Source organism: Sphingomonas hominis (assembly GCF_013328205.1).
GTDB lineage: Bacteria > Pseudomonadota > Alphaproteobacteria > Sphingomonadales > Sphingomonadaceae > Sphingomonas > Sphingomonas hominis.
Genome location: NZ_JABULH010000002.1, coordinates 625,971 through 676,735 on the forward strand (window position 1 = coordinate 625,971; position 50,765 = coordinate 676,735).

The following is a 50,765-nucleotide window of genomic DNA, read 5'->3' on the forward strand; positions in this document are numbered from 1 at the left end:
AATGACCTGTTCGTCGCCCTGACCGGCGAGACGACCGACGGTCATCGCTTCCTCGATGGCGCGTTCGCGCAGGGCGCGGCAGGTGCGCTCGTCTCGCGTGCGGGGAAGCATCCTTCGGTCGAGGTGTCGGACACCTTCACGGCGCTCGAAGACCTCGGCCGCGCCGCGCGCGCGCGCACGTCGGCCAAGGTGATCGGCGTCACCGGCTCGGTCGGCAAGACCTCGACCAAGGAGGCGTTGTTCGCCGCGCTTGATCGCTCGCCGTCGGTCAGCGCGCACCGCTCGGTCAAGAGCTACAACAATCACACCGGCGTGCCCTTGAGCCTCGCGCGGATGCCGCGCGAAAGCGATTATGCGGTGCTCGAGATGGGGATGAACCATCCGGGCGAACTCGCGCATCTGACGACGCTGGTGCGCCCGCACGTCGCGCTCGTCACCGCGATCGCACCCGCGCATACCGAATTCTTCCCGCACGAGGCCGCGATCGCCGACGCGAAAGGCGAGATATTTGGCGGGTTGGAGCCGGGCGGGGTCGCGATCGTGCCGTATGACAGCCCGCACCGCGACCGCCTGATCGCCGCAGCCGAACCTCATGCGTCGCGGATCGTCACCTTCGGGCTCGACCGCGCCGCGGACGTCCACGCGCTGGAGATGGCGCGCGCGAGCCACGGCGGCACCTTTGTTACCGCACGCGTCGGCGCGCACGAACTGAGCCTGACCGTGTCGCAGCCGGGCGCACACTGGGTCTCGAACGCGTTAGCGGTGCTGGCCGCGGTCGACGCGGTCGGCGGCGACCTGGCGCTAGCCGGGCTGGCGCTGGCGGAACTCGGCGGGCTCGCCGGGCGCGGCGCGCGGATCGAGATCGCGGCGGGCGACGGCACCGCGCTGCTGATCGACGAGAGCTACAACGCCAACCCCGCCTCCGTTGCGGCGACACTGGCGGTGCTGGGCGATCAGCCGGGGCGTCACGTAGCGGTGCTGGGCGAGATGCGCGAGCTTGGCGACAAGGGCGCCGACTATCACGCCGGGCTCGCCCCCGCGGTGCTCGCCGCGCGCGTCGAAGCGGCCGTGCTGGTCGGCGAAGCGATGAGCGCGCTGGCGCAAGCGCTTGAGGGACAGGTCGATTTCGTCCATGTGCCCGACGCCGCAACGGCACTGGAACAAGCGCGACGCCTGATCGCGCCCGGTGACGCGGTGCTCGTGAAAGGATCGAACGGGGTCGGACTGTCGCGCGTCGTCGCGGGGCTCGTCGGCCCCATGCCCGGCGGGAAGAGTTAAGTGCTGTACTGGATTGCCGAGCAGCTGGGGTTCCCGGGCGCGCTCAACCTCATTCGCTATCTCTCGTTTCGTGCCGGTGCCGCCGTCGCAACCGCGCTGCTGATCGGGCTGGTCATTGGACCCAAGTTCATCGGCTGGCTGCGCGTGCGCCAGGGCAAGGGTCAGCCGATCCGCGCCGACGGCCCGCAGACCCACCTGGCCAAGCGAGGCACCCCGACGATGGGCGGGCTGATGATCCTGACCAGCATGTCGCTGTCGGTGCTGCTGTGGATGGATTTCCGCAACCCGTTCGTTTGGGCATGCGCGTTCGTGACCTTGGGCTTCGGCGCGATCGGTTTCCTCGACGATTACGACAAGGTGCGAAAGGCGAGCACTGCCGGCGTGCCCGGTCGTGTGCGGCTGTTGCTGGAGTTCGCCATTGCCGGCGTCGCAGCGTGGATCATCATGCAGGAGAATGGCGCCGCGCTCTACCTGCCGTTCACCAACCGCTACTACGTTGAACTGGGTTACTTCTACCCGCTATTCGCCGCCTTCGTGATCGTGTCGTTCGGCAATGCGGTGAACCTGACCGATGGACTGGACGGGCTGGCGACGATGCCGGTCATCATCGCCTCGGTCGCGTTCATGGTGATCGTGTATCTGGCGGGCAACGTGAAGTTCGCCGACTATCTCGGCATCCCGCACGTGCCGCGCGCGGGCGACCTCGCGATCTTCTGCGGCGCGGTGGTGGGGGCGGGGCTCGCGTTCCTGTGGTACAATGCGCCGCCCGCCGCCGTCTTCATGGGCGATACCGGCAGTCTTGCACTCGGCGGCGCGCTAGGCACGATGGCGGTGGTCGCGCACCACGAGATCGTACTCGGCATCATCGGCGGGCTGTTTGTGGTCGAGGCGCTGAGCGTCATCATCCAGGTGCTGGTGTACAAGCGCACCGGCAAGCGCGTGTTCCGTATGGCGCCGATCCACCATCATTTCGAGCAGCTCGGCTGGAGCGAGCCAACGGTCGTGATCCGGTTTTGGATCATTAGCCTCGTGCTGGCGCTCGCCGGTCTGTCGACGCTGAAGCTCAGATGATCACGGCACGCGCCTGGGCGGGGAAGCGCTACGCGGTGCTCGGGCTTGCGCGGTCGGGGGCGGCAACGGTGCGTGCGCTGTTGGCGGCGGGTGCCGAGGTGGTGGCGTGGGATGGTGACGCGACGAAGCGCGAAGGCTTCGACGGAGCGCGGATCGCCGACTTGGATACGGTCGACCTTTCTAGCTTCGACGCGCTCGTGGTCTCGCCCGGCATACCGCTCAACACGCACCCGCTCGCGGCCAAGGCGCGCATGGCGCGGGTGCCGATCATCGGCGACATCGAACTTTTCGCGCAGGCGCGGCCTGAGTTGCCGCGGCACAAGGTCGTCGGCATCACCGGCACCAACGGCAAGTCGACCACCACCGCGCTCATCCGTCACATCTGCGAGACGGGCGGGCTGCCGGTGCTAATGGGCGGCAACATTGGGCTGCCAATCCTGGCGCAGGAGTCGTTGCGCGAGGGGGGCGTCTACGTGCTGGAGCTGTCGAGCTACCAGATTGACCTGACGCAAACGCTCAATTGCGAAGTCGCGGTGCTGCTGAACGTCACGCCCGACCACCTCGACCGCTATGACGGGTTCGAGGCCTACGCCACGTCGAAGGCGCGATTGTTCGCGATGCAGTCGGCACGGCAGGTCGCCGTCGTTGGCACCGGCGAGGAGGCATCGGCGCGCATCGCCGCAACGCTGGGCAAGCGTGCGATCCGCATCGGCGACAACGGCCTCGACCAGTCCGGCTGGCCTGCACTCCAAGGCCCGCACAATGCGCAGAACGCTGCCGCCGCGATCGCCACCGCGCGGGCGCTCGGCATCGCGGAGGACGCGATCGAGCAGGCGCTCGCCAGCTTCACCGGCCTGCCGCACCGCATGGAGCGCGTCGCCACGCTCGGCGGCGTGACCTGGTACGATGACAGCAAGGCGACCAATCCGGAGAGCACCGCGCCGGCGCTCGCCGCTTTCCCGCGCGTCCACTGGATCGTCGGGGGGCGCGCGAAGGGCGACGATCTCGACGCCTGCCTGCCGCATCTTAGCCACGTGGCGCGCGCTTACACGATCGGTGAGGCGGGGCCGCGCTTCGCCGACGTCCTGCGCCTGCACGTGCCGGTTGCCGAGGTCGAGACGCTGGAGCGTGCGGTGAAGCTTGCCGCACAGGAGGCAGTGCGCGGCGAGGTGGTGCTGTTGTCGCCCGCCGCGGCCTCGTTCGACCAGTTCCGCGATTACGAACATCGCGGCCGCGCCTTCCGCGAAGCGGTCGAGGCGCTGGCATGAGCGTGGCGCAGATCAGTGTGTATGGCGTAGGAACAGCAGCATGAACGACATGCAGGCGATCAAGCGAGGGCGCTTGCAGGGGCGCGGCGGGCGCGGCGATCCGTCGCCGCTCGGCACGTGGTTCTGGGACATCGACCGCGTGTTGCTGCTGCTCGCGCTGTTCCTGATCGCGATCGGGCTGATCGCGGTGGCTGCCGGGTCGCCCGCAACCGCGGTGCGCTACTCGGGTGAGCATCTGAAATTCACACCGCTGCACTATTTCTGGCGTCAGGTGATCTGGGTGGCGGTTGCGTTGCCGGTGCTGTTCGGCGTGTCGATGCTGCCGGTCACGCTTGCCCGGCGCATGTCGCTGGTCGGGGCAGGGGTGTGCGTCGCGCTGCTGGCGCTCACCCCGATCGCGGGCGTGACCGTCAACGGTGCGCGACGCTGGATCGGCTTCGGCTTCGCGCAATTCCAGCCGTCCGAGTTCCTCAAACCTTTTTTCGTCGTGACCATCGCCTATCTGCTGTCGTTGAAGGCACGTGACGAGGAACTGCCCGCCACCATCATCACCGCCGGCATCACCGGCGCGATCGCGGTGCTGCTGATGCTACAGCCCGATTTCGGGCAAACGATTATCTTCTGCTCGATCTGGCTCGCGCTGATCATCATCGCGGGCACGCCGACGCGGACAATTGTCGGATTGCTGGCGCTAGTGCCGGTCGGGCTCGTTGCGGCCTATGTCTTCTACGGCACTGCGCGAAATCGCATCGACGCGTTCCTGTTCCCCGGTATCGAGGGCGAGGGCGCGAGCGACCATTTCCAGACCAACGCCGCGCACAACACGCTGACCGCCGGCGGCTGGTTCGGCACCGGTCCCGGCGGCGGCAGCGCGAAGTTCGGGCTGCCTGAGGCGCATACCGATTACATTTTCTCGGTCATCGGCGAAGAATTCGGGCTGATCGCGTGCATGATCGTGGCGCTCGTCTTTCTCGCGATCGTCGTGCGCGTGTTCGTCAAGCTGCTGGACGAGCAGGACAGTTTCAAGCTGCTGGCGGGCTCCGGCCTAGCGGTGCAATTTGGTGCGCAGGCGCTCGTCTCGATGGCGGTCAACACCGGGCTCGCGCCGTCAAAGGGCATGACGCTGCCGTTCATCAGCTACGGCGGGTCGTCGATGGTCGCGCTGTCGATCGGGATGGGCTTGCTCCTGGCGTTCACCCGGCGCAACCCGTTCCTGATGCGTAGTCCCTACATCAACCGCTGGAGTGCCGCATGACGCGCGCGCGTTCCTTCGTCCTTGCGGCTGGCGGCACCGGCGGCCACATGGTTCCCGCCGCCGCACTCGCCGCCGAGTTGAAGCGCCGCGGCCACCGCGTCGCGTTGGTCAGCGACGCGCGCGGCGTGCGCTTTCCCGGATTGTTCGACGGGGTGGAGACGCACGTCATCCCCGCGGGCCGCTTCGCCGGCGGACCGATCGGCTGGGCGAAGGCGGCGCAGCAGATGGTCGAGGGCCGCCGCACCGCGCGCGACCTCTACCGTTCGTTGAAGCCAGCCGCGGTGGTCGGGTTCGGCGGCTATCCCGCTTTCCCCGCGCTCTCCGCTGCCTTCGCGGCCGGCATCCCGACCTCGGTGCACGAGCAGAACGCCGTGCTCGGCCGCGTCAACCGCCTGGTCGCGCGCCGCGTCGACGCGATCGCGACCAGCTATCCCAACACCGAGCGGTTGAAGCCTGCTTATGCTGGCAAGGTTCAGCTCGTCGGCAATCCGGTGCGCGAGGCGGTGCTGAACTTGCGCAGCCGCCCATACCCGTTGCTGGAGGAGGACGGTATCTTCCGCGTGCTCGTGACCGGCGGCAGCCAGGGCGCGAGCGTGCTGAGCCAGGTCGTGCCCGACGGCCTCGCGATGCTGCCGGTCGCCTTCCGCCGCCGGTTGCAGGTGACGCATCAGGCGCGCATCGAGGACATCGACGCCGCGCGCGAGAAATATGCGAGCCTTGAGATCGCCGCCGACCTTGCAACCTATCTGCCCGACATGCCCGAGCAGCTCGCCTGGGCGCACCTCGTCATCGCGCGCGCGGGCGCGTCGACCATCGCCGAGCTGACCGCCGCGGGACGCCCTGCAATCCTCGTGCCGCTGCCGGGTGCGACCGACGATCACCAGACCGCCAACGCGCGCGCGATCACCGAAGCGGGCGGCGCGCGCACGATCCCGCAACCGCAGTTCACCCCGACCGAGCTCGCCAAGCAGATGCAGAAGCTCGGGCTCGATCCTGCCGCGCTGGAGAATGCCGCCGGTCGCGCGCGCGCCTGCGGGATGCCCGACGCGGTCAGCGACCTCGCTGATCTGGTCGAGAGCCTCGATGCGCCGCCCGCGCCGGTCCACGTCGGGCGGGTGCAGCAGAAGGAAGCGTTTGCGTGAAGGGCGTCGCGACCGACATCGGCACGATCCACTTCGTCGGCATCGGCGGCATCGGCATGTCGGGCATCGCCGAGGTGATGCACAACCTCGGCTATTCGGTGCAGGGCAGCGACGTGGCCGAAGGCTACGTGGTCGAAGGGCTGCGCGCGCGGGGGATCCCGGTGACGATCGGTCATTCGGCCGAGAACGTGGGCGATGCCGCGGTGGTCGTCACCTCGAGCGCGGTGAAGCGCGGCAATCCCGAGGTCGAGGCCGCGCTCGACCGCCGCGTGCCGGTGGTGCGCCGCGCCGAGATGCTCGCCGAGCTGATGCGGCTGAAATCAACGGTCGCGGTCGCTGGCACGCACGGCAAGACGACGACGACCTCAATGGTCGCGGCGCTGCTCGACGCGGGCGGGGTCGACCCGACCGTCATTAACGGCGGGATCATCAACAGCTACGGCTCGAACGCGCGGCTGGGCGCGTCGGACTGGATGGTGGTCGAAGCGGATGAGAGCGACGGTAGCTTCCTGCGATTGGACGGTACGATCGCGGTCGTCACCAACATCGATCCCGAGCATCTCGACCATTACGGCAGTTTCGAGCGCGCGAAGGACGCGTACGTCGAGTTCGTCGAGAACGTGCCCTTCTACGGCGCGGCGTTGCTGTGCCTCGACCATCCGGAAGTGCAGGCGCTGATCCCACGCGTGCGCGACCGGCGGATCGTCACCTACGGCTTTGCGGCCTCGGCCGACGTGCGCGGCGTCAACGTGGTGCCTTATCCGGGCGGCAACCGGTTCGAAGCGCTGATCCGCTCGCGCGACGGCACCACGCGCTCGATTGAGGGGATCGACCTTCCGATGCCCGGCCGCCACAATGTGCAGAACGCGCTCGCCGCGGTCGGTGTCGCGCTCGAACTCGGCATCGGCGACGCGACGATCCAGCGCGGGTTCGAGAAGTTCGGCGGGGTCAAGCGTCGCTTCACCAAGGTCGGTGAGGTAGCTGGCGCGACCATCATTGACGATTACGGCCACCACCCGGTCGAGATTCGCGCCGTGCTCGCCGCCGCGCGCGAATCGGCGCAGGGGCGCGTGATCGCGGTGGTACAGCCGCACCGTTACTCTCGGCTCGGCAATCTGATGGAGGACTTTCAGGGCGCGTTCAACGACGCCGACGCGGTGTACGTGACGCCGGTCTACGCCGCGGGCGAGGCCGCGGTCGAGGGCGTCGATGCCGAGGCGCTGGTGGCTGGCCTACGCCGTCGTGGTCACCGCGATGTGCACACGGTCGCGGATGCCGACGCGCTCGCCGATGCGCTGGCCGCTGAGGTACGTGGAGGCGATCAAGTGATCTGCCTCGGCGCAGGCGACATCACCAAATGGGCCGCCGGCCTCGCGCCTGCAGTCGAGGCGCGCCGGTGATGGCAGTCGGTGATATCCTCCCCGGCACGGGGAGGGGGACCAGCGAAGCTGGTGGAGGGGGCCTGCCTCTGGCGGTGTCGCCCGTGGAGAGCCCCCTCGACCACCAGCCTGCGGCTGGCGGTCCCCCTCCCCGTGCCGGGGAGGATATTAGGGTCCGCGGTCGGCTGACCCCGCGCGCGCCGCTCGCGCCGCTGGTCTGGTTCAAGGCGGGCGGCGCGGCGGAGTGGCTGTTCGAACCCGCCGACGCCGACGATCTCGCCGCGTTCCTGCGCGACCTCAATCCCGCGGTTCCGGTGATGGCGCTCGGGCTCGGCAGCAACCTGATCGTGCGCGACGGCGGCGTGCCCGGCGTCGTCGTGCGTCTCGGCAAGCCGTTCGCGCGCGTCGAGGCGTTCGACGCGACTACCCTTCGCTGCGGCGGCGGGGCGAGCGGCATTCTCGTGTCCTCGACCGCGCGTGACGCCGGGATCGCGGGCGTAGAATTTCTGCGCTCGATCCCCGGCACCGTCGGCGGCTTCGTGCGGATGAACGGCGGCGCCTATGGGCGCGAGGTCAAGGACGTGCTGATCGAGGCTGAGGTGGTGCTCCGCTCGGGCGAGCGCCGCACGCTGTCGCTCGACGAGCTCGGCTACACCTATCGGCACAGCGAACTGCCCAATGGCGCGGTGGTGATCGCCGCAACCTTCCGCGGCAGGCCCGGCGAGCCCACAGCGATCCAGGCCGAGATGGACCGTATCGCCGCCGCGCGCGAGGCGTCGCAGCCGCTGCGCTCTAAGACCGGCGGCTCGACCTTCAAGAACCCCGACGGGTACAAGGCCTGGGCGCTGGTCGACCAGGCCGGCTGTCGCGGCAAGCGCCTGGGCGACGCGCAGGTCAGCGACAAGCATACGAACTTCTTGCTCAACGTCGGGCAGGCGACCAGCGCCGACATCGAGGCGCTGGGCGAGGAGGTGCGCGCGGCGGTGAAGGCGACGAGCGGCGTGACGCTCGAATGGGAGATACAGCGAGTGGGCGTGGCGGCATGAGCGGGGCGTTGCACATCGCGGTGCTGATGGGCGGCTGGTCGGCGGAGCGCGAGGTGTCGCTGTCGTCGGGGGCGGGCGTCGCCGAGGCGCTCGAGTCGCTCGGCCACCGCGTCACCCGGATCGACATGGGGCGCGACGTCGCGGCGCGACTGGCGGAGGCGAACGCCGATCTCGTCTTCAACGCGCTTCACGGCACACCCGGCGAGGACGGCAGCGTGCAAGGGCTGATGGACCTGATGGGCCTGACCTATACGCATAGCGGCATGGCCACCTCGGTGATCGCGATCGACAAGGTCCTGACGAAACAGGCGCTGGTGCCGCACGGCATTCCGATGCCCGGCGGGCGCATCGTCAAGTCGGTCGACGTGTTCGACGCCGATCCGCTCGCACGGCCGTACGTGCTCAAACCTGTCAACGAAGGCTCATCGGTCGGCGTCGCGATCGTCACCGATCAGGGGAACTACGGCAACCCGATCGCGCGCGATGCGAAGGGCCCTTGGGCCGAGTTCGACGAACTGCTCGCCGAGCCGTACGTGCGCGGGCGCGAGTTGACCACTGCGGTTCTGGGCGGCGTGGACGGCCCGCGCGCGCTCGGCGTCACAGAGCTTCGGCCGAAGTCGGGCTGGTACGATTACGATGCCAAATACACCGACGGCATGACCGAGCATCTGTTCCCCGCGCCGATCCCCGACGAGATCATGCAGGCGTGCATGGCGCTGGCGGTCGACGCGCACCGACTGCTCGGCTGTCGCGGCGCGAGCCGGTCCGATTTCCGCTGGGACGACGAGCGCGGCGTCGACGGCTTGTTCCTGCTCGAGGTCAATACCCAGCCCGGCATGACGCCGCTCAGCCTCGTCCCCGAACAGGCGCGCCACACCGCCATGAGCTACCCCGAACTCGTCCAGGCGATCGTCGACGAAGCGCTGCGCGACGCCGCCGGGCGGCACGGCAAGCGCGCGCCATGACGCGCACGATCCGCCGCGAGCCCGCGAACGCGCCGCGCCGCACCGTCAACCGCCGCAAGCCCGCGCCGAAGAAAACCTTCGGCCAGCGCATGCTCGCCAAGCTGCCGATCAGCGAAGCGTTCCTGCGCCGCGCGGTGACGTGGTCGCTGCTCGGTGCGGGCGGCGCGGCGGCGATCGCCGTCGCGACGTGGATCGGCATTCCGTCCGCGATCGGCATCGGCATAGCCGAGACGGCGGCGACCGCGGGGCTGCGCGTCGAGCAGGTCGACATTACTGGGCTGAAGCGGATGGACCGCGAGACGGTCTACGCGGTCGCACTCGAACAACCCTCGCGCGCGATGCTGCGGCTCGATCTGGAGGCGGTGCGCCAGCGGCTGCTCGCTTATGGCTGGATCGAGGACGCGTACGTCTCGCGGCGGCTGCCCGATCGGCTGCTGATCCACGTGACCGAGCGCGAGCCCGCCGCGGTGTGGCAGGACAACGGCCAGCTCATGCTGATCGACGCGGGCGGGCGTCTGCTCGCGCCGGTCGACCGCGCCAACATGCCCAATCTGCCGCTGGTGATCGGCCCGGGTGCCGACCGGCAGGAGCCGGCGTATCAGGCGCTGCTCGCCGCGACGCCCGCACTTCGCCGCCGCGTCAAGGCCGCCGCCTGGGTCGGCAATCGCCGCTGGGACCTGACGTTCAAGACCGGTGAGACGCTCGCGTTGCCGCAGGACGGCGCACAGGCGGCGCTGGTCAAGTTCGAGGCGATGGAGCGCGCGAGCCCCTTGCTCGGCAAGGGCTGGTTGCGCTTCGACATGCGCGATCCGGCGAAACTCGTCGCGCGCAAGCCGGGGCAGGACGCGCAAGGAAGTGCGCCGAGCGAGTCGCCCGAAACGTCCGAAGCGCGTGCGGCCCGCCCGCTCGCCGCCGGCGACGTCTGAGCAAACGGGGCTAGGGGGCTCAAGCAGATGGCGAAAGCGGCACCGGAAGGATTAATCACCGCGCTCGATATCGGGTCGTCGAAGGTGTCGGCGATGATCGCGCAGAAGGGCGACGGCGGCGAGCTGATCGTGCTCGGCACCGGTCAGCGCGAGAGCCGCGGCGTCAAGCGCGGTTATATCGCCGACATGCAGGCGACCGAGGGCGCGGTGCGCGAGGCGGTGGAGCAGGCCGAGCGGATCGCCGGGCTGTCGATCGAGAACGTGTGGGCGGGCTTCTCCGCCGGCGGCCTGGTCAGCGACGAAGCGTTCATCGAGGCCGAACTGGGCGGCACCCGCATCGAGCAGGCCGACATCGACGCGCTATTGCAGGAGGGGCGCCAGGCGATCGATCCGCAGGGACGCATGGTGCTCCACGCGCAGCCCGCGCTTTACACGCTCGACGGGTTGAACGGCGTCAAGAAACCGCTCGGGCTCCACGCCGATCGGCTGGGCGTCCACATCCATGTCATCGCCGCCGACGGTTCGCCGGTCCGCAACCTCGACCTGTGCGTCCGCTCGGCACATCTGGAGGTCAAGTCGATCATCGCCGCGCCGGTTGCGACTGGCCTCGCGTGTCTCACGCAGGAGGAGCGCGATCTGGGGGTCGCGCTGGTCGAGATCGGTGCAGGCATCACCAACGTGTCGCTGTTCGCGGGCGAGATGCTGGTGGGGCTCAAATCGATCGCGATCGGCGGCGCGGACATCACCGACGACATCGCCTCCGCCTTCGGCACCACGCGGTTGCAGGCCGAACGGATCAAATGCTTCCACGGCTCCGCCAACGCATCGCCGCGCGACAATCACGAGATGGTGACGATCCGCGAGCGCAGCGAGGTCGAGGACAACGACTCTCTCCAGATCACCAAGGCAGCGCTGATCGCTGTGATCCGCCAGCGGCTCGAGGTGCTGATGGGCGAGGTGCAAGCCGCGCTCAAGGAATTGCGCTTCGAGGGACCGGTCGGTCGGCAAGTCGTCATCACCGGCGGCGGTGCCGAGTTGAAGGGTATCGCCGACTACGCGCAGCAACTGCTCGGCCGCTCGGTTCGCGTCGGGCGGCCGCGCGGGCTGACCAACCTGCCCGAGGCGCATGCGGGGCCGGGCTTCGCGACGCTCGCCGGGCTCGCCTATTTCGCTGCCGCCGATCCGATCGACCTGCGCGGCGTCGCGCCGAAACAGCAGACGGTTCACCGCAGCAAGGGCTGGCGGGGATTGCGCCGGCTGATCCAGGCCGCGAAAGCGAATTATTGACAAGTTTGCCGAATCGGGTGGGTTTTCGCTGGTGCGTTGACCATCCATGTGAAAAATAAGCCAACGCCCCGTTCACAATCAAAAAAGCGGGGGCTTGTGACCGGAGTAAACAGGCGATGAGCATCGAATTCATTGCGCCCGACGTCGACGATCTGACGCCGCGCATCACCGTCGTCGGCGTGGGCGGCGCGGGCGGCAACGCGATCGCAAACATGATGCGCGCGGACGTGCAGGGCGTGAACTTCCTCGTCGCCAACACCGACGCGCAGGCGCTGCGCTCGTCGGAGGCGGAGCAGAAGATCCAGCTCGGCACCAAGATCACCGGCGGCCTGGGTGCCGGCGCGCGGCCCGAGATCGGTCGCGCCGCGGCCGAGGAGTCGATCGACGAATTGTCGCGGCTGCTCGAGGGCAGCCACATGTGCTTCATCGCCGCCGGCATGGGCGGCGGCACCGGCACCGGTGCGGCGCCCGTCATCGCCAAGGCGGCGCGCGACATGGGCATCCTGACGGTCGGCGTCGTGACCAAGCCGTTCAGCTTCGAAGGCAATCGCCGTGGCAAGTCGGCCGATGCGGGCATCGAGGAACTGCAGAAGTTCGTCGACACGCTGATCGTCATCCCCAACCAGAATCTGTTCCTGGTCGCCAATGCCAACACGACGTTCAAGCAGGCGTTCGAGATGGCGGACGAGGTGCTGCAGCAGGGCGTGCGCGGCATCACCGACCTGATGGTCATGCCCGGCCTCATCAACCTCGACTTCGCCGACGTCCGCTCGGTGATGCAGGAGATGGGCAAGGCGATGATGGGCACGGGCGAGGCCGACGGCGACGACCGCGCGATCATCGCGGCGCAAAAGGCGATCGCCAACCCGCTGCTCGACGGCGTATCGATGCAGGGCGCGAAGGGCGTCATCGTCTCGATCACCGGCGGCGAGGACATGCGTCTGCTGGAGGTCGACGAAGCGGCGAACCACATCCGCGAGCTGGTCGATCCCGACGCCAACATCATCTGGGGATCGGCGTTCAACCCTGACCTGGAGGGCAAGATTCGCGTTTCGGTCGTCGCGACCGGCATCGAGAGCGCGGGTGCCGCCGGACAGCCCGGCAGCACCGCCGCCGCCCCGAGCCCAGCCGAGCCTGCGCGTCCGTTCAGTTTCTCCGCGCCGCGTCGCGCCGAGCCGGCTGCTGCCGCACCCGCGCCTGCTCCCGCGCCACAGCAGAGCTATCAGCCCGCACCGCAGCCGGTGACCCCACCGCCGCAGAGCTACGCCGCGCCGACCCCGACGCCCGTCGCTCCGGCGCCCGCTGCCCCCGCTGCTTCGGCTGCCCCGCGTGGCTACACCGGTTACGAGCAGGCACCCGCGTCTGCGCCTGCCGTAGCGAGCGATGCACTGGCGCAGGGCGTCGTGCCGCAGAGCCAGGTCGACACCGCAACCAACGCCAGCGACGACGAACTGCTGCTCGGCTCCGAAGCGATGCTGCCCGAGCCGACCGCACCCGTGCCGCAAGCAACGCCCGCGGTGCAGTCCGGCGCCGATCAGGCCGGCACGCAGCGTCGCCGTTTCCTCGCGCCCGAGACGGCCGAAGAAACCCCGCCGCAGCCGCGCGTCAAGCTCGGTGGCACGCTGTTCGAGCGGATGCAGAACGCGACCCGCGGCGCACCGCGCGCGGGCGAGGCTCCCGCCGCCGATGCACCGGCAAGCGACCTGCCGCGCTTCCTGCATCGCCAGAACAACCAGTAACCCGACCGCGGAGTGCGTCGCCTCGGCGGCGCACCCGCCACGGTTCGATCCATTGGAGTGAGCTTCGTCGCCGCTCCGGCTCGTTTCGCCGCACCGTTCGACTCGCGTCATTGCCGGTTGGGTCCGCAGCGGCTTTAGCGTTGCATCACATGCGTTTTCCGATGCTTATCTCCGCGTCGCTGCTCCTCGCCGGCGCCGCGATGCCGCTGCCGCTCGCCGCACAAGCCATGGTGCAGCCGCTGCCGGGTACCACCGATGCGGACAAGCTCGCCGATCTGGTGCGCGAACTCGGGCGCAATCCGCGCGACTTGTCGGCGTTGATCGAGGCAGGCGACCTGTCGGCCAAGCTGGGCGACACCACCGCTGCCGCCGCGCTGTACAAGCGCGCGTCGCAGATCGATCCGAACAATGCACGGGTGAAGGCGGGGATCGCGCGCATCCTCGTCAACGGTGAGCATCCGGGCGAGGCGCTGCGTTACTTCGACCAGGCCGAACGCGCCGGACTGTCGCCGACCATGTTCGCCGACGATCGCGGGCTCGCCTACGATCTGATCGGTGAGCAGGAACGCGCGCAGCGCGACTATCGCCTGGCGCTCGCGCGCGCGGGGCAGGGCAATGAGGACGAGGTGCGTCGGCGGTACGCGCTGTCGCTCGGCATATCGGGCCGCAAGGACGAGGCGTTGCAGCAGATCGACGCGCTGCTACGCAAGAGCGACCGCGGCGCGTGGCGCGCCCGCGCCTTTATTCTGGCGATGAACGGTGATGCGACCGGCGCCAATCGGATCGCGACCACGATGATGCCCGCGGGGATGGGAACGGGACTCGCCGCCTTTTTCACGCGTCTGCCGACGCTATCGCCCGCCGATCGCGCCTTCGCGGTTCATTTCGGCGAAGTGACGCCGACGCCTCAGCGGCTCGCCGATGCGCGGCTGGTGCCGCCGTTGCCCGCACTCGGCGCCGATCCATATGGTCGCCCTGCGCCGGTGCAGGTGGCGGCGCAGACCGCCGTGGTACCGCCGACCGCGCGCGATCGCCGCAGGGGCCGGGATGCGCGGCAATCCACGCAGCCGAGGGTCACCACCTACCCGCAGGTCGCGCAAGCCTCCGCGCCGGCCATCGCACCGGTCGCCACGGCGGCGCCGTCGACCATCGTCTCGGCGCAACGCCCGTTGGCGTCACAATCGCTCACGGGATCGCCGCAGGTAGCGCAGGCGGTGGCACCAGCGATCACGAACAATGCTCGGCAGGCTCCGCCCACAGTCACCGGTGCGCCAGCGGCTACACAAGCCACTACGCAATTCGCGCAAGCGCCATCGGGCACGGCAACGACCTACCCGGCAGCGACGTCGCCGCTTTCAGGTGCTAGCTCGCCGGTCGCGGCGGCGAACCTTGCGGCCACCGCGAGATCCGTGCAGCCGGAGCCATCGCCTGCACCGGTCGAGCTCGCTGTCGCGCGCCCGACGAGCGCACAACCGGCACCTGCGGGTCTCGCTGCTGCGGCCGAGTCGCGTACCACCGTGCCAAGTCCCGCGGCCCTCGCGGCCACGTCGCCTGGCCCCGCCGCGTCTGCCGCTGCCCAGGCGAACAATTTGGTCGGCGCGCAAGCCATAAGTACGACCGCCACGCCGGCCGTTCCTCAAGCAAATGCGCAACTCGCCGCCGCACCCGCGACTCCGCCGCGCAGCGAGAGCGAGGACTCGATCCTGGCGCGCATCGTCGCCAATATCTCGATCCCGGCGGCCGAACTCGGTGTCGCGCCGATGCCGAATGCTGCGCCGCAGCCGGGCACGACCACAACGCTTGAGGCGGCAGCGGTCGCGGCCGAACGCAACGCCGCGGCGGTTCAGCAACGCCGAGAACCAGCCGACTCGGAGCAGGTCGCACGGCCCGCCACGCGTTCGCGGCCAACGCCGGTCGAGGCTGCGGCAGCGGAGCCGGTCACGACGCCGCGCCGACGTGGTTCTGCCACCCTATCGTCGAAGGACGAAGCGCCGGCGACTAGGACCACTCGCCGAGCGACCACCAAGGAGCTCGCCGCGACGGAGGACGACGCGGTTGCCCCGACGACACGCCGTGGCGCGCGCACCGCGGCCAAGAAGGACGCGGTCGAACCCGCCGCTGACACCAAGAAGCTGACACCCAAGCAGGCTGCCGCCAAGGCGAAGGCCGATGCCAACGCACTCGCCGACAAGAAGGCGGCGGCCGAGGAGAAGAAAGCCGCGCGCACCGATCCCGAGCGTTACTGGATCCAGGTCGCGGGCGGCGCGACCGAGGGCGACCTGAAGAAGGCGTGGTCCAGCGCCAAGTCGAAATCGTCGCTGCTCGCGGGGCGTGCCGGCTACTCGACCCCGCTGCGCGCCACCAACCGCGTCGTCACGGGTCCGTTCAAGACGCAGGCTGAGGCGCAGGCGATGGTCAACAAGCTGTCCAAACAAGGCGTCTCCGCCTTCACCTTCACCAGCGAGGCCGGGCAGAAGATGACCAAGCTGGACGGCAAGTGACGCGTATTTTCCGGGCGACCAACGCGTGACCGCACTCGCCCCCTACGCGTCCGATCCCGCGCGCAGCCGCGGTCGCCTGCACGAGGAGCCGGGCGCTGCGGAGCGAGGTCCACGCGACGCGTTCCAGCGCGACCGTGATCGCATCATCCACTCGATCAGCTTTCGTCGCCTGCGCCATAAGACGCAGGTGTTCATGGCGCCCGACGGCGACCATTTCCGCGTCCGCCTGACGCACAGCATCGAAGTGGCGCAGATCGGCCGCACGATCGCGCGCACGCTCGGCCTCAACGAGGATCTCACCGAGGCGCTGTGCCTCGCGCACGATATCGGCCACCCGCCGTTCGGCCACGCCGGCGAGGATGCGCTGGAGCGCGCGCTGGCGGGCAAGGGCGGGTTCGACCACAACGGCCACACGCTGCGCACGCTGATGATGCTGGAGCGGCCGTACCCGCGCCACGTTGGGCTCAATCTGACCTGGGAGACGCTGGAAGGCCTCGCCAAGCACAATGGTCCGATCGACGCGCCCGAGTGGGCGCTGGCCGAGGCCGACCGCGAAGCGTGTCTGGAGCTGGAAACCCACGCCTCGCTGGAGGCGCAGGTCGCCGCAATCGCCGACGACATCGCTTATGACAATCACGATATCGACGACGGCCTGCGCGCCGGATTGTTGTCGATCGACCAATTGTGCGACGTGCCGTTGGTCGCGCGCGGGTGGTCATCGGCGCGCGCGCGCTTCGCCGATCTCGGCGACGATCGGCTGCACGGCGAGGTTATCCGCAGCCAGATCGGGTTGATGGTCAACGATCTGATCGCCGAAACCGGCCGCCGTATTGCCGCGGCGGGCGTGCGCAGCGTTGAGGACGTGCGCGCCGCCGGACGCGCGTTGGTCGGCTTCTCCGACGCGATGGCGGCCGACGAGCGGCAGCTAAAGGCGTTCATGTACGCCAATCTATACCATCACCCGCGCCAACTCGCGGCTGCGGCGGCGGCCGACCACGTCATCGACGGGCTGTTCGCGGCCTATTACGCCGAGCCCGCGCTGCTGCCCGAGGAGTGGCGCGTGCGCCTTCCGGCGGCCGAGCCGCAGTTCAGCCGCCATGTCGCCGACTTCATCGCCGGCATGACTGATCGCTACGCCGTGTCGCGCTACCGCGAGGTGGTGGGGCCAATCGACCTGCCCGAAGGCTTCTGACACGCAAACGGCGCCCGCTCGTGCGAGCGGACGCCGTCAAGTCGTCGGATCACGCGGTTCAGTTCGCGGCCGCGGCGCTCGCGATGACGCTGCCCTTGGCGCGGAACGATACCGGGTATCCGTTGCTGGTGCCACGCACGCGGTCGCCGTCGACCAGTAGGCGGAACTTTTCGCGGCTGCCGACCTCGTGACCCTCGATCAGCGTCTTGCCGTTGTCGCGCGCGGTCTGCGTGTAGACATAGGTGTGACCCTCGTGCGTGAAGCTCTGCTCAGCCGGCTCGGCAGCGATGCCGACCGTCGAGATGAGCGCGGCGGCAGCGGCGGCGGCGATGAACTTGATCTGGCGCATGTCGGTTTCCCCGTTTGAAAGCTGGTGCCCGCTATGTCGAGCATTGCCGTGCAGGATATTTGCTGCGTCGCAGCATCGGCAACTGAGTTGTGCGCCAGAACGATTGCACCTGATGCAATCGCTGGGGGCGGTGCTCTGCGTAGCGGCGGGAACGCTTTTGCCTGCGCGCGCGCCTTCGTCTAAGGCGCCGTCGCTATGACATTGTACGCCCGCTTCGCCGCCCATGTGGGCGATGCGCTCGACGCGCTCGTCGCCGCCGGAGAGCTGCCCACCGATCTCGACCGCCGCAACGTGACGGTCGAGCCGCCGCGCGACATCACGCACGGCGATCTCGCCACCAACGCCGCAATGGTGCTCGCCAAGCCCGCGCGCACCAACCCGCGCCAGCTCGCCGAGAAGATCGTTGCGCATCTGTCCGCTCTGCCCAGCGTCACGGCGGCTGAGGTCGCCGGTCCGGGCTTCATCAACCTGCGGCTGAGCGACGACACCTGGCGCGACGAATTGCGCGCGGTCGCCGCGGCGGGTGCCGACTATGGTCGCTCGTCGGTGGGCGAGAGCGTCAGCGTCAACGTCGAGTACGTGTCGGCCAACCCGACCGGTCCGATGCACATGGGCCATTGCCGCGGTGCGGTGGTGGGCGATTCGCTCGCCAACCTGCTCGCCTTCGCCGGACATCGCGTCATCCGCGAATACGTCATCAACGACGCCGGCAGCCAGGTCGACGTGCTCGCGCGCTCGGCGCACATCCGCTACCGCGAGGCGCTGGGCGAGGATGTCGGCGCGATCCCGGAAGGACTCTACCCCGGCGACTATCTTGTGCCCGTCGGGCAGGCGCTCGCCGCCGAGTTCGGCGACCGCTACGTGTCGGCGCCAGAGGTCGATTGGCTGATCCTGTTCCGCACCCGCGCGGTCGACGCGATGATGGCGCTGATCAAGGCCGATCTCGCATTGCTCGGCATCCATCACGACGTGTTCGCTTCCGAGGCGGCACTGCAGGCGGCGGGCAAGCCCGAGGAGGCCGAGGCCTGGCTGCGCGCACGCGATCTGATCTACGATGGCGTGCTCGAGGCGCCCAAGGGCGAGACGCCCGACGATTGGGAGCCGGTCGAGCTGCCGCTGTTCCGCTCGACCCGCTTCGGCGACGATCAGGATCGCCCGATCAGGAAATCGAACGGCAGCTGGACCTATTTCGGCGCCGACATGGCGTACCATTTCCAGAAGGCGCAATCGGCCGACCAGCTGATCGACATCTGGGGCGCCGACCACGCCGGCACGGTGAAGCGCATCCAGGCCGCGGTCGCCGCGCTGACCGAAGGTAAGACCCGCTTCGACGTCAAGCTCGTCCAGATGGTGCGGCTGCTGCGCGCAGGCGAGCCGGTCAAGATGAGCAAGCGCGCGGGCAATTTCGTGACGCTCGCCGACGTGGTGCGCGAGGTCGGTAAGGACGTCGTGCGCTTCACCATGCTCACGCGCCGCGCCGACGCGCAGATGGACTTCGACTTCGCCAAGGTGGTCGAGGCGTCGAAGGACAATCCCGTCTTCTACGTCCAATATGCGCACGCGCGCGTCGCCTCGCTCCATCGCCGCGCTGCAGAGGCAGGGATCAGCGCCGAGGGTGCCGACTTGTCCCGGCTTGATACGGAGGAGCTCGCCCTGGTGAAGCTCGCGGCACAATTCCCGCGCGTGGTAGAGACCGCGGCGGCGGCGCGCGAACCGCATCGGATTGCCTTTTATCTCTTCGACTTGGCGGCCGAGTTTCACGCCGCGTGGAACGTCGGCAACGACCGGCCCGACCGGCGTTACCTGATCGCCGACGACCACGCCGTCACCGCCGCACGCCTGTCCTTGGCGGCGGGCATCGGACAGATTATTCGCAATGGCCTCTCCATCATGGGCGTGGAGGCGGTTTCGGAGATGCACTGATGGCGACCTCGAACGAGTTCGAGCGCGACGAGGACCGGTTGCCGTGGCTGGAAACGGTTGAACCCGACGAGCCGCACGGATCGGGTGCGGGGCGCAAGCTGCTGCTCGCGCTCGTCGGCGTGCTGGTGCTCGGCGCGGCGATCTTCGGCCTCTACCGCTTGCAGGTCGGCAGCGGCGCGGGTGGCTCGGGTGAGCTGATCGCCGCGCAAGAGGGCGACTATAAGGTCAAGCCCGACGATCCCGGCGGTCTGAAGGTCGAGGGCGAGGGAGACACCGCCATCGCGACCAGCGCGGGCGCCAACCCGAACGGTTCGATCGACCTGAAGGCAGTGCCCGAGGCGCCGATCAGCGGCACGCGTCGCGCAGGCAGCGACACCCCCGACCGCGCCGGCACCACGTCGGCCAGCGTGTCGGTCCCTGCCGTCAGCGCGCCGCTCCGCGCGCAGCGTCCGATGACCGCGCCGGTCGCGGCCGTCCCCGGCGCCGGCTCAGGCGGCAGCCTGGTTCAGCTCGGCGCCTTTCCGACCGAATCGGCCGCCAACACTGCGTGGAGCGCGGTGGCGAAACGGTTCAGCTACGTCGCCCCGCTCGGCAAGGACGTGCAAAAGGCCGAGGTCAATGGCCGCACTGTCTATCGCCTGCGCGTCAACGCGGGCAGCGCCAACGCCGCCGCCGACATCTGCGGCCGGTTGAAGGTTGCGGGCGAGGGCTGTTTCGTCACTAGCTGAGTGCGCTCGGTCGGCCCGGACGTCGACCGACCCTCTTTCACCGTTATCCCGGACTTGATCCGAAATCCCGCTTCTCCTCCTGATTGCTGTCAAACGACCGAAGTACGCTCGGCATGATGTAAGGCCGATCATGCCGGCGGGAGAGCATTCAGAGGTTTTGCATCTGCTTGATGCTCACGTGAATGGAGCCGGGCAGGCGGGTTCCCCGATCCGTCGCTTTGGCGTAACCGGGGCAGCATGAAGCCCGTCATCTTCGGCCTGTCGGGGCCGGCGCTCACGCCCGACGAACGCGCCTTCTTTGGCGAGGCGCGTCCGGCCGGCTACATCCTGTTCAAGCGCAACGTCGAGACGCGCGCGCAGCTTCGCGCACTGACCGATCAGCTTCGTGAGTTGGAAGGCCGCGACGATGTCGCGATCCTCGTCGATCAGGAAGGCGGCCGCGTCGCACGGCTCGGTCCGCCCGAATGGCCCGCCTTTCCCGCTGGCCCTGCCTTCGATGCCTTGTACGAGCGTGCGCCGATGTCGGGGATCGAGGCCGCACGCGCCAACGCGCACGCGCTCGGGCTGATGCTCGCCGAGGTGGGGATCACCGTCAACTGCCTGCCGCTGCTCGATGTCGCGCGCGCCGACACGACCGAGGCGATCGCGAGCCGTGCCTACGGCCACGAACCGATGCGCGTCGCCGCGATGGGACGCGCGACGCTGGAGGGGTTGCGTGCGGGCGGCGTGGTAGGCGTCGTCAAGCACATACCCGGCCACGGTCGCGCGCTGGCCGATTCGCATTATCACCTCCCCACCGTCACCGCCTCTGCCGACGAGTTGGAGGACGATCTCGCACCGTTCCGTGCGCTGGCGGGTGCGCCGATGGGGATGACCAGCCACATCGTCTACCACGCCTGGGATGCCGAGCGGCCCGCGACGCTGTCGCCGACCGTGATCGAGCAGGTGATCCGCGGCCGCATCGGCTTTGACGGACTGTTGATGACCGACGACATCGACATGAAGGCGCTGTCGGGCACGCCAGCCGAGAAGGCGGCGGGCGCGGTCGCGGCGGGGTGCGACGTGGTACTCGATTGCTGGGCGCGGATGGACGAGATGCAGGCGATCGCCGCCGCATTGCCCGACATCACGCAGCGCGGACGCGAGCGGCTCGACGCCGCGATGGCGAGCGTCGCTGCACTCACGGGCGACCTGGCCGAACTCATCGCCAAGCGCGACGCGTTGCTGGCGCTCGCCTGAGCGACCCGCGCATGGCCGCGCCCGAGCAGTTGCTGCTCGATCTCGACGGGTGGGAAGGCCCGCTCGACGTGTTGCTCGGGCTCGCGCGCGCGCAGAAGGTCGACCTGAAACAGATCTCGATCCTCGCGCTGGTCGAGCAATATCTCGCCTTCACCGATCGTGCGCGCGCAACCAAGCTCGAACTCGCCGCCGATTACCTCGTCATGGCGGCGTGGCTCGCGTATCTGAAAAGCGCGTTGCTGCTGCCGCGCGATTCCGCGGTCGAGCCCGATCCCGAGGAACTCGCGCTACGCCTCCAGCTCCGCCTCGAACGGCTCGACGCGATGCGCGACGCGGGCGCGCGGTTGATGGCGCGCGACCGGATCGGACGCGACGTTTTCCCGCGCGGCGCACCCGAGGGATTGCGCACCGTCCGCCACAGCAATTGGACCGCCAGCCTCTACGACCTCCTTTCCGCATATGGACAGGTCAGCGCACGCACCCGCCCGGTCATGCATGTCGTGCACGACCGCGAGGTAATGACGCTCGACGCCGCACTGGCGCGAGTCGCGTCGATGGTCGGCTCGGCGGTCGAGTGGCAGGCGATCGAACGCTTCCTACCCGCCGCCGCGTCCGATCAGCTTCGTCGCTCCGCGCTCGCCTCCTCCTTTCTCGCCGCACTCGAACTCGCGCGGCAGGGCAGGGTCGAGTTGCGGCAAGCCGAGCCCTTCGCACCGCTTTATCTCCGGTCGCTCGCGTGACCCCGCTCGACGATACGGTACGCGCGGTCGAGGCGATCCTGTTCGCCGCCACCGAACCGCTCTCGCTCGACGCGATCCGCGCGCATGTCGGCCCGCTCGAGGTGCGCGCCGCGCTCTACCGGCTCGTGCAGGATTACGCCGGGCGCGGCATCGAACTGGTCGAGCGTGCCGGCCGCTGGCACTTCCAGACCGCGCCCGATCTCGCGCACCTGCTGCGCCGCGATCGCGAGGAGCAGCGTCGCCTCAGCCGCGCCGCAATCGAGACGTTGGCGATCGTCGCCTATCACGAACCCGTCAGCCGCGCCGACATCGAGGCGATCCGCGGCGTGCAGATCTCGCGCGGGACGCTTGACGTGCTGATGGAGGCGGGCTGGGTCCGCCCCGCCGGCCGGCGCGAGGTGCCCGGCCGTCCGCTCACCTACGCGACCACGCCCGAGTTTCTGGCGCATTTCGGGCTTGCCACGCGCCGCGACCTGCCGGGCATCGACGATCTGCGCGCCGCCGGGCTGCTCGACCCGGTCAATCTCGCGGTCGAACAGGCTGAAGGGCAGGTCGAGGTAGCAAAGCGCGGCGAGGACGATTAGATAGCAGGCGAATAGGAGATCACGTCATGGGCAGCTTCAGCCTTCCGCATATCCTCGTCCTCGCGGTGATCGCGATCCTGCTGCTCGGTGGCGGGCGTTTCTCCGCCATGATGGGCGACGTTGCCAAGGGCGTGAAGAGCTTCAAGAAGGGCATGGCGGAAGAGGACGAGGACACGTCCAGCCGTCCCAAGCCGCGCATCGAAGCGCAGTCTGCCGCCCAGCCCGCCTATGACCGCGACGCCGATCGCGTGCGCGAGGATCGCTGACGTCACCTGATCCAGTTCGGCTGCGCTGAATGCTCGACATCGCTCCGTCGGAGTTCCTGCTGGTCGCGTTTATCGCGCTGGTGGTGATCGGTCCCAAGGATTTGCCTAAGGCGCTGCGCGTCATCGGCCACTGGGTCGGTCGCGCGCGCGCGGTCGGTCGCCAGTTCCGCTCCGGCTTCGACGAGATGGTTCGCGAGGCCGAACTCGCCGAGATGGAGAAAAAGTGGAAGGCGGAGAACGAGCGGATCATGCGCGAACACGCCGCGCCGTCTGCCGATCCGGCATTGCCACACGTCTCCGCTGACGAACCCGCGCCCGTGATGGTCGAGCAACCGCAGATGATCGAGCATCCGCAAATTGTCCCAAGCGACGCCTCGGCTCCAACGGAGGGCTCGACGCCCGCCGTGGCACCGGAACCCGGCTCGGATGTACCCGCTGTCGGCAACAGGGCAGCGTCGTGAGCGACGATCTCGACGCATCGCGGGCGCCACTGCTCGACCACCTGCTCGAACTGCGGCGGAGGTTATTGTACTGCATCGCCGCAATCGCCGTTGCCTTCTTCGTCTGCTGGTACTTTGCCGAAGACATCTTTGCTTTTCTCGTTCAGCCGCTGCTCGCGGTTGGGCAGAAGACGGTCATCTATACCGAGATTTTCGAAGCCTTCTTCGTTCAGGTGAAGGTCGCGTTCTTCTCGGCGATGATGATTTCATTCCCGGTCATTGCCAATCAATTGTGGCAGTTCGTCGCGCCCGGTCTGTACCGCAAAGAAAAGCGCGCGCTGCTTCCGTTCCTGTTGGCGACGCCGCTGCTGTTCCTGCTGGGCGCGTCGATGGCGTATTATGTCGCGGTGCCGATGGCGTTGCACTTCCTCCTCGGTTACTCGGGCATGGTCGGTGGCGTGCAGCAGCAGGCGTTGCCGGCAATCGGCAATTACCTGTCGTTCATCATGCAATTTCTGTTCGGCTTCGGCGCGGCGTTCCTGTTGCCGGTGCTGCTGATGCTGCTGGAACGTGCTGGCATCGTGACGCGCAAGCAGTTGATCACTGCGCGTCGCTACGCGATCGTCGGCGCGTTCGCGATCGCGGCGGTCCTGACCCCGCCTGACGTTGGCTCGCAGCTTCTGCTCGCAATCCCGCTGGTGATCCTGTACGAACTCGCGATCATCGGTATCTGGTTCACCGAGCGTCGCCGTGCGCGTGAGGGAACGGCCGTTGTTGCTGACTGATCGTTCGGGTATGAACGTTTGGGCCGAGCAGTAGCCGCAAGACCTTAGCTAGAGCGTTTCAAGAGGGAGCGAGCGACCCTCAGGATGTGTTAGAATTCCCTATAAGCGGCTTCACTGCTTGCCGACTGGTACGATCGCATCAGTTCCACCTGTGTTCTGCTCGTCGGCTAGATCAGCCCAATGGGTAACAGAAGCACGGTAGCGCCGTGTTACTCGGACAGAAAAAGGGAGCGGTTAGCATGTGCCAACCACTCCCCAACCTATTTTGCGATGTCGCGCTTACTTCGCGTCGTTTGCGGTCTTCGCTACCGTGTTACCGGCCGACGACACGTCTTTGCCTGCGCCTTCGATGGTGTTGCACGCTCCGAGGATGAGCGCGCTTGCCAAGGTTGCGGCTGCCACGATCTTACGCATCAAAACAACTCCTGCTCTGGCTGGATGCCTGGCAGTTCAATGATCCCGCAGGTGGTTCGTTCCACCTGCGTGCCGATCGTCATCGAGATGAAGTGATAAGGCCCGGAAGCGCCACCGGGGGGGGGGGGGGTGACGCTTCCGGGCCTATGTCGTGGATCGCGAGAGCGGGGGGGCGTTATGTCGCGATCCGAAGTGTAGAACGTCAACTTCGCCGCACGGTTCCAGGCAGCGTCGGCATTTTCTCACCTGAATGAACCGGTGCGTGGTTCGACACAAATCAGGGCGTGATGATTGGTTTAGACGCCGCCGCTCCGCTCAATCGCTGTCGATCGTCGTGATCTTGACCTCGTACACACCGACCAGCGGATCGTGCTGCAACGTCGAGCGGAGCTGGCGCGTCAATCCCTCGATCACGCGACCGAAGCGGTTCTTCAAGCCGTCACGTAGGCAATCGCTGTCGACCAGCGCCCGCGACGAAATGCGTAGCAACGCGCAGTCGGGCTCCGGACCGGCGCGCAACGTGATCCGCAGTTGCGCGCCCTGGTCGCAGGTCATGGCCAGTTCGACTAGTTCGGTGATCAGGAACGCGACCGGCACCGCGACGTCCTGGGTGACGTAAAGCGGGTCGATCTCCAGCGCGATCCCGATATGCATGTGCTCGGGCGCAGTGGCGCGCAGGTTCGAGGCGAGCTCGCCACAGACCGAGCGCATGCTGACGCCGCGATTCTCTTCCATCTCGGCGAAGTGATACCGGTGAACGACCGCCAGTGCGTCGACACGCCGTTGGATGGAATTATACGCCTGCGACGCCTCGGGCGACTTGGCGCCGCGCGCGTGGAAGTTGATCAGGCTGGAAATGACCTGCAGGTTGTTTTTGACCCGGTGATGCACCTCGCGCGTCAGCTTGGTCTGGCGCACCAACCCCTCGGCGAGTCCGGCTTCGTGGACCGCCACCGTGCGGCTGAGCGCGCGAAAGGTATCGCCCAGGTCGCGCAACTCCTGCGCCGGCAGCGCGCGGTACAGTTCGGGATCGGGCTGATCGCCGGGTGCGTAGGCGGCGATACTGCTGCGCAGGGTACGTAGCGGGTTGATCAGCAGACGGTCGACCACGAACCACGCGATTGCCGCCGCGGCTGCCCACATCAACAGCGGCAGCGCGAGCGCCAGGATCAGCGGCGATCCGATCGGCGCGCTACGCACCTGCATTTCGAGCGACAGGTCGGCGATGCCGAGATCTTCACGGATCGCCTCACGCCGCTCCAGCGCACGCTCGCGCTTCAACGGCATCAGCTCCAGCCGATCGTCCGCGTCGACCAACGTGGCAGCGTAATCCGACGAAAACCCGCTCGGCCGCCCGATCTTGGTCAGAAACGCTCGCGGGAAGAATGCCGAGGCATTCACGCCGCGCCCGTTGTCTCCTAGCCGCAACACCAATCCTCGACCCGCGACGAAGTGTGCGGACAGGGTCGACGACGCTGCCTCGTCCTTGGTGCGTCGCACGCCGGGGAACTCTCGTCCGCAGATCAACGCGCCGCTGCCGTCCAGGATCGCGAACTCGGCGCCTGCGACTGCCTGTTGTGCGAAGACGCCCTGCACGCGCGCGCAACTGGGCGCGTCGCGCGGATCGAGCGTCAGCGCGTCCACCGCCACGCGTAGCGCGGTCATGTCGCCGACGAGTTCGATCGAGATCGAGCGGCTGCTTTCCGCCGCTGCAACCCGCAGATGCGATCGCAGCTCGGTGTCGGCGATCTGTGTCACGCGCAATGTCGCGAAGATGGCGATCAGCGCGAGCGGGAGCAGCGCGAGGCTCAGGATCAGGAAGAGTTTGGCACCGGTCGGCCAACGCGCCAGATAATCTTGCCGCGCGTCATGCGAGACGCCCACGGCAGCAACGTCACTCATTGCACGCTCAGTCGAGCTTGCCGAGGAGCGCCAGCAGGTCGTCCGGAACCGTCTCGTCAACGGTCTTCTGGTACACGGAACGCAGAGCGGAGCCCATGTCGCGGTTCTTTGATTGCGCCGCCGTTCCCTTTTTCGGCTTATCCGGCAGCTTCTTCTCGGACGTCAACGCAAGCCCCCCAGAGGCCCCACATCTCGGGGCAGGACGAATGGAAAAACTGTAAACCCTGCTCGCGTGTGTTCACCCGCGCTAGAGCGATGAAACCAAACAGCATCTCGATGGTTCCCGCTGCGAGTGACGAAAATCACGGGCCGGGGAGCCAGCGTCCCGGCCGATTAAGTCGCGTGATCGAAACGGGCAAGCGTCGTTCGGCGCCGTCGTCCATGGGAGGGCTTTCTACACATGTCGTTGGGTCAACAACTCGCTCCGCACCTGCCGTTCCTGCGCCGCTACGGCCGCGCGCTCACCGGCAGCCAGGTGCAGGGCGATCGCTACGTTCGCGCCACGCTGGAGGCGATCGTGGCGGCACCGGAAGAATTCCCGCGCGACGTCGATCCGCGTCTCGGCCTGTACCGCACGTTTCAGGCGATCTGGAACTCAGCGCACATCGAGGAACAGCCCGACGCAGGGAGCGTGGAGGACTCGGAAGCGATCGCGCGTGCCCGTCTCGCACGGATGAGCCCGCTGTCGCGCCAAGCCCTGCTGCTGACCGCCATGGAAGGCTTCACGCCGGAGGATGCGGCCTATCTGATCGATGCCGACGCGTCGCGCGTCGACGAGCTGGTGTCGGAAGCACTCGCCGAGATCGAGAAGCAGACCCGTGCGCGCGTGATGATCATCGAGGACGAGCCGATCATCGCGATGGACATCGAGAGCATCGTGCGCGATCTCGGACACGACCTGACCGGCGTGGCGGTGACCCGCGACGAGGCGGTGGCGCTGGCGCAGGAGGACCGCCCGGGGCTGATCCTCGCCGACATCCAGCTCGCCGACGACAGTTCAGGGATCGACGCGGTCAAGGACATCCTCGCCGAGTTCCAGGTGCCGGTGATCTTCATCACCGCTTTCCCTGAGCGGCTGCTGACCGGTGAGCGTCCCGAGCCGACCTTCCTGATCACCAAGCCATTCCAGCGCTCCACGGTGAAGGCGGCGATCAGCCAGGCGCTGTTCTTCGACCAGAGCACCATTCCCGCCTGACACCAGCGTAACATTGTCATGGTCCGTTCGTTCGATACGGACCCAAAACGGTTTATACGGGTTGAACGACCATGGCAGACAATGATCAACGCGTGCACGTCGAAACCGATCAGGCACGGGCGGGCTCGACGCCAGGGGTCGGCCGCTACGTGCTGGGTGCTTCGCTGGTGCTCATTATCGTGATCTTCGCCGCGCTTCTTCTGTTCTGATCGGACCTGATCGGTGCTGGTAGGGGTGGCGAAGCCGGACAACGGCAACTATCTTGAGCAAGCGGACGTGCCCGGTGGGGGAGCGGCGCCAAGTCAACGGAGCGGCATGACCCAGTCCCTAGTGAGCACGCCCGGTGCCGACGGCGACGTGCCCGTCGAGCACGTGTCGCTCTCCGATCCCGAGTTTAAGGCGCAATTGGCGCAGGTGATCCCGCATCTGCGCGCCTTCGGGCGTTCGCTGTCGGGTAACCGTGATCTGGCCGACGATCTGGTACAAGAGACGCTGCTCAAGGCTTGGGCCGCGCGTAAGCGGTTTCAGGCTGGCACCAATATGCGCGCCTGGACCTTCATCATCTTGCGCAACCTGTTCCTGTCACAGATGCGTCGTGCGCGCTTCAAGGGCGAATGGGACGATCTGGTCGCCGATCGCGTGCTCGCCGCGCCGGCCAGTCAGGACAAGCATGTCGAACTCGCCGACATGCAGCGCGCCCTGATGCATCTGCCGCAACCGCAGCGTGAGGCACTGATCCTCGTCGGAGCCGGCGGCTTCGCCTATGAGGAAGCTGCCGAAATCTGCAACGTCGCGGTCGGCACGATCAAGAGCCGCGTGGCGCGTGGACGCGTCGCACTGGAAGCATTGCTGAGCGATGGGACGCTGAAGTCGCGCCGCGATCATGAGAATGAGAATGGTCGCTCTACGCTCGACTCGATTATGGGTGAAGTGGACGAACTCGCGCGCGAGCGTTGAGCCATCGGTGGCTGAGACACTGGTGAGAGTGTCTTAGCCTGTGCTTTGCTAGACGCTGGAACCTGCCGCCTCTTTGGAGAGTAATCGGCCGGATGATGGTCGACGCTTCTGAATTCGCGTTCGACCTAGAGTCGCGTAGCTCCACGTCGTCTCAGTGCGGATGGTCGTGACGATGCGAGGCAAAGGTCTTACCAAGCCGACCTGGCTCAGCAACTAAGGGCAAGCCCTCGATCTCCACGTTCCGGCTCATGCCAGACTTAGCGAGCGCCTAGTACAGTCCGAGGTGCAAATAACCCGCACATACGCCGCGCTCCGCCACTATGCTGCCTTGCATGAGCACCGCAAACGATAACGCTCGCACACGCGCCATGGAGAACGCGCCGTTCCTCGCCGGATTGATCGCGCGAGAAGCCGCCGACGCGGCGCTGCTCGTCAACGCGGACCTGTTGCCGGTCGCGCGCAGGCTCCGTGTCGAGCGCCGCGCGGTCGCGCGCACGGTGGCGCTCGGCGATCTGTCGGGCACCCTCGATCTGACCGAAGTCACCGCTCGACTCACCCGCTTCGCCGACATCGCGCTCGACACCGCGATCCGCACCGCCATTGCCGAACGGACGCCGGGTGCGCCCGCCACCGGCTTCGTCGCGCTCGCGCTCGGCAAGCAGGGTAGTTTCGAGCTCAACTATTCGTCCGACATCGACCCGATCCTGCTCTACGATCCCGCGACGCTGCCGTGCCGCCCGCGCGAGGAGCCGGGCGACGCCGCGGTGCGGATCGCGCGCCGCATGTTGGAACTGCTGCAAACACGCGATGCCGATGGTTACGTGCTGCGCGTCGACCTGCGGCTGCGCCCGTCGCCCGAGATCACCCCGCTCGCGGTGCCGATCGACGCCGCCATCGCCTATTATGAGTCGCAGGCGCTGCCGTGGGAGCGCGCCGCGTTCATTCGCGCGCGCGCCGCCGCCGGCGACGTGGCGCTCGGCCAACGCTTCCTCGATACGATCCGTCCGTTCATCTGGCGCCGCAGCCTCGACTTCGGCGCGGTGGGCGAAATCCTCGACATCACTCGGCGCATCCGCAACCACCATGCGCAGGGGCAGGCGTTCGGCCCCGGCTTCGACCTGAAACGCGGCAGGGGCGGCATCCGCGAAATCGAGTTCTTCGCACAGATTCACCAGCTGATCCACGGCGGCCGCGACGCGCGCCTGCGTGCGCCCGCCACCCGCGACGCGCTCGCTGCATTGGCCGAGGCTGGTCGTATCGTGCCGGGCGATGCGCAGGCGCTCACCCACGCCTACACGCTGCTGCGCACGATCGAGCACCGGGTGCAGATGATCGACGATCGCCAGACGCACGCGCTGCCCGCCGGCGAGGCACTCGACCAAGTCGCGCGGCTGCACGGCCTCACGGACGGCATCGCATTGCTCGACATGCTGCGACCGCACGTGGCCAAGGTCGCCGCGATCTTCGACCAACTCGCCCCTAACACGCGCGATCACCTGCCGCACGACAGTGCGGCGCTTGCCGCGCACTTGGGCGACGCCGGTTTCACCGATGCGGCAGCGATCGCGACGCGCATCGCGGATTGGCGCGCCCGCCGCTACCCCGCGCTGCGCAGCGCCGCCGCGCAGACGGCGTTGGAGGCGGTGCTGCCCGATCTGGTTACCGCCTGTGCAGCTGCTCCCGTGCCCGATGCCGCGGTGCAGCGGCTCGACCGGATCATCGAGCGACTGTCCAGTGCGATCAACTTCTTTCGCCTGCTGGAGGCGCAGCCTGCGCTCACCACCCTCGTCGCCCGCGTGCTCAGCCATGCCCCGACGCTGGCGGAGGAACTCGCGCGCCGCACCGACCTGCTCGACCGCCTGATCGACGCCAGCGCGCTCGATCCGGTCGGCTCGGTTGCCGATCACACGCGCGCGATGCGCCGCGTCGAGCAGGGGGCCGATTACCAGGCATTGCTCGATCACGTCCGCCGTGTCGTCGGCGAGCAGCGCTTCGCCCTCGGCGTCCAGCTCGTCGCAGCCGCCGCCGACCCGTTGCAGGTCGCATGCGACTATTCCGGCGTCGCCGAGGCCGCCGTGTGCGTGCTCGCAGAGGCGACCGTCGCCGAGTTCGCGCGCGCACACGGTCGCGTGCCGGATAGCGAATTGCTGATCCTCGCGCTCGGCCGTTTCGGTGGCGCGGCGCTGACCCATGCGTCGGACCTCGACCTGATCTTTCTGTTCACCGGTGACTTCAACGCCGAGTCGGACGGCGTCAAACCGCTCGGCGCCACACTCTACTACAACCGTCTCGCGCAGCGCGTCGCCGCCGCCTTGTCGGTGCCCACCGCCGCCGGACCGCTCTACAAGGTCGACACCCGGCTTCGTCCCTCGGGCGCGCACGGCCCGCTTGCCGTCACGCTCGACTCGTTCGCGCGGTACCAGCGCGAGTCCGCCTGGACGTGGGAGCATATGGCGCTGACCCGCGCGCGCGCCGTGTTCGGCTCGCTCAGGGCGCGCGCGGCGCTCGATGCGGTGATCGCCGACGTGTTGCACGGTAACCGTACCGAGCACGACATCCGCACCGACGCGCGTGCGATGCGCGATGAGATGGCGGCGCACAAACCGCCGCAAGGTCCGCTTGATGCCAAGCTACTGCCCGGCGGGCTCGTCGATCTGGAGTTCACCGTCCACGTCGAGCAATTGCTGAACCGAACCGGCTTCGATCCCGATCTCGGCCAGGCGATCGACCAACTCGTCGCGCACGGCTTGCTCGCACCCGGCCTGCGCGATGCGCACGATCTGCTGACGCGCTTGCTCGTCACCGCGCGATTGGTCGTTCCCGACGCGGCCGAGCCCGACGCGCCCGCCACGCGCGCGCTGATCGCGCAGGCGTTGCGCCTGCCCGACTGGGCAGCGGTGCTTGCCAGCTTCGCCGCGGTCCGCGAGGAGGTCTCGCGTGTGTGGCGGGAGTTGGTGGATGAATGAATTACCCGATGTGACGGCGACCGGCGCCGATGGTCAGCCACTGCGGCTCGCCGACCTGCCGCGTCCCCTGGTCGTCTATTTCTATCCCAAGGACGACACGCCGGGTTGCACGCGCGAGGCGCAGGACTTCTCCGGGCTCGCCGACGACTACGCCGCCGCGAGCGTTCAGGTCGTCGGTATTTCACGCGACAGCGTCGCCAAGCATGCGAAGTTCATTGCCAAGCACTCATTGCGGGTCACGCTCGCCAGCGATCTCGACGGCCAAGTGACCGAGGCGTTCGGCGTCTGGGGCGAGAAGCAGATGTACGGCCGCAGCTACATGGGTGTCGAGCGCGCGACCTTTCTGTTCGACCGCGATGGCCGGCTCGTGCGTGAATGGCGCAAGGTGAAAGTACCCGACCACGCCGCCGCGGTGCTGGAGGCGGCGCGCGCGCTTTGACCGAGCAGCCTGCCACCAGCATCGCCGAAGCCTGCCGCGAGGTGCTGACCACCCCCGCACCGGTCGCCAAATTGAAGGCTGCGCGACGCGTCGCACGCGCGTGGCGACAAGGTGCCCTTCGGCACGACTTTGACCAGCCGATGCCGGTCAAGCCCGCTTGGCCGCCGCGGCCCGAACTGTTGCCGCCGGGCAAGATGCCCAAGCGCGGCAAGGCGGGATCGGAGCGCGGGCGCATCGCGCTCCTTCACGCACTCGCGCATATCGAGTTCGTCGCGGTTGATCTCGCCTTCGACATGGCGGGGCGCTTCGGTGCCGGCTTTCCGCGCGCGTTCGTCGACGACTGGATCTCGGTCGGCGCGGACGAGGCGATGCATTTCGCTTTGCTCGATCGCCGGTTGCGCGCGCTCGGCTCGTTCTATGGCGCGCTACCGGCGCACGCTGGGTTGTGGGAAACGGCGGCACGCACCGCCGACGATCCGCTCGCGCGGCTCGCGGTCGTGCCGATGGTGCTGGAGGCGCGCGGGCTAGACGTGACGCCGACCACCGTGATGCGTTTCCGCCAATCGGGCGATGAGGCAGGCGCGCGCATCCTCCAGCGCATATACACCGACGAAATCCGCCACGTGCGATTCGGCACCAACTGGTTCGAATGGGCGTGCGCGGCGCAGCGTCTGAACCCGCCGACCCACTGGCGCGCGCTGATCGATCGGCACTTTCGCGGGCTGGTTCGGCCTCCGTTCAACGACTCGGCGCGCACCTTGGCCGGTTTGACGCGCGAATATTGGGGCGGGCTTGCCTCAGACTGATACATTGCGCCACAAAGCTGCCATCAGGACGGCGGGGGGTCCCAACCGATCCGATAGCTCAACACGGGCGGGCGCCACACGCGGGCGCGCGGCTGATCGATCGACGATGGGGTTTGATGATTAAGCTCGCTTTGACGTCCGCGACGGTGGTTCTCGCGTCGCTCGGCCTCTTTACCGGCATCGCCAGCGCGGAAGCGCCCGCGACGCAGCCGGTCGCCGCCGCCACCCACCACGTTCCGGCCGCGACCGGTGGCCCGCTGCTCAGTGCGGTCGGCCCCGAGGCACGCGGCGACATCGCCGCCGACGCACAATTCCGGTCGCTGTTCATGAGCTGGAAGAAGCTCGACGGCGGCACCACCGGCACGATTGCGATCCCCTCGGTTCAGCCGGTGTCGAACCTGAAGTTCACCAGCAACTTCGGCATCCGTTCCGATCCGTTCCGCGGCACCGCGGCGATGCACGCCGGGGTTGATATTCCCGGTCCGATCGGCACCCCGATCTACGCGACGGCCGACGGCATCGTCAGTCACGCCGGTCGCCAGGGCGGCTACGGCAACCTCGTAGAGATCAACCACGGCAAGGGGATTGCGACCCGCTACGGCCACCTGTCGCGCATCATCGTCGCCGACAATGCGCGCGTGAAGCGCGGGCAGTTGATCGCGATGATGGGCTCGACCGGCCGCTCGACCGGCTCGCACCTCCATTACGAGGTCCGCATCGACGGCCACGCGGTCAACCCGGTGCCGTTCCTGACCACCGCCGACTATCTGCTCGCCGCGCAGGACCGCGCGGTAGGCGTGATCCCGGTGTCGACCGGACCTGCACCGCAGGACTGATCCGAACCTCCACTTCCTCCACTTCGTCTCTTGCTGGGACAGATGCAGGGTCGGTTGCGGGTGCAGCCGGCCCCGCTTACATGACGGTCATGGCCACGCTTGCACCCGAGATCGCGCTGACCCCCTCCGCTGCCGCGCGCGTCGCTGCTATCGCCGCGAAACAGGGGCGCGCCGCGATCCTGCGCCTCTCGGTCGAGGGCGGAGGCTGCTCGGGGTTCCAGTACAAGTTCGGCTTCGCCGACGCGCCCGACAGTGGCGACGCGGTCGCGGAAACCGATGGCGTGCGCCTGGTGGTCGACGACGTCAGCCTCGATCTCGTCCGCGGTTGCGCGGTCGATTACATCGAATCACTCGGTGGCGCGTCGTTTCAGGTGAGCAATCCCAATGCCGCCTCAGGCTGTGGTTGCGGGACCAGCTTCGCGGTGTAAGGCTGCGTGGCGTGAAGATCGTCACCTACAACGTCAACGGGATCAAGGCGCGGCTCGAGCGGCTGGTCGAATACCTCGCCGAGCAGCAGCCCGACGTGGTCTGCCTGCAGGAGCTCAAATCCTCCGATGAGACGTTCCCGGAGGCCGCGATCCGCGACGCCGGCTATGGCGCGGTCTGGCATGGGCAGAAAGGCTTCAACGGCGTCGCCGTGCTCGCACGCGGGCAGGACCCGATCGAGCGCCAGCGCGGGTTGGAAGGTGAGCCGGAGGACAATCACAGCCGCTATCTCGAGTGTGAGGTCGACGGGCTCGTCGTCGCCTCGATCTACCTGCCGAACGGCAATCCGCGACCCGGGCCGAAATTCGATTACAAGCTGCGCTGGATCGACCGTCTTCGCGCGCGCGCGCAGGTGCTGCTCGATGCCGAAGTGCCGGCGGTGCTAGCGGGCGATTACAACGTGATCCCCAACGATGACGACACCTTCTCCGTCCCGGCGATGGCAAGCGACGCGTTGATGCAGCCGGAGAGCCGCAGGGGCTATCGCGCGCTGGTCGCGCAAGGCTGGACCGATGCCTTGCGCAGCCGTCATCCGCGCGGTGGCGTGTGGACCTTTTGGGACTATCAAGCCGGCGCGTGGCAGCGCGACGCGGGTTTCCGCATCGACCATTTGCTGCTCAGCCCCGCGGTTGCTGACCGCTTGCAGGATGCCGACGTCGACAAGGCGTATCGCGGGCGCGAAAAGGCGAGCGACCATGCCCCGACCTGGGTGCGTCTGTCGTGAGGCACGCGCGTGCACTGCTCGCCGCGACGCTCGCCTGCGCGGCTTCCGCGCTGCCTGCCGCCGCGCAGCAGCGCGACGATCTTCGCTTCTGTCCCAATCGACCAAGCCTGGGCTCCAGCGGGTGTACGACGCTGCCAGGTGAGGTGCAGGTAGAGGCGTCCGGAATCGAGTGGGAACTCGACAATAACGCCGACGAGCGCGTCGACACGATCCGCTACGCCGACGTGCTCGCGCGCGTCGGTTTCGGGCCGAAGACCGAGTTCCAGATCGACTGGAGCCCGCAGGTCAGCCAACGAACGCGCGACAAGGCGACCGGGACGATCTCACGCGTGTCCGGCATCAGCGACGTGATGCTGGCGGTGCGCCAGAACATCACCCACTCGGACGGACATGGGCTGTCGACCGCGGTGCAGCCGTTCGTCATGCTACCCACCGGACGCGGCGAGATCAGCGACGGGACATGGTCGGCGGGCGCGGTGATGCCGATCGTCTACGAGCTGAACGATACCTGGAGCGTCGGCTTTACCGGACAGGCGGCGGCGCAGGCGGATGAGGATCGTCACGGTCGCCACTTCGACGCGAGCGGCATTGTCGAGGTCGGCTATACCGTGTCGTCCGATGTCACCGCCTTTGCCGACTTCCTGCTCGAGCGCGACAACGATCCCGCACAGCACGTGACGCAGGCGCAACTCGCGGGCTCGCTCGCGTGGCAACCGACCAAGCGGACGCAGTTCGACGTTCTTGCGGTGGCCGGTCTCAACCATCATACGCCCGACCTGCGATTGGCGCTGGGCGGCGCGTTCGTGTTCTGACGCCAAGTCGCGGCGTGATCGGCCAATCAATGGTGTGGTATTCAGGTGGCACACGCGCTAAGTGTTTGAAATTCCGCGCGCGGGCATTTGGCACGACCGATGCAACGCTCCTCTCGACGGCACGGAGCCGTCGGGAGAAATGCCATGACATCAACCACCATCCTCGCCACGCTGATCGCCTCCCTCGCCGGAACTGCCGCCGCTGCCGAACCCAAGGCACCGCCGCCGCCGGCCAGTGAGCTGACCGCGCCCGCGCAGACCGGCACGTCCGACCAGCGTTACTGCCTTCGCAGCGAACTCACCGGCTCGCGCATCCTGCGTCGCGAGTGCCACACCGCGGCGCAGTGGCAGAAGCTCGACGTCGACGTCCTCGCACTGGCGAAGCGGTGAGGGCCGCGGCACCGGCGTGGCGGCAGGTGCCACGCCGGTGCGTACCGGATCACAAGGTGCGTTCGTACACCTGGTAGATCTTGTTGACCCGGCTCTCGATCGCGGTGGCGATCGAATTCATGCCCTGGTTGTCGTCGAGCACCCAGCCGATCTCACCGCGGCTGGCACCGTAATGGTCGACCGAGGCCTTGCGGATCGCCTCGATCATCATGAAGGCGAGTTGGCTGGCGAGCCGCGAGGATTGCAGGTCCTTGCGCACGCCCATCAGCGGTACGCGCATCGTGCGCACGCGCGGCTTGCGCAGCCACAACAGCAGCTTGGCCCAGCCGAACGGCAGCAGCGACCCGTTCAGCGGCTTGATCGCCTCGTTCAGGTCGGGAAGCGTGATCATGAACGCGACGGGCTTTCCGTCCAGCTCCGCGATGCGGATCAGGTCATTGAACACGATCGGCTTCAGTTTGACGCCGACGTCCTTGATCTCGGGCGGGGTGAGGGGGACGAAACCCCAATTGTCCGACCATGCATCGTTCAGGATATCGAGGATGATCGCGGCCTCATCCTCAAAGCGTTGCTTGTCGACCTGTCGCACGACGATGCGAGGATTCGTCTCGCCCGACTTGATGATACGCTTGACGAGCTTGGGAAACTCCTGCGTGATGTCGAGTTCGTAGGTGACGAGCTGCTTGGTCGGCACGTAGCCCGCGCGCTCGATCCATCCGCGATATTCGCGCTTGGCGTGCCCCATCATGATCGTGGGCGGATGGTCGTAGCCCTGAATCAGCAATCCCGGCTCTTCCCAGATCGACTGCGAAATCGGTCCGAGCGCGCGTGTCATGCCCTTCGCGCGCAGCCAGTCCTCGGCAGCGGCGAGCAGCGCCTGAAAGACGCCCTCGTCCTCCGCCTCCATCAACCCCCATTGGCCGACGCCGGGACCAAAGCCTTGCGCCGCCGGCATGGTGAGCGCCAGCGTGTCGATATGTGCCGAGACACGGCCAACCACCTGATCGCCGCGATAGGCGAGGAACAATTGCACCTCGGCGTGGCTGTACCAGCCGTTCTTTTCCGGCGTGATCAACCCCAGCGCCTCGCCTTTCAGCGGCGGCACCCAGTTCGGATCGTCTCGGTATAGGCGGAATGGCAGGTCTACGAAGATCTTGCGGTCGCGCTTCGTCGTGACTTTAGTGATGCGGAGGGCGTCAGACATGATCGGGAAATAGACGGCGCAATCGATCATGGCGAGTGAGCAATTGCGCGGCAATGCGGCGCGGGTCGCCTGTTCGCGTCACTGTGTCGCCACTATATCACGGCAATGGACCAAGCCATGACCAGCATGACCCTAGACCGTGCGCCCGCCTCGGCTGCGAGCGTTCGCGCGCGCATTCCCGACGACAAAGCGATGCTGCGCACCGCGGCCGAGCTGACGCGAGATCTCGTGAAGCCGCGCGCCGACATATACTGGGCGGACCTGATCGGGTCCTCGGTGGTCGGCTACGCCGCACTCGCGCTCGCGGTAGTGACCGCCTCGAATGCCGTGATGATCGTCGCTGGCATCGTGTCGATGCTGGCGCTGTACCGCGGCATGAGCATGATCCACGAGCTGACGCACATGAAGCACGCGAACATGCGCGGCTTTCGCGCCGGGTGGAATGCGCTGATCGGCGTGCCGATGATGATTCCGTCGTTCATGTACGAAGGCGTTCATAATCTGCACCATGCCAAGACGCGCTATGGCACGTCGGAGGATCCGGAGTATCTGCCGCTCGCGCTGATGAAGCCGTGGACGTTGCCGGTGTTCGTGATCGTGTCGGCACTGGCGCCGGTCGGCTTGTTGATCCGCTACGCGATCCTCGCGCCGCTGTCCGCGCTGTCGCCGCGGCTGCGTGCGGCGGTGGTGTCGCGTTATTCCGCGCTTTCGATCAATCCGTCGTTCCGTCGCCGCATGCCCGAGGGCGAGGAACATACGCGGTGGGTCCGTCTTGAGGCCGCCACGGCTGCGTGGGCGATTGCGCTTATCGTGCTGACTGCGGCCGGCGTGATCCCGTTCAAGGCCTTCGCGATCTTCATGGTGGTCGGCGCGGGCGTCGCGTTGATCAACCAGGTGCGCACGTTGGTCGCGCATTTGTGGGAGAATGAGGGCGAAGCGATGAGCGTCACCGCGCAGTATCTCGACACGGTCAACGTGCCGCCGCCGGCGCTGTTGCCGGTGCTGTGGGCGCCGGTAGGCTTGCGCTACCACGCGCTGCATCATCTGTTGCCGGGGCTGCCGTATCACTCGCTAGGCGAGGCGCATCGTCGGTTGTCCAAGGTGCTGGAGCCCGCATCGCCGTATCACCAGGCAAGCTACAAGGGGCTGCCCGCGTTGGTCGGTAAGCTGGCCGTGGCAACGATCCGACAGCGCTGATCGATCAATTCGACGAGCATGTTGGCGGCGTCTCCTAGAGAGACGCCGCCATTTTTATTCCTCAGTGCGCAGCAGCACCGCCTCGCCGATCAGCAGGAACAGCAGGAACGGCGCCCAGGCGGCAAGGAACGGCGGATAGGCACCCAGATTGCCCATCGCCAGTGCGAAATTGTCCGCGACGAAATACGCGAATCCCAGGCCCATGCCGATTACTGCGCGCACAAATAATTGACCCGATCGCGCGATGCCGAAGGCCGCGACAGCACCCAGCAACGGCATCAGGATCGACGACAGCGGCGCGGACAGCTTGTGCCACAGCGATCCTTCCAGCGCCTTCACCGGGCGCCCGGCTTCTTGCAAGTCGTCGATCGCGCTGCGCAACGCGCCGAAGGATAGGCTGTCTGCGTCGACGGTCGCGAGCGTGAACTGGTCGGTACGCACGCCGCGCCCGACGATCTGCGCGCCTTCCATCGTTACGCGACCGCTCGCGACATCGAACCGCTTGGTCGGCCAGATGCGCCAACCATCACCCGCACGTCGGCCGTTGGGCGCCGTCAGCAGCCCACGCAGACCTCCGCTCGCCGATCGGACATAAACGGTCACGCCGCCGAGTTGCGCCTGATCGCCGCGGCCTTTGATCTGATCGACTTGGATCAGATCCTGGCCGGAGAGGACCCAGACGTTGGAGCGTTCGCCGCGATCGACTGGTAGCGGTCCGTAATTGACGCGCTGCCACTGCGTCAGCGTCGCGGTGGAACGGCTGACCACGCGATCAGTGAAGACGAAGGTAATCGCCGCGACACCCAGACTGGCCAGGATCAACGGTGCGAGCAACTGATGCGCCGAGAGGCCGGCCGCTTTAAGCGCGATCACTTCGCTGTTCGCGTTCATCGTGATCAGCGTCAGGATGGTACCCAGCAGCACCGAGAACGGCAGGAACGTGGCGACGATCTGCGGCAGGCGCAGCCCGACGTAGCGCCATACCTCCGCGTCGCCGTTACCCGCGACCGCCAGGATCTTGCCCGACTCGCTCAACAGGTCGAGTGCTTGCAGCACCAGCACAAGACCCGCCAGGATGCCGAAGGTTCGCGCAAGGAACAGCCGCGCCATGTAGAAAGCGACCGTGCGCGAGGGGAAGAAGCCCTTCATGCCGCTGCTCCCCGACGATTACGGCCCGGCAGGTAGCGGACGATCAGTTTCCACGATTTGGAGAAGAAGCGTTCAAGCGCGCCGATCGGCTGTCCGCCAGGGACGTGCGCGATGGTATAGTACATCCAGACAATCAATCCTGCGAAAACCAGGAACGGCACCCACATGGCGATCAAGGGATCAATCGCGCCGCGCTCACCGATCGAGAGCGCGTATTGGTTCACCTTATGGTAGGTGACCACCATCACGATCGACAGGAAGACGCCCAGGCCCGAAGTCGATCGCTTCGGCGGCACGCCGAGCGCGACTGCGAGCAGCGGCAGCAGGAACATCGAGACCACCTCCGCCAGCCGGAAATGGAACTCGGCGCGGCTGCTGTCGCGCTGTTCCTCTGTGCCAGCGTGATGGCCGAGCCGCGCGAGCTGGAACATGGTATATTCCAGATTCTTGCCGCCGCGGCTGCGAAAACTCTCGAACTTGGGCAGGTCGATCGGCAGGTCATGCGACGAGAAGGAGAGGGTGCGCGGCGTCGGGAAGTCGGCGCGGTTGTGGATCAGCGTGCCATTGGTCAGCCGAAAGATGATGACGTCGGGATCGTCGGTGGCGAGGAACTGTCCGCCTTCCGCGGTGACGCCGACCCAGTCGCCTTTGGGCGTGCGTGCGTGAACGAAGATGCCCGACAATTGCCGTCCCTTGTCGCGGCTACCCTCGATCCGCATCGTCATGCGATCGCCCAGATGGGTAAACTCGCCGACCTTGACCGATGCGCCGAGCGCCCCGGTGCGCAGCTCGAAGCGCAATTTCTCGTAATTGTAGCGCGCGATCGGCTGCACGTAGCCGACGATCGCGATGTTCGCCGCCGCCAGCACGATCGCGTATATATAGGGTACGCGCAGCAGCCGCGCGTAGCTCATGCCGACACCGCGCATCACGTCGAGCTCGCTCGACGTAGCGATGCGGCGAAACGCCAGCAGCACGCCCAGCATCAGTCCGATTGGAATGCCGAGCCCGAGATATTCGGGTAGCAGGTTGGCGAGCATCTTCCACACGACACTCACCGGCCCACCCTGCGTCGCGACGAAATCGAACAAGCGCCGGATGCGATCGAGAATCAGCAGCATCGCGGCGATGAACAGGGTGGAGAACAATGGCAGCGCGATCAGCCGGGCCATGTAGCGGTCGATCGATTTCATGTGCGCGCGACGCGGCCTCGCAAGAACGACGGGGAGCGGTCGGCTATAGCAGGCCGGCGGAAGCCGTCACCTGTTCTCCGCACGTCACTCGGCAGCGATGGCGTGCGGTCCTTCGCACCGGGTTGCCGAGAGCACCGCACGCTCGAGCGCGGCGAGCGTGAACGGCTTGCGCAATACGGGGCGGTTGGCGAGATCGGTGGTCTGCGCGGCGTCGCCAGCGAACCCGGTGACGAACAGAACGGGCATGTTGCGGAAACGCGCATCGAACGCCGCCACCATCTCCGGTCCGGTCAGCCCCGGCATCAGCACGTCCGATACGAGCAGATCGGGTCGTGGCATGCTGTCGAGCACGGCCGCAGCGCGAAGCGAATCGTTGCACTGGGCCACGCAGTGGCCGAGTTCCTCCAATGCCTCAACCGTGGCCGCGAGCACGCGTGGATCGTCCTCCACGACCAGAATGGACAGCGAGCCGCCTCGGTCAAAGTGCGCCTCCGTTGTCGGCGCGATCTGCTCGGTGGCCGTGCCCAGGTCTTTGGCCTCGCGCGGCAGCAACAGCGTGACGGTGGTGCCGTGACCGAGTTGGGACGCAATGGTCACGTCGCCTCCGACCTGTTTGGCGAAGGAGAAGATCTGGCTCAGCCCCAGTCCCGTTCCCTTGCCGACCGGCTTGGTGGTGAAGAACGGCTCGAACGCGCGTTCGATCACCGCGTCGCTCATGCCGTGACCGGTGTCGGTGACCGCGAGGACTAGGTAATCGCCCGGCGCGCACCCATGTTCGCTGGGCGTCGTCAAGGTTCGCGCCGAGGCGGCGATCGTCAGCGTGCCGCGTCCATCCATCGCGTCTCGCGCATTGACCGCGAGATTTACTAGCGTGTTCTCCAACTGCACGCGGTCGACCCGCGCGCACCAGCCGTCGCTCGCGTCATCGATCACGACCGTCACCCCGTCGCCTAGCGTGCGATCGAGCAGGTCCTTCAACCCGTCGAACAGGCGGGCGGCGTCGATGCACTCGGGATTGATCGCGGTTTCGCGGGCAAACGCCAGCAGGCGCCGGGTAAGCGCTGCGGCGCGTGTCGCGCCCTCGCTCGCGCTATCGACGTGGCGCAGGACATCGCGGTTTCCCGCGAGCAGGCCGCGACGGGCGAGTTCGAGGCCGCCGATGACGATCGCCAGCATGTTGTTGAAGTCGTGTGCGATGCCGCCCGTCAACTGGCCGACCGCTTCCATCTTTTGAACCTGACGCAACCGTGCTTCCTGCACGCGAAGCTCGTCAGTGGCGGCGGCAACCGCATCCGCCAGATCGTCTGCGCGCTGACGCTCGGCGGCAGCCTCGGCCTGCGCCACCCCGCGATCGGCCAGCGCGCGCATCGTCAGCCAGCCGAGCGCGATCATGCCGAGCAGGAGCAGGACGCCGAAGATCGACAGGATCTTGGCCGCTGCCGTCGACTGCCGTACCGAGGTCATCGCCTGCGAGGTACGGCGTTGCAGCAGTGCGCGCTCGTCGGCGATCAGCCCGTCGAGCGCAGCGTTGATCGCCTCCAGCGAGGATGAGGTCCGATCGCGGTAGAAGCGCGACAATGCCTGGCCATTCTTGCCGTAATTGGTCGCAAGTGCCGTGGCCGCTAATTCGGCACCGCGCGCGCGGAATGCCTGTTCCAGCAGGGCGAGGCGGCGCTGCTGCCCGGCATTGTCGTGGGTCAACCGGTGAAGCTGTGCAACATTCTCGCCGGCGCGGCGCCAGTCATCGAAATAGGATTGCCCGAGTTGCTGATCGGCCGAAATGACGTAACGGCCGAGCGACGCTTCCGACTTCGCCATCGTCCCCTGTAATGCCCGAGCGAGGTTCATGACGTCGTAACTGTGGCTTTGCGCGGCGAGCGCGCGGTCGCGCTGCCGGTTGGCTTCGCCGAGCGTGATCACGATTGCCGTCAGCACGACCACGCCGGCGATCGCCATCGCGACCAGCGTCACGGTACGCCAAGCCGCCATCAGCCCTCGCAGGCGTTCTGCACCAAAGCCGCTCACGACCGACGCTTGTACCTCAACGCATCAACGGTGCAAAGCTGGCGCGGGTCGCCTCAGTCGATCTCGCCCGTCGCGCGCCCCGCGGCGGCGAACATGTCGGTGATGAGGTCGATTTGCGCGTCGCTATGTTCGGCCGACAGCGAGCAGCGCAGCAGGAACGTGCCCGACGGCGTCGCGGGCGGACGCGCGACATTGACGTAGAGCCCTTGGTCGAGCAGCGACTGCCACATGCCGACGGCGCGCTGCTGATCTTCCAGGATCACCGCGATGATTGCCGAATCTGCCTGTGCGGTGCCGAGCGTGAAGCCAAGGTCGCGCAATCCGGCGTGGAGCCTGCGCGCGTTCGACCACAAGCGCCCGCGCTTCTCGTGCGCGTGCATCAGCTTGCGGATCGAGGTCGCCGCGGTGGCGACCACCGATGGCGGCAGGCTGGCGGTGAAGATGTAGGGGCGACAAGCGAGGCGCATCGCCTCGAACTTCGGATGATTCGACACGCAGAAGCCGCCAACGGTGCCGACCGACTTGGAAAAGGTGCCGATGATGAAATCGACGTCCTCGCCCAGGATCAGTTCCTGATCCTCGTACACGCCGCGGCCGTGTTCGCCGAAGAAACCCATCGAATGCGCTTCGTCGACCAACACCATCGCATCGTGCCTCTTGGCGACAGCAACCATCTCCTTGAGCGGGGCGATATCGCCCAGCATTGAGTAAACGCCTTCGAGCACGACGAGCTTGCCCGGCTCCTTCGGCAAGCGCCCGAGTCGCTTGTCGAGGTCCTCGACCGAATTGTGGCGAAAGCGCACGACTTCGGCGTCGCCCATCTTGCATCCATCGTAGATCGAGGCGTGGCTGTCGGCGTCGAGAATGACGTACTCGCCCTTGGCCGCGATGGTCGAGATGATCCCGAGATTGGCTTGGTACCCGGTGGAAAATACCATCGCGTGGTCGGCGTCGTAGAACTCGCGCAACGCGTCCTCGGCGTCGACGTGGTCGCGGAAGGTGCCGTTCAGCATCCGACTGCCGTTTGTGCCGCTGCCGAACTGGTCGAGCGCGCGCTTGCCGGCGGCGACGACGTCGGCGTCGAACGTCATGCCCATGTAATTGTAGGTGCCGAGCAGGATCGTCTCGCGGCCCTTGATCACCGCCTCGGTGGGCGAACGAACTTCGTCCATCACGATCCCGAAGGGGTCGCGCACGCCGGTGTCGAGCAACGCTTCGCGCTCGGCGATCAGCGCGTCGAACTTGGAGAACAGGTCGCGCTCCGGTGCGACCGGCGCGGGGTCGAAGGAGCGTGCTTCGGGCTGCGGGCCGGTCTCGGTCATGTTTACGCCTTCAATCGCGCCACGGCGTCGACCAACTGACCGACGGTCTCGATCTCGGCCTGCATGTTCATCGTAATGATGATGTCGAACTCGTCCTCGATCGCGGCGACGAAATCCATCACGGTCAGCGAGTCCCATTCGAGGTCGCCCTGGAAGGTGGTCGCGTCGGTGACAGTCACGCCCTTCTTGTTGAAGGGTTCGATCTGGGCCTGGACGGTCCCGAAGATTTGGTCGCGGTCGCTCATGCAAAGTCCGATGCGTGATGATTAAGGCCGGGTTTGGGCGGCGCTATAGCAAGTCGTTGGCGCGATACCATTCGGCAGTGTCGGCAAGCGCACGCTGCGTGTCGTGCTCGGCGCGCCACAGGGCTGGCGAGGGAAGGGCGTGCGACACCCAGTCGGGATGACGAAAATAGCCGACGCGGTCGGGCGTCAGCTTCGCACGGGCTCCGCGAAACATGCGGTCGATCCGTGCGCCCGCCGACAGCAGCGTGCCCGGCATCGACAGGGGAATTGTGCGACGCCCGACCGCACGGCCGATCGCGCGCGCGAAGTCGCGGTGGTCCCAGCCACCGGGACGGCCGTCGTCCGGCTCGACGATCAGATGGTGCGCACCGTCGCCGATCGCGAGCGTCAGCAGCAGCCGCGCGAGATCGTCCGCCGCGATCACCGACATGCGGTTGCCGCGTGGGGGAAGGGGGACGATGCCGCGCCGCGCGAAGCGGAACAGTTCCAGCATCTCATGGTCGCGCGGACCAAAGACGGCGGGTGGGCGCACGATCGTCCAGTCCAGCCCGCTCAACTGCACCAGTCGCTCGGCCTGCAGCTTGGACCAGCCGTAATCAGACAGGTGCGGCTCGCGCGCGGCGAGCGAGGAGACGTGGATGAAGCGGGTCACGCTGGCGTCGTTGGCGGCGGCGATCATGCTGCGCGTTCCGTCGATGTTTCCGCTGACGAACCCCGCACGGTCGGCGGCGTTGACGATGCCGGCAACGTGGATCACCGCGTCAGCACCCTCGACCAGCGCGCCAGGTCCGCTCAGATTGCCCGCAACCCAGGTCAGGCCGTCGCGCGCGGGTTGCTCGCGCCGGGTCATCGCGCGCACCTGGTGACCGGCGGCGAGCGCCTGATCGACGAGGTGGCTGCCGACGAAACCGGTCGCGCCGGTGATGGCGAGAATCATCGCAGAGTTCCTTGGCCGCTGGCCGACAGCAGCGCCATGTGGTTGCGGTGGACGAGCGCGGCGCGCGGTGCGTAGCCGAGCAGTGCGGCATGATCTTCGCTCCGCCGCCCGACCAACCGTGCCGCCTCCGCTGCATCATATTCGCTCAGGCCGCGCGCGATCGTCACACCATCGGCGTCGATCGTCACCAGATCGCCGCGCACGAACCGCCCTTCGACTCGCGTTACGCCGGCCGCAAGCAAGCTCTTGCCAGACGCCAGCGCCTGAGCGGCACCAGCGTCGACATGGATCGTGCCCGCGGCGGTCAGTCCGCCGGCCAGCCACGCCTTGCGGGCAGGGGCGCTGCGTTCGGCCACGAACAGCGTGTGACGGCCCGTGGTGGAGAGCGGGTGTTCCGCGTGACCGCTCGCGATCGCCAGATGCGTGCCCGCGGTATTGGCGATCCGCGCGGCGGCGATCTTGCTGACCATGCCGCCCGACCCCATGCCCGAAGTCGATCCCGTATCCGCCATCGCCTCGATCTTCGCGTCGATCCGCTCCACACGAGCGACATGGCTCGCACCAGGCAGCGCCGGATTGCGATCGTACAGCCCGTCGATATCGGACAACAGGACCACACCGGACGCACCCGCCGCCTGCGCTACGCGCGCGGCGAGTCGATCGTTGTCGCCGAAGCGGATCTCCTCTGTGGCGACCGAATCGTTCTCGTTGATCACCGGTACGACGCCTAGCGTAAGCAATCGGTCGAGTGTCGCCGCGGCGTTCAAGTAGCGCCGCCGATCCTCCAGGTCGCCGAGCGTGACCAGCATCTGCGCCGCGGTAAGCCCCGCGGCGCCCAGCAACTCCGCCCAGATGCCGGCAAGTGCAATCTGACCGGTTGCGGCGGCGGCCTGCGCATCCTCCAGGCTGGCGCGACCCCCTTTGCTCAGGCCGAGTCGCCGCGCGCCGAGCGCGATCGCGCCCGAGGAGACGATTGCGACCTGCTGACCCGCTGCGTGCCGCGCCGCAATGTCGGCAGCGACGCTCGCCAGCCACGCGCGCCTGACCACGCCGTCGGGCGCCACGAGCAGCGCCGAGCCGATCTTGACGATCAGCCGCGTGCAGGAGGAGGGCGGAAAGAGCGACATCGCAGCGGAAATGTTACCGTGAGCGCACCATGAGGCAAGCACGCGTTCCGTACCATCGCGGGCCTGTAGCCACCACCGTCACAGCGGCGACCACTCGACTGCGTCCTCCTCGCCATCGTCGTCGACGGGGCTGTCGGCGGACGGGATCGCCTCCAGCAGCTTGTCGAGCACCCAGTCGACGCCCGTGCCGCTGACGCCGGAGATCGGGATTACCTCAGCCCCGCTCGCATCTTCGAGTTCGGCCGACAGCGCCTCGATCAGCTCGTCGTCGAGCGTGTCGATCTTGTTGAGCGCGACCACCACCGGCTTCTCGTCGAGCCCGCCGCCGTATGCCGACAGCTCCTCGCGCACGATGCGATAACTTTCCGCCACGTCGGCATCGTTGGCGTCGATCAGGTGGAGCAGCACGCGGCAGCGCTCGATATGGCCGAGGAAGCGATCGCCGATCCCCGCGCCGTCCGCCGCGCCCTCGATCAGGCCGGGAATGTCGGCGAGCACGAACTCGCGGCTCTTGTGCCGTACGACGCCGAGCTGCGGACGGGTGGTGGTGAAGGCGTACTCGCCGACCTTCGCCTGTGCGTTGGTCACCTGATTGATGAAGGTCGACTTGCCGGCATTGGGCAACCCAACGAGCCCGGCATCTGCCAGTAACTTGAGCCGCAGCCACACCCAGGCTTCCTCGCTCGGCCAACCGGTGCCGTGCTGGCGCGGCGCACGGTTGGTCGAGGTCTTGTAGCTCGCATTACCGCGTCCGCCGTCCCCGCCGCGCAGGAAAACGATCTGCTCGCCGACCTTCGTCAGGTCTGCCAGCAAGGTGCGCTCATCGTCATCAGCAAGTATTTGGGTCCCAACCGGCACCTTGATGACGAGGTCGTCGCCGCCACCACCGGTGCGGTTGCTGCCCGATCCACCCTGGCCGCGCGGTGCCCGGAAATGCTGGGTGTAGCGAAAGTCGATCAGCGTGTTGAGCCCGGCGACGGCCTCGAACACTATGTCGCCGCCCTTGCCGCCGTTGCCGCCATCGGGGCCGCCATATTCGATGAATTTCTCGCGCCGGAAACTGACAGCACCGGGGCCACCGCTGCCCGAGCGGACGAAAATCTTTGCCTGATCGAGGAAATGCATGGCGCGCTGCCTAGCGCGTCCGCATCGTTAAAGCGACCCGGTGTGCGCGAGCTCGCTAGAGCGCCGGTCGGTGACCACGATCCGCCAGCAGCATGGTTCGCGCCAGCTCGCGCGCTTTGTCGCGCGGCAGGCCGAGCGCGCGCGCCATCGGTGCTCCCAGCAGCGCGTCACCCAAGGCCATCAGCACGAGTTGCAACGTTTCCTCGCGGATCGGCATGGTGGGATCGCTGTCCTGCGCCAATTCGTCCACCAGGTCGTGGATCGCGTCCAGTATGGGGTCGAGCGCATCCTCGTTGCCCGACAGGATCATCCAGCTGGCGAGCGCGCCCGCGCCGTTCTTGCCGAACGCGTCGAATGTGAGGTCGACGACCTCGGCCGGATCCTCGCGCTCGCGTGCGCGCAGCACCGCCGACTTGATCGTGCCGACGACGTGGCGCGCCATGCTCGCGATCAACGCTTTTTGCAGTCCGTCGGCCGAACCGAAATGGTGCAGCAAATTGGCATGGGTGCGCCCGATCCGGCTCGCCACCGCCTTGAGCGTCACGGCCTGCGGACCGACCTCGACCAGCAACCCGCGCGCGGCCTCCAGCGCGGCCTCACGCGATTCTTCCGGGCTCAAGCGACGGCGCAGGGGCGTGATACTCATGGCGGCGTGATCCGCCATATCGGTGAACAAGGCAACGCTGCTGCCCCGTTACGCTGCAATCGGCATCGGCGGCGCGCATGGCTCGGCCAGGTCGAGTGCAAGTTCGACACACTCGACCTCGGCGTTCCGCGCTACCGAGAACAAGCGTCCGCGGCTCGTTTCGGCGAAACCGAGCCGGCGAAGCACGCGTCCCGAGGCGGGATTGTCGATCATGTAGCGCGCGACGAGGCGTTCGCCACCAAGCGCGTGGCGCGCGATGTCGATAACGGCGCGCCCTGCTTCGGTAGCGAAGCCCTGACCCCAAGTGGTCGGTGTGAGCCAATAGCCCAGCTCGTGGACGCCTGCACCGAGCGCGATCAGCTCGATACCGCCGATCAGCCGGTTCTCGCCGCGGGTCATGATCTGAAAACGCGGCTGGTGCGGCGTGCGCGGCAACAAGAGGAAATGCTCGGCATCGCCGAGCGTGTAAGGCCAGGGCGCGCGCGCCAGGTTGCGGACGACCGGCTCATGCCCGATCGCTTCCGACAGGGCAGGGGCATCTTCCGGCCAGCCAGGCCGCAGCGTCAATCTTCTCGTCAGCGCGAACACGGTTTCGCTCTCCTCGACCGAGGCCACAAGCACGATTGAATGACGTGCCCGCGACAGGGATGGAGGGAGCGCAAGAAAAAAGGGAGCCGGGTGACCCGCCTCCCTTTTCTGGTTCGGTGCCGCACGGCACTCGGGTCACCCTGGTGGGCAACCCGGATGGCTGCCCAATGTTACTCGGCGGCAATCGCCGGCATGTCGACCGAACAGAATTTACGGCCGAGCTTGCCTTCGTGGAACACCACGCGACCGTCGACGAGTGCGAACAGCGTGTGATCCTTGCCGATGCCGACGTTGCGGCCCGGGTAGAACTTGGTTCCGCGCTGACGCACGAGAATGTTGCCGGCGATCGCTTCCTGACCACCGAACTTCTTCACGCCGAGGCGACGACCGGCCGAGTCACGACCATTACGCGACGAACCGCCTGCTTTCTTATGTGCCATTTCGAATAAACTCCTTCGAGCCGCTGTTCGTTACGCGCCGATCGACACGATCTTGAGGATCGTGTGCTGCTGACGGTGGCCGTTGCGGCGGCGATAGTTGTGACGACGACGCTTCTTGAAGACGATGACCTTATCCGCCTTCGCCTGCGCAATGATTTCCGCCGCGACCGACAGGCCGTCGGTCGGCTTCAGGTCCGAACCTTCGCCCGCGAGCAGCACGTCGCCGAGCGTGATCGACGCCCCGGCATCACCGTCGATCTTGTCGACGACGATCTTGTCTCCAGCGGCAACGCGGTACTGCTTGCCGCCCGTGCGCACGATAGCGAACATGGCTCTTTTCACTTCCCATATGTCTATGCCCGCCGGGGCAGACCCCGCGGAAGAAAGCGCGCAGCTAATTAAAGGCGGCTTTGGTGTCAACCGTGCAGCGGCATTTCGCCGCCCATTGACGATGTTGTTCAGTGGCGGTGCTGACTCTTCAATCCGTAGCGACCGTCGGCCGACCGGTCGAACAGTCCGGCAATGGCTGGGTGCTCGACGGGCTCGTCACTGTCGTCATGTACCAGGTTCTGCTGACTGACGTAGGCGACGTAGCTCGACTCGGCATTCTCGGCCAGCAGGTGGTAGAACGGCTGGTCCTTGCGCGGCCGAAAGCTCTCAGGGATCGCGTCATACCATTCATCGGTGTTGGCGAAGACGGGGTCGACGTCGAACACCACTCCTCGGAAGTCGAGCATACGATGCCGGACAACGTCGCCAATTGAGAAGCGCGCATGCGAGACGGGCGGTGCGATCGGCTGGTTGGATGCAGGTGCGGTAACGGCGTGCGCAGGGTCGTTCATCGCCATCAAGATAGTGTCCTGCGATAATGGCACAACAGCATCTTATAACAGCAAGGTGATGTTTCGCTCAGGTAACGTGAACGAAGCGCTTGCACAGCGCCTACGGCATCGCTAGAGGCCGCGCTCCGACCGCTTCACCGGCTCAACCGCCGGCTTCGAAGGACCTCGCGGAGAGGTGGCAGAGTGGTCGAATGTACCGCACTCGAAATGCGGCGTGCCCTCACGGGTACCGTGGGTTCGAATCCCACCCTCTCCGCCAAGTCCTCTGCTGGTGTCGTTTATTAAACCAACCAGCCTTAGACCCGACATCTGCGGTAGCATGCGGCTGAGGCATGGTAGCGCAGCGCCTTCCTTGTTCCTGGGAAGAGTCCCGACGCGGTAAGCGTCGGCAGTACCCGGTCGCTGTCACCAACGTCTCATAGGTATATTGTAGGTGCAGGCTTGATCTCGGCAGCCATAAAGGCAGCGGGCTAGAAGGCGTGTCACAGCTTACGGCCACTATCTGCAACTGCGACCCTATCGTTCGCTCGGCGGCGGGGTGAAGTGAGTCATCTTGGGTTCGCTAGGTGCCCTTTTCGGGCGCTCACGAGCCTTCTGACGCGGTGTTGTCGAAAATGTGCAACTTTTCTGCAAAAACCGTTTGACGCTTTGTCTGTCGCCGCCTAGATGGGTGTCACCGCAGCGGCGGGGCGCTA

51 protein-coding genes and 1 tRNA gene (1 of these 52 only partly in view) are annotated in these 50,765 nt (G+C 67.1%); 34 read left to right on the forward strand and 18 right to left on the reverse strand.

What is annotated here, in order from left to right; all coding sequences use genetic code 11:
- From HRV97_RS08085 to HRV97_RS08145, 13 genes are all read left to right on the forward strand, one after another.
- Positions 1 to 1,278 carry the 3' portion of a UDP-N-acetylmuramoyl-tripeptide--D-alanyl-D-alanine ligase gene (locus HRV97_RS08085; protein ID WP_174193691.1) on the forward strand. The gene continues 105 nt to the left of window position 1, outside the view, so only the last 1,278 of its 1,383 coding nucleotides appear in the window; the start codon falls outside the window, past its left edge; the stop codon is at positions 1,276 to 1,278.
- Entirely contained in the window at positions 1,279 to 2,349 is a 1,071-nt protein-coding gene (mraY, locus tag HRV97_RS08090; protein ID WP_174193693.1) for a phospho-N-acetylmuramoyl-pentapeptide-transferase, read from the forward strand.
- The gene (gene murD / locus HRV97_RS08095) at positions 2,346 to 3,617 is read left to right on the forward strand and encodes a UDP-N-acetylmuramoyl-L-alanine--D-glutamate ligase (RefSeq protein WP_174193695.1); all 1,272 of its coding nucleotides are present in this window, start codon (positions 2,346 to 2,348) and stop codon (positions 3,615 to 3,617) included. Before mraY ends, murD begins: the two co-directional genes overlap by 4 nt.
- 40 nt (positions 3,618 to 3,657) lie before the next feature.
- On the forward strand, positions 3,658 to 4,872 hold the full coding sequence (locus HRV97_RS08100; RefSeq protein WP_174193697.1) for an FtsW/RodA/SpoVE family cell cycle protein: 1,215 nt from the start codon (positions 3,658 to 3,660) through the stop codon (positions 4,870 to 4,872).
- A complete protein-coding gene (gene murG, locus HRV97_RS08105; protein WP_174193699.1) occupies positions 4,869 to 6,014 on the forward strand; it encodes an undecaprenyldiphospho-muramoylpentapeptide beta-N-acetylglucosaminyltransferase in 1,146 nt (381 codons plus the stop codon). Before HRV97_RS08100 ends, murG begins: the two co-directional genes overlap by 4 nt.
- A complete protein-coding gene (gene murC, locus HRV97_RS08110) occupies positions 6,011 to 7,414 on the forward strand; it encodes a UDP-N-acetylmuramate--L-alanine ligase (RefSeq protein ID WP_174193700.1) in 1,404 nt (467 codons plus the stop codon). Before murG ends, murC begins: the two co-directional genes overlap by 4 nt.
- Entirely contained in the window at positions 7,414 to 8,439 is a 1,026-nt protein-coding gene (murB, locus tag HRV97_RS08115; protein WP_246248594.1) for a UDP-N-acetylmuramate dehydrogenase, read from the forward strand. The genes murC and murB overlap by 1 nt, the downstream gene beginning before the upstream one ends.
- Complete coding sequence (locus HRV97_RS08120; RefSeq protein ID WP_174193701.1) at positions 8,436 to 9,404, forward strand: D-alanine--D-alanine ligase; 969 nt, start codon at positions 8,436 to 8,438, stop codon at positions 9,402 to 9,404. The genes murB and HRV97_RS08120 overlap by 4 nt, the downstream gene beginning before the upstream one ends.
- Positions 9,401 to 10,330, forward strand: coding sequence for a cell division protein FtsQ/DivIB (locus HRV97_RS08125; protein WP_174193702.1), 930 nt, complete (start codon positions 9,401 to 9,403; stop codon positions 10,328 to 10,330). The genes HRV97_RS08120 and HRV97_RS08125 overlap by 4 nt, the downstream gene beginning before the upstream one ends.
- A 27-nt stretch (positions 10,331 to 10,357) precedes the next feature.
- The gene (gene ftsA, locus HRV97_RS08130) at positions 10,358 to 11,617 is read left to right on the forward strand and encodes a cell division protein FtsA (RefSeq protein ID WP_174193703.1); all 1,260 of its coding nucleotides are present in this window, start codon (positions 10,358 to 10,360) and stop codon (positions 11,615 to 11,617) included.
- A 116-nt stretch (positions 11,618 to 11,733) separates the two neighbouring features.
- On the forward strand, positions 11,734 to 13,356 hold the full coding sequence (ftsZ, locus tag HRV97_RS08135; protein ID WP_174193704.1) for a cell division protein FtsZ: 1,623 nt from the start codon (positions 11,734 to 11,736) through the stop codon (positions 13,354 to 13,356).
- A 149-nt stretch (positions 13,357 to 13,505) separates the two neighbouring features.
- A complete protein-coding gene (locus HRV97_RS08140; protein ID WP_174193705.1) occupies positions 13,506 to 15,857 on the forward strand; it encodes an SPOR domain-containing protein in 2,352 nt (783 codons plus the stop codon).
- Positions 15,858 to 15,882: 25 nt separating this feature from the next.
- Positions 15,883 to 17,049 (forward strand): deoxyguanosinetriphosphate triphosphohydrolase, encoded by a 1,167-nt coding sequence (locus tag HRV97_RS08145; protein WP_174193707.1) that lies wholly within the window; start codon positions 15,883 to 15,885, stop codon positions 17,047 to 17,049.
- A 58-nt stretch (positions 17,050 to 17,107) separates the two neighbouring features.
- Here HRV97_RS08145 and HRV97_RS08150 read toward each other — a convergent pair whose 3' ends face one another.
- Positions 17,108 to 17,398, reverse strand: coding sequence for a hypothetical protein (locus tag HRV97_RS08150; protein ID WP_174193708.1), 291 nt, complete (start codon positions 17,396 to 17,398; stop codon positions 17,108 to 17,110).
- Positions 17,399 to 17,593: 195 nt separating this feature from the next.
- Between HRV97_RS08150 and argS the strand changes: the two genes are divergently transcribed.
- From argS to tatC, 8 genes are all read left to right on the forward strand, one after another.
- On the forward strand, positions 17,594 to 19,321 hold the full coding sequence (gene argS / locus HRV97_RS08155) for an arginine--tRNA ligase (protein ID WP_174193710.1): 1,728 nt from the start codon (positions 17,594 to 17,596) through the stop codon (positions 19,319 to 19,321).
- Positions 19,321 to 20,049, forward strand: a complete 729-nt coding sequence (locus HRV97_RS08160) for an SPOR domain-containing protein (protein WP_174193712.1) — start codon at positions 19,321 to 19,323, stop codon at positions 20,047 to 20,049. Before argS ends, HRV97_RS08160 begins: the two co-directional genes overlap by 1 nt.
- Before the next feature lie 237 nt (positions 20,050 to 20,286).
- Positions 20,287 to 21,288: a beta-N-acetylhexosaminidase gene (nagZ, locus tag HRV97_RS08165; RefSeq protein WP_174193714.1), complete on the forward strand. Its 1,002-nt coding sequence runs from the start codon at positions 20,287 to 20,289 to the stop codon at positions 21,286 to 21,288.
- Positions 21,289 to 21,299: 11 nt separating this feature from the next.
- On the forward strand, positions 21,300 to 22,028 hold the full coding sequence (locus HRV97_RS08170) for a segregation and condensation protein A (RefSeq protein WP_174193716.1): 729 nt from the start codon (positions 21,300 to 21,302) through the stop codon (positions 22,026 to 22,028).
- Entirely contained in the window at positions 22,025 to 22,612 is a 588-nt protein-coding gene (gene scpB, locus HRV97_RS08175; RefSeq protein ID WP_174193717.1) for an SMC-Scp complex subunit ScpB, read from the forward strand. The genes HRV97_RS08170 and scpB overlap by 4 nt, the downstream gene beginning before the upstream one ends.
- A 26-nt stretch (positions 22,613 to 22,638) precedes the next feature.
- Positions 22,639 to 22,878 carry a twin-arginine translocase TatA/TatE family subunit gene (locus HRV97_RS08180; protein WP_174193718.1) on the forward strand — a complete coding sequence of 80 codons (240 nt, stop codon included), beginning with the start codon at positions 22,639 to 22,641 and terminating at the stop codon, positions 22,876 to 22,878.
- Positions 22,879 to 22,907: 29 nt separating this feature from the next.
- The gene (tatB, locus tag HRV97_RS08185) at positions 22,908 to 23,339 is read left to right on the forward strand and encodes a Sec-independent protein translocase protein TatB (protein WP_174193719.1); all 432 of its coding nucleotides are present in this window, start codon (positions 22,908 to 22,910) and stop codon (positions 23,337 to 23,339) included.
- A complete protein-coding gene (tatC, locus tag HRV97_RS08190; protein ID WP_174193720.1) occupies positions 23,336 to 24,103 on the forward strand; it encodes a twin-arginine translocase subunit TatC in 768 nt (255 codons plus the stop codon). The genes tatB and tatC overlap by 4 nt, the downstream gene beginning before the upstream one ends.
- A gap of 279 nt (positions 24,104 to 24,382) precedes the next feature.
- On the opposite strand, the gene HRV97_RS08195 is transcribed toward tatC, so the two are convergent.
- The 3 genes from HRV97_RS08195 to HRV97_RS08205 all read right to left on the reverse strand — a co-directional run bounded on the left by HRV97_RS08195 (position 24,383) and on the right by HRV97_RS08205 (position 26,585).
- Positions 24,383 to 24,517 (reverse strand): entericidin A/B family lipoprotein, encoded by a 135-nt coding sequence (locus tag HRV97_RS08195; RefSeq protein ID WP_174193721.1) that lies wholly within the window; start codon positions 24,515 to 24,517, stop codon positions 24,383 to 24,385.
- A 315-nt stretch (positions 24,518 to 24,832) separates the two neighbouring features.
- Complete coding sequence (locus HRV97_RS08200) at positions 24,833 to 26,419, reverse strand: sensor histidine kinase (protein WP_174193722.1); 1,587 nt, start codon at positions 26,417 to 26,419, stop codon at positions 24,833 to 24,835.
- 7 nt (positions 26,420 to 26,426) lie between these two features.
- The gene (locus HRV97_RS08205) at positions 26,427 to 26,585 is read right to left on the reverse strand and encodes a NepR family anti-sigma factor (RefSeq protein ID WP_174193723.1); all 159 of its coding nucleotides are present in this window, start codon (positions 26,583 to 26,585) and stop codon (positions 26,427 to 26,429) included.
- A 234-nt stretch (positions 26,586 to 26,819) separates the two neighbouring features.
- Here HRV97_RS08205 and HRV97_RS08210 point away from each other — a divergent pair, with 234 nt between their 5' ends.
- The 11 genes from HRV97_RS08210 to HRV97_RS08260 all read left to right on the forward strand — a co-directional run bounded on the left by HRV97_RS08210 (position 26,820) and on the right by HRV97_RS08260 (position 36,030).
- A complete protein-coding gene (locus HRV97_RS08210) occupies positions 26,820 to 27,614 on the forward strand; it encodes a response regulator (protein ID WP_174193724.1) in 795 nt (264 codons plus the stop codon).
- A 71-nt stretch (positions 27,615 to 27,685) separates the two neighbouring features.
- Positions 27,686 to 27,823, forward strand: a complete 138-nt coding sequence (locus HRV97_RS08215; RefSeq protein ID WP_174193725.1) for a hypothetical protein — start codon at positions 27,686 to 27,688, stop codon at positions 27,821 to 27,823.
- A 106-nt stretch (positions 27,824 to 27,929) separates the two neighbouring features.
- Entirely contained in the window at positions 27,930 to 28,571 is a 642-nt protein-coding gene (locus HRV97_RS08220) for a sigma-70 family RNA polymerase sigma factor (protein ID WP_174193726.1), read from the forward strand.
- Positions 28,572 to 28,903: 332 nt separating this feature from the next.
- Positions 28,904 to 31,537: a bifunctional [glutamine synthetase] adenylyltransferase/[glutamine synthetase]-adenylyl-L-tyrosine phosphorylase gene (locus HRV97_RS08225; protein WP_174193727.1), complete on the forward strand. Its 2,634-nt coding sequence runs from the start codon at positions 28,904 to 28,906 to the stop codon at positions 31,535 to 31,537.
- Positions 31,530 to 31,976: a peroxiredoxin gene (locus HRV97_RS08230; RefSeq protein ID WP_174193728.1), complete on the forward strand. Its 447-nt coding sequence runs from the start codon at positions 31,530 to 31,532 to the stop codon at positions 31,974 to 31,976. Before HRV97_RS08225 ends, HRV97_RS08230 begins: the two co-directional genes overlap by 8 nt.
- The gene (locus tag HRV97_RS08235) at positions 31,973 to 32,782 is read left to right on the forward strand and encodes a ferritin-like domain-containing protein (protein WP_174193729.1); all 810 of its coding nucleotides are present in this window, start codon (positions 31,973 to 31,975) and stop codon (positions 32,780 to 32,782) included. The genes HRV97_RS08230 and HRV97_RS08235 overlap by 4 nt, the downstream gene beginning before the upstream one ends.
- A 116-nt stretch (positions 32,783 to 32,898) precedes the next feature.
- Complete coding sequence (locus tag HRV97_RS08240) at positions 32,899 to 33,618, forward strand: M23 family metallopeptidase (RefSeq protein ID WP_174193730.1); 720 nt, start codon at positions 32,899 to 32,901, stop codon at positions 33,616 to 33,618.
- 89 nt (positions 33,619 to 33,707) lie between these two features.
- The gene (locus tag HRV97_RS08245; RefSeq protein ID WP_174193731.1) at positions 33,708 to 34,046 is read left to right on the forward strand and encodes a HesB/IscA family protein; all 339 of its coding nucleotides are present in this window, start codon (positions 33,708 to 33,710) and stop codon (positions 34,044 to 34,046) included.
- Between the two features lie 11 nt (positions 34,047 to 34,057).
- The gene (gene xth, locus HRV97_RS08250; protein ID WP_174193732.1) at positions 34,058 to 34,828 is read left to right on the forward strand and encodes an exodeoxyribonuclease III; all 771 of its coding nucleotides are present in this window, start codon (positions 34,058 to 34,060) and stop codon (positions 34,826 to 34,828) included.
- Entirely contained in the window at positions 34,825 to 35,640 is an 816-nt protein-coding gene (locus HRV97_RS08255; RefSeq protein ID WP_174193733.1) for a transporter, read from the forward strand. Before xth ends, HRV97_RS08255 begins: the two co-directional genes overlap by 4 nt.
- A gap of 144 nt (positions 35,641 to 35,784) precedes the next feature.
- Positions 35,785 to 36,030, forward strand: coding sequence for a hypothetical protein (locus tag HRV97_RS08260; protein WP_174193734.1), 246 nt, complete (start codon positions 35,785 to 35,787; stop codon positions 36,028 to 36,030).
- Between the two features lie 49 nt (positions 36,031 to 36,079).
- Here the strand turns inward: HRV97_RS08260 and HRV97_RS08265 are convergent, their stop codons facing one another.
- Complete coding sequence (locus tag HRV97_RS08265; protein WP_223176719.1) at positions 36,080 to 37,234, reverse strand: N-acetyltransferase; 1,155 nt, start codon at positions 37,232 to 37,234, stop codon at positions 36,080 to 36,082.
- A 117-nt stretch (positions 37,235 to 37,351) separates the two neighbouring features.
- Here HRV97_RS08265 and HRV97_RS08270 point away from each other — a divergent pair, with 117 nt between their 5' ends.
- Positions 37,352 to 38,431, forward strand: a complete 1,080-nt coding sequence (locus tag HRV97_RS08270; RefSeq protein WP_174193735.1) for a fatty acid desaturase family protein — start codon at positions 37,352 to 37,354, stop codon at positions 38,429 to 38,431.
- Between the two features lie 54 nt (positions 38,432 to 38,485).
- Here HRV97_RS08270 and lptG read toward each other — a convergent pair whose 3' ends face one another.
- From lptG to hspQ, 13 genes are all read right to left on the reverse strand, one after another.
- Positions 38,486 to 39,580, reverse strand: a complete 1,095-nt coding sequence (gene lptG / locus HRV97_RS08275) for an LPS export ABC transporter permease LptG (RefSeq protein WP_174193736.1) — start codon at positions 39,578 to 39,580, stop codon at positions 38,486 to 38,488.
- Positions 39,577 to 40,773: an LPS export ABC transporter permease LptF gene (gene lptF / locus HRV97_RS08280; RefSeq protein WP_174193737.1), complete on the reverse strand. Its 1,197-nt coding sequence runs from the start codon at positions 40,771 to 40,773 to the stop codon at positions 39,577 to 39,579. Before lptF ends, lptG begins: the two co-directional genes overlap by 4 nt.
- Positions 40,774 to 40,857: 84 nt before the next feature.
- Positions 40,858 to 42,762 carry an ATP-binding protein gene (locus HRV97_RS08285; RefSeq protein ID WP_174193738.1) on the reverse strand — a complete coding sequence of 635 codons (1,905 nt, stop codon included), beginning with the start codon at positions 42,760 to 42,762 and terminating at the stop codon, positions 40,858 to 40,860.
- An 89-nt stretch (positions 42,763 to 42,851) separates the two neighbouring features.
- A complete protein-coding gene (spt, locus tag HRV97_RS08290) occupies positions 42,852 to 44,120 on the reverse strand; it encodes a serine palmitoyltransferase (protein WP_174193739.1) in 1,269 nt (422 codons plus the stop codon).
- A 2-nt stretch (positions 44,121 to 44,122) separates the two neighbouring features.
- Entirely contained in the window at positions 44,123 to 44,365 is a 243-nt protein-coding gene (locus tag HRV97_RS08295) for an acyl carrier protein (protein WP_174193740.1), read from the reverse strand.
- A gap of 43 nt (positions 44,366 to 44,408) precedes the next feature.
- On the reverse strand, positions 44,409 to 45,302 hold the full coding sequence (locus HRV97_RS08300) for an NAD-dependent epimerase/dehydratase family protein (protein ID WP_174193741.1): 894 nt from the start codon (positions 45,300 to 45,302) through the stop codon (positions 44,409 to 44,411).
- Complete coding sequence (gene proB / locus HRV97_RS08305) at positions 45,299 to 46,429, reverse strand: glutamate 5-kinase (RefSeq protein ID WP_174193742.1); 1,131 nt, start codon at positions 46,427 to 46,429, stop codon at positions 45,299 to 45,301. Before proB ends, HRV97_RS08300 begins: the two co-directional genes overlap by 4 nt.
- Positions 46,430 to 46,507: 78 nt before the next feature.
- Positions 46,508 to 47,554, reverse strand: coding sequence for a GTPase ObgE (gene obgE / locus HRV97_RS08310; protein WP_174193743.1), 1,047 nt, complete (start codon positions 47,552 to 47,554; stop codon positions 46,508 to 46,510).
- 55 nt (positions 47,555 to 47,609) lie between these two features.
- On the reverse strand, positions 47,610 to 48,200 hold the full coding sequence (locus HRV97_RS08315; RefSeq protein WP_174193744.1) for a TetR/AcrR family transcriptional regulator: 591 nt from the start codon (positions 48,198 to 48,200) through the stop codon (positions 47,610 to 47,612).
- 48 nt (positions 48,201 to 48,248) lie between these two features.
- Positions 48,249 to 48,821, reverse strand: a complete 573-nt coding sequence (locus tag HRV97_RS08320) for a GNAT family N-acetyltransferase (protein WP_343044463.1) — start codon at positions 48,819 to 48,821, stop codon at positions 48,249 to 48,251.
- A gap of 137 nt (positions 48,822 to 48,958) precedes the next feature.
- Positions 48,959 to 49,228, reverse strand: coding sequence for a 50S ribosomal protein L27 (gene rpmA / locus HRV97_RS08325; protein WP_174193745.1), 270 nt, complete (start codon positions 49,226 to 49,228; stop codon positions 48,959 to 48,961).
- A gap of 30 nt (positions 49,229 to 49,258) precedes the next feature.
- Positions 49,259 to 49,558: a 50S ribosomal protein L21 gene (gene rplU, locus HRV97_RS08330; RefSeq protein WP_174193818.1), complete on the reverse strand. Its 300-nt coding sequence runs from the start codon at positions 49,556 to 49,558 to the stop codon at positions 49,259 to 49,261.
- A 128-nt stretch (positions 49,559 to 49,686) separates the two neighbouring features.
- Complete coding sequence (gene hspQ, locus HRV97_RS08335; RefSeq protein WP_174193819.1) at positions 49,687 to 50,070, reverse strand: heat shock protein HspQ; 384 nt, start codon at positions 50,068 to 50,070, stop codon at positions 49,687 to 49,689.
- 169 nt (positions 50,071 to 50,239) lie between these two features.
- On the opposite strand from hspQ, the gene HRV97_RS08340 reads away from it, so the two are divergent.
- Positions 50,240 to 50,329: transfer RNA gene (locus HRV97_RS08340), tRNA-Ser, on the forward strand.
- Positions 50,330 to 50,765 lie beyond the last annotated feature (436 nt).

Excerpts from the sequence above, each read along its gene's own strand:
- murD (WP_174193695.1), top strand. The coding sequence starts at position 2,346 with ATGATCACGGCACGCGCCTGGGCGGGGAAGCGCTACGCGGTGCTCGGG.
- HRV97_RS08100 (WP_174193697.1), top strand. The coding sequence starts at position 3,658 with ATGAACGACATGCAGGCGATCAAGCGAGGGCGCTTGCAGGGGCGCGGC.
- murG (WP_174193699.1), top strand. The coding sequence starts at position 4,869 with ATGACGCGCGCGCGTTCCTTCGTCCTTGCGGCTGGCGGCACCGGCGGC.
- murB (WP_246248594.1), top strand. The coding sequence starts at position 7,414 with ATGGCAGTCGGTGATATCCTCCCCGGCACGGGGAGGGGGACCAGCGAA.
- HRV97_RS08120 (WP_174193701.1), top strand. The coding sequence starts at position 8,436 with ATGAGCGGGGCGTTGCACATCGCGGTGCTGATGGGCGGCTGGTCGGCG.
- HRV97_RS08125 (WP_174193702.1), top strand. The coding sequence starts at position 9,401 with ATGACGCGCACGATCCGCCGCGAGCCCGCGAACGCGCCGCGCCGCACC.
- ftsA (WP_174193703.1), top strand. The coding sequence starts at position 10,358 with ATGGCGAAAGCGGCACCGGAAGGATTAATCACCGCGCTCGATATCGGG.
- ftsZ (WP_174193704.1), top strand. The coding sequence starts at position 11,734 with ATGAGCATCGAATTCATTGCGCCCGACGTCGACGATCTGACGCCGCGC.
- HRV97_RS08140 (WP_174193705.1), top strand. The coding sequence starts at position 13,506 with ATGCGTTTTCCGATGCTTATCTCCGCGTCGCTGCTCCTCGCCGGCGCC.
- HRV97_RS08150 (WP_174193708.1), bottom strand. The coding sequence starts at position 17,398 with ATGCGCCAGATCAAGTTCATCGCCGCCGCCGCTGCCGCCGCGCTCATC.
- argS (WP_174193710.1), top strand. The coding sequence starts at position 17,594 with ATGACATTGTACGCCCGCTTCGCCGCCCATGTGGGCGATGCGCTCGAC.
- HRV97_RS08160 (WP_174193712.1), top strand. The coding sequence starts at position 19,321 with ATGGCGACCTCGAACGAGTTCGAGCGCGACGAGGACCGGTTGCCGTGG.
- nagZ (WP_174193714.1), top strand. The coding sequence starts at position 20,287 with ATGAAGCCCGTCATCTTCGGCCTGTCGGGGCCGGCGCTCACGCCCGAC.
- HRV97_RS08170 (WP_174193716.1), top strand. The coding sequence starts at position 21,300 with ATGGCCGCGCCCGAGCAGTTGCTGCTCGATCTCGACGGGTGGGAAGGC.
- HRV97_RS08180 (WP_174193718.1), top strand. The coding sequence starts at position 22,639 with ATGGGCAGCTTCAGCCTTCCGCATATCCTCGTCCTCGCGGTGATCGCG.
- tatB (WP_174193719.1), top strand. The coding sequence starts at position 22,908 with ATGCTCGACATCGCTCCGTCGGAGTTCCTGCTGGTCGCGTTTATCGCG.
- HRV97_RS08195 (WP_174193721.1), bottom strand. The coding sequence starts at position 24,517 with ATGCGTAAGATCGTGGCAGCCGCAACCTTGGCAAGCGCGCTCATCCTC.
- HRV97_RS08200 (WP_174193722.1), bottom strand. The coding sequence starts at position 26,419 with ATGAGTGACGTTGCTGCCGTGGGCGTCTCGCATGACGCGCGGCAAGAT.
- HRV97_RS08210 (WP_174193724.1), top strand. The coding sequence starts at position 26,820 with ATGTCGTTGGGTCAACAACTCGCTCCGCACCTGCCGTTCCTGCGCCGC.
- HRV97_RS08215 (WP_174193725.1), top strand. The coding sequence starts at position 27,686 with ATGGCAGACAATGATCAACGCGTGCACGTCGAAACCGATCAGGCACGG.
- HRV97_RS08220 (WP_174193726.1), top strand. The coding sequence starts at position 27,930 with ATGACCCAGTCCCTAGTGAGCACGCCCGGTGCCGACGGCGACGTGCCC.
- HRV97_RS08225 (WP_174193727.1), top strand. The coding sequence starts at position 28,904 with ATGAGCACCGCAAACGATAACGCTCGCACACGCGCCATGGAGAACGCG.
- HRV97_RS08230 (WP_174193728.1), top strand. The coding sequence starts at position 31,530 with ATGAATGAATTACCCGATGTGACGGCGACCGGCGCCGATGGTCAGCCA.
- HRV97_RS08240 (WP_174193730.1), top strand. The coding sequence starts at position 32,899 with ATGATTAAGCTCGCTTTGACGTCCGCGACGGTGGTTCTCGCGTCGCTC.
- HRV97_RS08245 (WP_174193731.1), top strand. The coding sequence starts at position 33,708 with ATGGCCACGCTTGCACCCGAGATCGCGCTGACCCCCTCCGCTGCCGCG.
- HRV97_RS08260 (WP_174193734.1), top strand. The coding sequence starts at position 35,785 with ATGACATCAACCACCATCCTCGCCACGCTGATCGCCTCCCTCGCCGGA.
- HRV97_RS08265 (WP_223176719.1), bottom strand. The coding sequence starts at position 37,234 with ATGTCTGACGCCCTCCGCATCACTAAAGTCACGACGAAGCGCGACCGC.
- HRV97_RS08270 (WP_174193735.1), top strand. The coding sequence starts at position 37,352 with ATGACCAGCATGACCCTAGACCGTGCGCCCGCCTCGGCTGCGAGCGTT.
- lptG (WP_174193736.1), bottom strand. The coding sequence starts at position 39,580 with ATGAAGGGCTTCTTCCCCTCGCGCACGGTCGCTTTCTACATGGCGCGG.
- lptF (WP_174193737.1), bottom strand. The coding sequence starts at position 40,773 with ATGAAATCGATCGACCGCTACATGGCCCGGCTGATCGCGCTGCCATTG.
- HRV97_RS08285 (WP_174193738.1), bottom strand. The coding sequence starts at position 42,762 with ATGGCGGCTTGGCGTACCGTGACGCTGGTCGCGATGGCGATCGCCGGC.
- spt (WP_174193739.1), bottom strand. The coding sequence starts at position 44,120 with ATGACCGAGACCGGCCCGCAGCCCGAAGCACGCTCCTTCGACCCCGCG.
- HRV97_RS08295 (WP_174193740.1), bottom strand. The coding sequence starts at position 44,365 with ATGAGCGACCGCGACCAAATCTTCGGGACCGTCCAGGCCCAGATCGAA.
- HRV97_RS08300 (WP_174193741.1), bottom strand. The coding sequence starts at position 45,302 with ATGATTCTCGCCATCACCGGCGCGACCGGTTTCGTCGGCAGCCACCTC.
- proB (WP_174193742.1), bottom strand. The coding sequence starts at position 46,429 with ATGTCGCTCTTTCCGCCCTCCTCCTGCACGCGGCTGATCGTCAAGATC.
- obgE (WP_174193743.1), bottom strand. The coding sequence starts at position 47,554 with ATGCATTTCCTCGATCAGGCAAAGATTTTCGTCCGCTCGGGCAGCGGT.
- HRV97_RS08315 (WP_174193744.1), bottom strand. The coding sequence starts at position 48,200 with ATGAGTATCACGCCCCTGCGCCGTCGCTTGAGCCCGGAAGAATCGCGT.
- rpmA (WP_174193745.1), bottom strand. The coding sequence starts at position 49,228 with ATGGCACATAAGAAAGCAGGCGGTTCGTCGCGTAATGGTCGTGACTCG.
- rplU (WP_174193818.1), bottom strand. The coding sequence starts at position 49,558 with ATGTTCGCTATCGTGCGCACGGGCGGCAAGCAGTACCGCGTTGCCGCT.
- hspQ (WP_174193819.1), bottom strand. The coding sequence starts at position 50,070 with ATGAACGACCCTGCGCACGCCGTTACCGCACCTGCATCCAACCAGCCG.